This is a genomic window from uncultured Bacteroides sp., assembly GCF_958445495.1.
Taxonomy (GTDB): domain Bacteria; phylum Bacteroidota; class Bacteroidia; order Bacteroidales; family Bacteroidaceae; genus Bacteroides.
Genome location: NZ_CAUCSQ010000005.1, coordinates 57,672 through 115,342, shown reverse-complemented (window position 1 = coordinate 115,342; position 57,671 = coordinate 57,672). Strand labels below are relative to the sequence as shown.

Genomic DNA, 57,671 nt, shown 5'->3' with positions numbered 1-57,671 from the left:
AACTGTACGGGTGCCTAATGCCCCTTTCTTTAAAGAAGTGGAACACCTCCTTCGGAATAATATGAAAGTGATAATCTATGTACAGGGGGGAAGTATGCGTCCGTTCTTGCGGAACGGAGACAAAATACTCTTGGTCCCGGTTACCTCCTGCACACTATCCGAAGGAATGATAGTATTAGCTCATACGTCTGCCGGAGTCCTGTTACACCGGATAGTACGTATGCGGAAAGACAAAGATGAAATCCGGTTGGCTGGCGATGCGAACAGCAGACAGACAGAATGCATCACCAGGGAACACATCATCGGAGTGGCGGACAAAGCCTGGCGGGGAGAACGTCTGTTGCCCGTCAACTCTTTTTCCCGACGGGTGCTCGCTTTCCTTTGGTATCTGCTGCGTCCTTTTCGAGGATATATCTTGAAAATTACCGAAGGGTTGAAATAGGAATAAAACGAAACAAAAATTAAAACAAAAATTATATGAAATGGAAAAAAGGATTGGTATTGCGTCATATTGGGAATGAATATATTATCATCGAGCCTGATAGAGGAGTGGTCGATATGGCGAAAGTATATACGCTGAATGAAGTAGCGGCATGGTTGTGGAAACAGATGGAAGGAAAAGACTTCACTGCTGGGCAGATGGAAGAACTGTTGCTTCATCGTTACGACGTACAACAAGAACAAGCGCGGGCAGATGTGGAAAGACTTGTCGCCGATTTGAAAAAGCAAGGACTGATAACGGAATGACAGGAGAAAAAGACAACGTACGGAATGCTTTCTTCGCCTTGCTCCGTGCAGGCATGTGGGGAAAAATGCCTGACCTGCCTTACTTCCCGCTTCGGGAAAAAGAATGGCATACGCTTTACCTCCAAGCACGGAAACAAACAGTAGAAGGAATCATTTTTGACGGTATACTCTCACTACCGGAAAAATACCATCCCCCCCGCCTCTTGTTGTTACAGTGGACTGCTGGGATAGAACTGTTGGAACACCGTAACCGACGGATGAACCGTACCGTTAGCGAGCTAAACCGACAGTTCACGGAAAACGGAGTGGAGGCTTGGCTGTTGAAAGGGCAGGGAGTTGCCGGTTTCTATGAACATCCCCTGCACCGTACCTGTGGTGACATCGACTGGTATTTTCCTCGTTCCGGTGATTATGAAAAAGCCCTCCATCTGCTGGAAGAAAAAAAAATCCCGGTAAGAGAACAAGCGGGATTCAGCCGAAGTTATTCGTGGAATGGTTTCCAGGTAGAACACCACAAACACCTGGCAGACTTGTACAACCCTTTGGCAAGCAGATACCTGAAACAGATTGTCGGGGAAGAAACTGCCCGTCCCTTCATTTGGAGAGAAGAAAAAACAGACATCCTGCTGCCCTCTCCAGTGCTGTCCCATCTGTCAGTTAACACACACATCTTGAAACACATGCTGGCGTTCGGCATCGGTCTTCGCCAGTTGTGTGATTCTGCCCGTGTTTGTTACCAGTTCCACGGGGTAGAAGAAAGCCGGCTGTTAGAGCAGATATACCGGAAAATCGGTATATACCGTTGGATACAATCCCTAAATTATGTACTGGTTAAAGAACTGGGGATGTCCGGAGAGTACCTCCCTTTTCCCCTGTCCATTCGCAAAAAGGTAGGTTGGATACTGGACGAAGCATGGCAGGGAGGAAATTTCGGCTTCTACGACCCACGCTTCGTCAACGGAAAAAACGAACCGTGGGAAAAGCGGGACCACGTATGGCGGCAATGGTCCCACCGTGCAAGACTCCATTTTCGTTATGCACCCTGGGAAACCTGCTGGTTTCCGATGATGCAACTCTATTCCCGGATACGCATGAAAAAAGAAAAAGATGTATAGTGTCAGAGAACAACTCAAATGGATCTGGAAACTACTGGAAGGTCACCGGCTGAAAATAGGTTGTTGCATGACACTCCAGATAGTGAGCCTGGTGTCAGGACTCTCTTTCATCTACTGGACAAAACGGGCAGTAGATATTGCCGCGAGAGACACGCCAGGAACTTTGCAGGCAACCGTCTGCCTTATGCTCTCCTCCGTCCTGCTCGGAATCGTAAGCGGACAGTATGCCGCCTATGTGTGCGAACGGGTAAGAATGCGTGTGACAGTACGCCTGCAAGACTTGTTGTTGGTATCGCAGATGCAAGCCGTGTGGGAAAATACGAAACGCTGGCACGTAGGTGACTTATTGGTACGGATGACCTCCGACAGTCGGGAAGCGGTGCAGATGATAACCGCCGCCTTCCCAAATCTTTGCGTCACTGGTATCCGTCTGCTTGCCTCCTGGGGATTTCTTTGGGTGATGGACCCTCGCCTTGCCGGAATGATTCTGGCCGTCTCTCCGCTTTTCCTATTCTCTAAACTCTACTACCGGAGAATGAGAAAGTTGGACAGAGAAGTGAAAGACAAAGAAAGTGCGTTGGGAACCGTTTTACAGGAAAATCTGAAACAACGCCTGTTGATTCGTGCGTTAGGATTGTCCTATGTGCGGAAAAAACGGTATGAAACAACACAATCAAACATAATCGTCCTGAAAGACAAGTTGTTGCGTTTCTCCCTCCTTACACAGTCAGGATTGAAGTTCACCTTCAACGGCGGATACCTGCTTGCTTTTGTCTGGGGGATATACCAGTTGCATGCCGGTCTCATCTCTTTCGGCACGCTGACAGCCTTTCTCCAGTTAGTCGGGAAGATACAAGCCCCCGTGCTTGCCATCATCGCTTTTGTCCCCGCCGCCATCCGCTGTCGTACGGCGTTAGACCGGTTAATGGAGCTGGGCGAAGGAGAGACGGAAGCAGAGACGCAACCGGTACGGATTACGCCGATAGACTGTATTGAGCTACATTCTCTCTCATTCCGTTATGGTGACCGTCCGGTGATAAGTGGGTTAAGTGTAAAGATATGTCCCGGTGTTCCGGTAGCCGTGGTCGGCGCCACAGGAAAAGGCAAGACCACTCTGATACGCCTGATGCTCGCTCTGGTGAAACCCGAAGCAGGAGAACTGTACATCGTGACGGGCGGCAGGAAAATAGCGGTAACGCCTCACACGCGCGTCAGCTTCTCCTATGTCCCCCAAGGAAATACCCTGTTTTGCGGAACCATCCGGGAAAATCTGCTCATGGCAGATCCTTCCGCATCTGATCGGAAACTGGAAGAGACACTGGCGCTGGCATGCGCCAGCTTTGTCTACACCTTGCCGCAAGGCATCGATACAAAAATAGGAGAGTATGGGCACGGGCTCTCGGAAGGGCAGGCGCAACGCATTGCCGTCGCCAGAGCATTGCTTAGCGGAGGAGATGTATGGCTGCTGGACGAAGCCACATCCGCACTGGATACCACCACGGCAGACCGCCTGGTGACGAATCTCCTGCATGCCGGACGGGACAAAATACTAATTTTTGTAACCCATGACCCCCGTTTGGTGGCAGTCTGTCCGCAACTCATCAGGCTAGAATAAAAAAGATAACCAATCATATTCAAGAAATGGAAAATGTATGTTTCCTTATAGCGGAACAGCGGCTCAAGCTGTCCCTGCCCGGTGGAACAGAGTGGAAAAGTTTGCTGCCCTCGTTTACCGGTTTTGAAGAAAAAAAGTCCAGGAATAGGAAATCACTTTGCAAACTGGGTGTATCGACAGACCGGATAATGGTCAACCTGTCCGCAGGAACGCTACTGACAGAGTTTTCGCACGTTTTGGGCGAACACCTCCAATTATATGAGATGAACGGACTGTACATCGTCAACCTCCAGGTACGTCCTGCGGAAGAAAGTTACAGGATGATATGCAACCGGAGTTTTACTGAGGCCTATGCCTATATCGGACGTTCCGGACAGTTGTCTGGCGAAGCGTTGAATGCCTTCCTGATGATACTTTTCGCCCAGTCCGCCGTGCTTTGTCGTACTTTTCTAATACACGCTTCCGTTGTGTTCAGGCAGGGAAAAGGCTACGCTTTCCTCGGCAAGAGCGGTACGGGAAAAAGTACGCACAGTTCCCTGTGGCTGCAGTACATCGGACAGACGGAATTATTGAATGACGACAATCCGGCGGTTGGCATCGGCGGAGACGGGAAAGTCTACATTTACGGTACGCCCTGGAGTGGCAAAACCCCCTGTTATAAGAGCAAGAAAGCAGAACTGGCAGCGTTTGTTCGCTTGGAACAGGCATCCGCTAACCGTTTCCTCTGGAAGACAGGGAAAGAGGCGCTGCTTATCCTGCTCCCCGGTTGCTCCTCCATGCGGTGGAACGATAGCCTGTTTACGGCGTTGGGCGACCTACTCGAAGAAGTCGTACGGAAAGTGCCGGTAGGTAATCTGGAATGTTTGCCGGACGAAGCTGCGGTACACTTGTGCTATCACGAAATAATCAAGAAACAAAATAGAATAATAGTATGAAGAAAATGACATTTGTTGGAATTTTTTTAATGCTTTTCGTGTTGTCTTCCTGCATCAACACGAAAAAGATGGTTTGCTTGGAAAACATGCGGGAGGACTACTCTTATCAGATGAATGTGCAGGCGGACATGACCGTCCAACGTGACGACCGCCTCAGTATTGTCGTGAATTCCCGGAATCCGGAGCTGGCAGCTCCTTTCAACATCTCTACAGGAGAAACTTACCGGGTGACGGACACGGGAGAAGTTACTTCTCCCGCTCGTACCGTTGGAGAGGAAAAAGGATATACTGTTGATTTGAACGGTTGCATCGAATTTCCCATCCTCGGCAAACTGAAAGTGGCAGACTTGACCCGTAAGCAAGTGGCAAACCTGATAAAAGAACGTTTGACGAGCGAAAACTTGATTAGCGATCCCTTGGTGTTTGTCGACATATTGAATTTCAAAGTAACTGTGATGGGAGCTGTCGTCAATCCCGGAGTGTTGGAAGTGAAAGACAGTCGTATCACCCTGCTCGAAGCCATCACCAGGGCGAAAGGGCTTTCGCCGAATGCGACGATGGACAAAGTGGCGGTCATCCGTGAAGAAGGGGACGAACGCCGGATGTACATGCACGACGTCCGCTCTACGGACATATTTTATTCCCCTTGCTACTACCTGCGGCAGAACGATATCGTGTACGTGCAACCGAAGTTTGCAGAAGCCACCGTGAAAGAAGAACGTACACTGGGTTTCTTCAGCCTGATACTCGGTGTCATTACCTCTGCCATTTCACTAGGCATTTTGTTGAAATAGTTAACTAAGAGATTGAAAAAATGGGAAAACAAGAAACCAAATTTCTGACTGAAGAAGAAAAAAACGTCAATCTGGTCGATATATTTATGTATCTGCTTTCTTATTGGAAGTGGTATGTTTTTTCCGTTTTGCTGTTCGGCGGATACTTCTGGTACAATTACAGCAAAACTTCATACGTTTATAACCGCTCGGCGACCGTCATGATTAAAACTCCCGCTAATTCGCAGTCTACGATACGCATGAACCGTTACAACGATTTTTTGGGACAAGTCAATATGGCGAACGAACTGTTACAGTTTCGCTCGAAAGAGCTGATGCGCCGAGTAATCGACCGCTTGCGTGCCGATGTGAGCTATGCGGTACGTGACGGCCTGCGCCGGAAAGAGCTATATACGGCGGCCCCTGTGCGCGTGTCGTTCGTCGGGGCAGGACCGGAAGCGGCGTTGACATTAACGGTAACCCCGAAAAATAATCGGGAGGCAGAGCTTTCCGACTTCTCCCGCGGAGAGAAAAAAATCATGACAGTCCATCTCAATGATACGGTCGGGACACCATTGGGAAAACTTGCCGTATTCGCGGCAGAGAATTACACGCCGGATTGTTTCGGACAGCCGATACGGGTCAGCAAGAGCCCTCGTGAAAGGATGGTCGATTTCTATCTTTCCAATCTGTTGATAAAACAGATGGACGAAGATGCGGCATTACTGAATATCACTATGAACGACTTTTCGCCCTTGCGGGCTACCGACGTACTAAACATGCTGATTGCCGTATACAATGAAGAAGCCATCGAGGACAAAAACCGGATTGCGGTCAATACGGCAGAGTTCATCAAGGAAAGACTTGGAATCATAGAAAAGGAACTGGGCAATGTGGAGACGGACATTGAAGTGATGAAGAGGGCGAGTGAATGGGGAGACATCAATACGGCGGCAGGCATGTACGTGTCGGATAGCCGGCAGTACGAGTCACTACTCAAAGAGTTACAGACTCAGTTACAACTTGTGAGTTTTATCAAGAAATACCTGCAGGACGCTACCAAGACGGATGAACTGATTCCCAGCAACATCGGGCTGACCGACCTCAATATCGAAAACCAGATAGCCCGTTATAACGAGACATTGCTGAAACGCAACCGGCTGATAACTGGGAGTGGGAGCAACCATCCGGTAGTGCAAGAGTTGAACCGTTCTTTACAGGCCATGCGCCGGAACATCTATCGTGCGGTGGACAACTTGTCGGTCAGCTTAGCATTAAAAGAGAAAGACTTTGTTCGCCAGGAGAGTATGGCGAGGCAGAAGGTACAGACAGTTCCCCGCAAACAGCGTGAGATGCTCTCTGTAGAACGGCAGCAGAAAGTGAAAGAATCCCTGTATATATTTCTGCTCAACAAGCGGGAAGAGAATGCACTCAACCAAGCTATGGTAGACAATAATGCCCGTGTTATCGACCCGGCGTCGGGAAGCGATGCTCCTGTCTACCCGAACCGCTACAAAAAGTTGCTGTTGGGAGTAGGATGCGGGCTGGTTGTCCCGACCATTATCTTTTTGCTGATACTTATCTTGGACACGCGCGTGCACAACCGCAAGGAGATAGAAGATTTTGTCAGTGCCCCGTTCCTGGCGGAAATTCCCCAGGCGCAGGAACAAGTGAATGAAGTGCGTGACATCGTGGTACGTGCCCGTGGACGTGACGCCTTGTCGGAATCATTCCGCATTCTCCGTACCAACTTGGGGTTTCTGGCATTACAGGCGCAGGAACAGAAGGTGATTACCTTGACCTCGTTTAACGTGGGAGCCGGTAAGACATTTGTCGCTATCAACTTGGCAGCGAGTTTCATACAGACTGACAAGAAGACGCTCATTTTGGACATGGACCTCCGCAAGGGGACGTTGAGCGCAATGGTTCGCGTCAGGCATGTGAAGGGCATGGCGCACTATTTGTCCGATTTGTCGGTGGGGATGGATGATATCATTTTGAAGAACGGGTTCTGCGAGGGTCTCGATTTGATTCCGATAGGGGTAATCGCCCCCAATCCGGCGGAATTGCTGTTGAGCAGGAGACTGGACGACTTGATGGCTGAACTCCGTAAACGATATGACTACATCATTCTTGACGGCGTGCCTGTAGGGGTGGTGGCGGATGCCTCTATTGTCAACCGGATTTCCGATGTGACGATGTTTATTGTGCGTGCCGGGAAGCTGGACCGTCGTCAGTTACCCGAACTCGAACGCTTGTATCAGGAACATAAACTGACTAATATGGCGGTTGTGCTCAACGGTACGAGCAGGCGGAACAGAGGCTATGGCTATGGTTACGGCTATGGGTATGGCTACGGTTATGGGAATGAAGAAAAGAAAAAAGGATTCCTGTCACGGATAAGGAAGAAAGTCAAAAAAGCATAAAGCAGCGAGTATCATGGTTTCATTTTGGTTTGAACGTACATTCAATTTGATGGATAACGAGGTCTGGAAAGGAATGACCGAGATGCATTGTCACATATTGCCGGATGTGGATGACGGGGTAGAGACGAAGGAAGACGCGCTCCAGTTACTCCGGTTTATGGAGAGGGATGTGGGTGTGCACCGCATTTGTATGACTCCCCATACGATGATGGATTTCAACAATGCCCCGGTAACATCGCTCAAAGGGCAATTCAGGAAATTCTGCAATGACTATTCCGGCAGGATGGAGCTTTTTCTCGCGTCGGAATATATGTTGGATGTCTCTTTCGGCAGTCATCTGAAAGGGGAAATGCTGCCGTTAGGTGAGTGGGATGGCAGGAGGCTACTGCTGGTGGAGACTGCCGCACTGATGCCTCCTCCCGGATTAGAAGAGATGCTCGAAGATATTTTCAGCGCGGGATATATCCCCGTCATCGCCCATCCCGAACGCTATGCCTATATGGAAGAGTCAGACTACAGGCGGTGGAAGGAGAGGGGATGCCTCTTCCAGCTCAACATACCGTCGCTTCATGGTTATTACGGGCGGTATCCCCAAAAAGATGCTGTACGTCTCCTGAAACAGGGAATGTATGATTTTGCGGGTTTCGACATCCATCGCTACGAGGGATATGCAAGGGTAATCCGCCAGTTGGAGCTTTCGCGCAAACAGTTGGATAATGTACGGAGATTACTGGAGAATAACGAGAATATCCAGTTTGATGGAGAAGAGAAAATGGAGAGGATGAATGACGGGAAATGACTGTAATCGGAACATATTGGAACACAGAATACAGATTATAAATTGACTTGTAACTGAATCCGAGAATGTCAAATGAATAGTGTTATGGTTGCCTCATAGTTTAAAACTTCATCAGTCGGAAATGTTTAGCGGTAAGGTGTAAGACTGCTTGTTTGGGACGTGGGGCATAAATGCTTCTGTGGCATGTGATGTTTTTCTTTCAATTTTCTGCAAAGCTACGGTTTATCTTTCTAGAATACAATTATAAAAATGTACAAAATGTAATAGATATTGTATGTTTTGTTTATAGGTAGGGTGAAGTTGGACGGAAATAATATCCTGCCGTATGAAGTGAGAATATTTTCGTATTTAATGTTAACGGTAATGTGGATAAATAACCCGTATTTTGCAACGGATTCAATGATTTGATTATCCATTTGTCTGATAATTCGTTTATCCTTTAGGAGATGATTCAATTATTCGGTAGTTTGATTATTTGGTTATTGGAACAATGGTTTTGAAATTTTACTTTAAAATAAGTACGGGAATTATCGTGGCGGCATTTATGACATGCTGCGGTGGACGGCCGGTTTCTGTTACCGGCGGAAGAGTGGCGGACAGTACGGTGACTTTCAGATTACCTGACATTCCTAATGCGATAAACGGCCCTGCAGAACGTAGTATCTATCTTTCCGAACATTATTGGGACTATTTCGATTTTCAAGATACGTCGCTGATTCATAAGCCGGACATTTCGGAACAGGCGTTTGCGAATTACATATTGTTACTGGATAATCTTCCTGCCGCAACAGTGAAAGAAAGTATGGAGATTCTCATAAAGCGCGCTTCACAGAATTGGGACATACAAAATTTCATCATTGACTTGTTTGGAAAATATCTGTATGAACCCAATTCTCCTTATCGTAACGAGGATTTGTATATTCCGTTTCTGGAGATTCTGGTGAAGTTGCCTTCCGCACGGACGGAGGATGTCATGACGGGTGAATTCCGATTGAAGATGGCGTTGAAGAACCGTCCAGGAAGTGTGGCTGCCGATTTCAGTTATGGAGACGGAAGCGGGCGGACCGGGAGGCTGTCGGAAGTGGAAAGCGAATATGTATTGCTGTTCTTCTACGACCCGGATTGCGAGAATTGTCGGGAGGCGTCACGAATGTTGGCGGATTCGCCGGTGTCTAGCTGTCGGCGATTGAAGATAATGGCTATATATCCCGATGATGATGTGGAGGCGTGGAAGGAAAAGATGAATGACTTTCCTGGACATTGGATTAACGGTTATAGCCCGGAGGGTGAGGTGGTGAGAAAGAATTTGTATGACGTAAAGGCGATGCCTTCCTTTTATGTGTTGAACCGGGACAAGAAAGTGGTATTAAAAGATGTAGCGTTGGAGTATGCTTTGGCATATTTGGATTCTGCACTGTAAACAAAAATTAAAACGATAATTTATTATGAACAAAAGAGAATTGGTTGCCTCTGTGGCACAGAAAAAGGGTATCAGCCAGAAGGAGGCTGAAAAGGTATTGGATGGAGTACTGGAATCCATAACGGAAGCTCTTTGTAAAAAAGAGCCTGTGGTTTTAATAGGTTTCGGTTCTTTCTCGGTAAAGAAACGTGCTGCGCGTGGGGGATATAATCCGAGGACGAAAGAGAAAATCGTAATTCCTTCAAAGCAGGTCGTGAGGTTCAGACCGGGTGCGAAGCTTGAATTATTATAATAATCTTCTACTAACTTAGGCTTTATCTATAAATCAAGACCGTTTGCCGACCAGCCATACTATATATTGGTAGTACATAAAGTTCGTTTTTTATTATGGATATGGGGTTTTGTATAGGTTATGCAAACGGTCTTTCTTTAAATGATGTGCAACGATTAAATAATATACAATGAGAAATAAGTTTTTGGTTGAAATGCTCGGTACGATGGTATTAGTGTTGATGGGTTGCGGCGCTGCCGTTATGAATGGAGGGGCTATTTCCGTGGCTGCCGTTCTTACCATAGCTTTTGCTTTCGGGTTGTCGGTGGTGGCGATGGCTTATACAATCGGTACGATATCCGGTTGTCATATCAATCCTGCTGTTACAGTAGGTGTATGGTTGAGCGGCAGAATGCCGGCGTCGGAAGCTGGGGTGTATATCCTTGCCCAGGTGATAGGTGGTGTTCTAGGTTCCGCCATTTTGTGTGTGGTTACTGGTATGATGGGGTTAGAGGGAACGGGTGCCAACAGTTTTGGCGAATCTCATCTGGCGGGCGCGTTGGTGGCAGAAGCTGTCTTTACGTTTGTTTTCGTACTGGTGGTACTGGGTTGTACGGATTCAAGAAATAACAACCTGGGTCTTGCCGGATTGGCTATCGGGTTGGCTTTAGTATTGGTTCATATTGTTTGTATCCCATTGACGGGGACGTCCGTAAATCCGGCACGGAGCATCGGACCTGCAATATTTGCAGGTGGTACAGCTCTGGAGCAGCTTTGGGTATTTATCGTGGCTCCTTTGGCGGGGGCAGTTATCGCAGCTACTGTCTGGAAGGCCGTGCGAGGCTGACAGTTTTTTTAGTTTAACTTTATAGTATTATAGAATCATATCATCAGTTGGACAACAGAATCGGAATACAGGCTTTTCCCACTAAATGAGAATAGTAAAAATGATTAATGCCCCGCCTGTATTCTTTGGGGGTGCGTGAGCATCTTTTTCTTTTTTACCCTGAAAGGCTTTCTAGACGGTAAAACGCGGAAAGACCTTATAACGATAGAGTTGTGTCTGTGAGGATATCAATCTATTATTTGTGTTTTGTTTAGAGAGAGTGTCCTTTCCGGTGGGGAAGGATGCTCTTTTTTATTCAGGGTGAGTCCGTGTATCATGGGGTTGGAGGATTCTTTCTCTTCTCTTTCTTTCTACTCTCTCTTTATCATATTGCAGTATTCTTCAAAATACAGACGGTTTTCTGATTTTTCCAAAATTGAATTGCATATCGTATTTCTTGTTTAAACCATAGAACTGACCATTTGTCAGACAGTGTTTGTGGGGCAGTATATGGCAGTCTTTGTTGAGGGTAGTGGCAGTGTATTGGAATTTAATGTTGGCATACAAACCTGAAGTCCTTTTTTATCCTTGCATTCCTTGTTTTTGCCTTATATATTTTTCTTTTTGTCTATCTATGTACTTGGTTTATTTAACTTATTTAGTAGTAGGTAAAGACTCAAACAGTTCGGACAGAAGGATGATTAGGATTTGTTCCGGTTCTGGTACGTATAAAAAAAGCTGCCTCTAATGAGGCAGCTTCCGGCTTGAACAACTAATGACGTTGTATGTAAATAGACTCTGACATATTATTTTTATACAGTGGAGGTTTCATTGAGTTATTCATTTCAGCCGTTTTGCGTATCTTTTTACCGATTCGTTTATCACTCCGGTTATTCATTCTTTTTCATTAATTGTACAGATACTTACGCGGTTCCAATCCGGTTCGTCAAACATGTTACCGACTCCTTGTCCTTCGGCATGGATACGGCTTTCCGCAATCCTGTATCTGGTGACTAGCATTTTCTTGACAGCTTCCGCGCGTTGTCTGGCAATACGTTCGTTTACTTCCGCACTACCTTCTGGCGATGCGTATCCTTTAATAGCGACGGTTGCTTCTTTATGGTTCCGCAGGTAAGTGGCGATGCGTTCTACGTTGGGTTGTTGCGAATTGTCGATGGTAATCTTACCTTGGCGGAAAGTAATCACGGATTCCAGTGTCTTTTTACTGTTGTCAATCGTGTTGGTTATTATCTGCGGAGCTTTGTTTTTACATTCCTCCAGCTCAGTTTTCAGGGCGCTGACTTTTCGGTTGGCATTTCTCAATGCGTTAGCATTTTCTTCTGCATCAGCATGAAGGCGGTTGATTTTGGCGTTCAGCGCATCAACCTCAGCCTGGTTATATGGTTTTACTTTGGTGAAGTAGTGTTCTCCGTTGCTACATTTGAAATGATACCTCAATCCCGCCGTAATCTCCCAGGTGGCGCGGTTGGAGTTGAAATATACGGCATCGTTGCCCATGCCGTTCATGTCATAGACCAGTGCTGGCTTGATTGCCACTGTCCATATTTTGTTTTCACCCAAGTTGAAGTTGAAATTTAGTCCTAGCTTAGTGGACATGCTATTTTGGTCTTCTCCCAATCCTTTGTTTACATAGTAATGCAACCAGCCGATACCGGCTACTGCCTCAATTTCGAATGTCCTGGGAACACCGGTATAGGTTCCGAAGAAGTTATTCAGATTTATCATTCCCAGCAGGCTGATGTTGGAGTTGTCAATAGCGGTATGACTGTGGGTCGTATTGAAACTTCCCATCGCTTCCACTCCGAAACCGAAAGTGGGGGTCAGTTGTTTGTTCAGACCTATACCTGTTACAGGGCGCAGGTTGCGGAAAAATGAACTGTGGGTCAATGGGGTGGTTCCTCCGGCATTGATTCCCAACGACCAGTTATCCGAAAACTTGTTTCCTTCTACGGCTGTCTGCGCATTGGTGCCGGCGACAACCATACCTAATAATAGGCTTGCGATAATTTTTCTCTGTTTCATCTCTTTTTCGTTTTTTTTGTTCTTGAAAATGAAAACGGTAACCTTTGGGCGAATACGCACGTTTTGTTACCTTGATTGTATAATTGTAATGACTATAAAAGTTTTTTCTGTTTTTAACAGGGGTTTCTGGGCTGTATGATTAGATGGCGGCTGTTCTTTTTATGGGGACCCTCGTTTTTTATATCGTTGCAAAGTACGGACATTTTTTTTAATGGGGAGATAACATAAAGTTCGATAATATTCTCCTTTCGTACAAACGATTTAGGGTCAGGAATCCCCGACCCTAAAAATAATTCTTGAACTTGGCTCTTGAAACGGTTCTTCTTTAGTTTTTTACACATCTGAGGCTGAACTTGTTATGCCCCCACCTGTTGTTGCCTACTACGCTGCTGTTCTGTAGGTAGTAGTAGTTCGTGGCGGAATATATCATGGCATTTATCGAGAAATCCCTCGGATATGTTTCGTTGTTGTATGACAGGCAAAAGGCAGTGGTCGTATTTTCCCAATGCGTGGCGTTGGTGACGTCTGTCTTATAGATGTTGACGTTGGCAGGCGCGATGGCTTTGAGCAGGTTGGGATAGTCTCCGCCGTAGGTAGGAGTTCTCCAGCCGGCAGGACAGACTCTATTGTGATGAATCATGTCTTGCCTGTATAAAATGTCCCCTTGCAGACTACTTCTCACTTTGACGGAAGGCGGATTTCCGCTTGTACTTACTCCGGGATCTATCACTCCTATGGGGGTCAGTCCTTCCCATGCCATGCCTTGCATCATCCACCAACGTCCGTCGGCCATTTTTTTGATACGGTAAATCGTGTTGTCCCGCTGGTCACGCACGTATCTGATTCGGTTGGCTTGAGCTCCGCCAGCGGCTATCTCTGCGTCAGCTTGTGATGAGTCCCAGTTTTGCATCCAAGGAACTTCCGATACAGGCACTTCGGCAGCGGTTTTCCGTATGATTTGTTTGAGCACGCTTTTTAGGCTGACTCCGACTTGTTTGCCGCTGCTGTCGTGGACAACACACTGTACTTCGTAATCCATCCGCTTGTAGTCTCCGTTGAGCGAGTGCTGGTATGTATTTTGCCCGGAGGGAGTGGAGAACCGAGTGGTCTCTCCGTTACAGATGATAGTCCAGTCGTAGGTGTATGGAGGTAGGGCTCCTGATGCTGTCACTGTGACTATGCGTGGTTTGTTTACTCCTCCTGTGGTCAGGTTGTCTGTTATCTCTACCTTGAAAGGAGGTATGAAGCTGACGGTGATGATATATTTTTTATTCCTTTGCAGGACTCCTGTTTTGGCAGGGTCCAGCGTGATGGCGGCTATGTTGTTGTAATCTACTTTCCCCACAGTGATGTTTTTGAATTTGAGTTTCAGGCTTCCGTAGTTACCGGGGATGAGGTATTGCAGGTCACTGGCGGCATTTTGGCTGTTGGGATTGGACCATGTGAAGTCGGCACCGTCTGTCTCGCTGGCGTCAGTTGTAGTCGGGGTGTCGGCGTACCGATCGGTGAGGTAGTCCCATTGGTCGGCGGTCGGCATGTCGTTTTCCTGCCATACTGAGGCTGAGGCGGCTGTCACGTTGCTTCCTGTCTTACTCGTGTTGATGACAATCTGCATAGCTGCATTCATGTGCTGGAAGGTCGGCCCGAATGGGTTGATTCCGTCCGAGACACTCAAGTCTGTCGAGAATTTCATATAGTTCCGCAGCCATTCGTAGTTCATCGGGTTAGTCAGTTTTTCCGGGGTGTTTGAGGTCCCGTCTGAAAAACCGAGCATTTTGTATGTTTTTCCCGGAGTTAACTGGAGGTATTTGTTTCCGTCGGACTCCTTGTATCCTTCGCCGCTGCCGCTCACGATTTCGGCTTTTCCTGTTCCGTCTTTTATCTTGTATATGAGGTCTGCCTTGATACTGTTGTCGTTTTTATCCAGTACTAGCATGCGGAACTGTGTGTTTTGGGAAAGGTTGGTGGCATCGTTTCCGCGGGTAGATACTTCTGTCACCTCGCCGATGCTGATTTCTGCGTATAGGTCTTCGGCTATTTTTATGGTATCTACGACAACCGGAGCTTCCGGCAGAGCGCGTGTGTTACCGGAAGAGAAGCCGGCTATCCTGACGCTCTGCAGATTGACGAGTCCGGGAAGGTTGAGGTTATTTCCCGAAAGGTTTTCATCTTGCGAACAGCTTGCGGCTAGTATGGATAGGGATACTATGACAGTAAGCATTGCATATCGGAGACTGAGCCTGGTATGTGTGAAATTGATTTTCATCTTTGTTTTATTCATATTTTTATGTCTTTTTGTTTTTTTACATTAACATTATATCGTCATAAGTGCCTGTATCTGTAGTGTCATCCCATGCTTCTTCTTGGACAGGCGTGTCTTCGCCGACTCTTACAGAGGCGGTGGTAAATCCTGTTTCCAGTAGGATATCGGTTACGTCCAGCGTGGGGGGAATGTAGTTTAATTTTTTATTTGTTTCCATATTCTTTTTTATTATTGATGTGATGATTAGATGTGGTTCACTTCGCTTCTGTAATTACCGCTCTGCTCAATCTTGGGTCGTCGTAGAACATATTCTCTACTCCTCCTTCATGGTTGACCTTCAAGTATTCCGCAGGTATTTTGAACTCGTTAACCAGACAATCGTAGACCGCTTGCGCCCGGCTTCGGCTCAACCGCTCATTGAATTCAGGACTTCCGGTTCCCTTGTCCGCATATCCGGTTATCGTATAAACGGCTTTCCGGTTGTTTTTCTTTATCACTTCAGCAAGGAATCCCAGATTGACGCGGGCTTCATTGCTAAGTTCGCTCCTGCCGATTCGGAAGGTGATTAGGCAGGGGGCAGCTACCCAATTCCTTTCAATTTTGACTTCGGGCGTTTGATTGCCTGTCTTGGTGAGCTGGTCTTTCAGCCGTTGGTTTTCCTTCCCCATGTCACGCAAGCGGTCTTTCATCAGTTGAAGCTCTTCATCACTGAATATCACCGTCTTAGTGGTGCTCCGTCCCCATGAACGTAGCGGGAATTTATAGGTGAGTCCGAGGGTTATTGCCAATAACCCCTCTTCTTTGCGTCCACCGATTTCGCCGTCGAAGACATCTTTAACTACGGTGGTACGTACATCCAGATTCAGGTCGAGTGCCGAACATAGGCGGAAAGAGTTTATTAAGCCCAGATTGGCGTTAAATTCACGGGTGCGCGGGGATTCCCAGGTCACCATCCACCCCAGACCGGCATAGGGAGTTACGTTCCATACCCGTTTTTCGTTATATCCGCAGAATATGTTGGACATGTTGAACAGCACGTCTCCGTGAATATTCATAAAATCGAATTTCTGTTCATACAATCTTTGTGCTGCGTCATATATTTTTCCGGTCGAGTGTGCACCGTTTTGAGTTACACCTTTAATTGATATTCCGCTATACATCGCACGCACACCGATGCCCGGAGTAAACCATTTTCCTACGGCTACGTCCAAGGCCGGGCTCAAACGGTCTTTAAATGACATTTGTTTGTTATGGTCGCCGAAATACATTTGGGCGCCTCCGCCAACACTTATGAACCAGTTGCTCCAGAAACGATTGGTTTCTACTTTATATTTGTCGGTGTTCTCAACGATTGTCGTTGTTGAAGGAGCATTTTGCGCATACAGGCTACCACCTGTAAGTAACAGCAGGGTTGCTGTGACAATTACTTTTTTCATAATTCGTTTCTTTTTCCTATTTTTAGTTTTTAATACAAACAAAACACGCTGCAAAGAACGAACTAATTATCCGTTTTCCCGATAGCATAAAATACGATAATTCTCTCTCTTTATACGGATTACGCATTAAAATTAGATTATAAATTTGGGAATACGGTTTACAGCTTTGTCTTTTTTCCGGTCTATGACTTTCGCGTAGATCTGTGTGGTTTTTATTTGGGAATGTCCTAATAGTTTGGATACTGTGTAGATATCTACTCCTACTGTCAGTAAAAGGGTGGCATAGGTATGGCGCGCCGTGTGGAATGTGATACGTTTGTTTATCCCGCTTTCTTTTACCCATTTTTTCAATATGCTGTTTATTTGCCCGTCTCCGGGCAACCGGAACACGGGAGTCTCCGCTCTGTGCCGACTAATGTCCGGCAGCCATCTCACAGCTTCGTCGGAGAGGGGGAGATATAACAGTTGCCGCGTTTTCTCCATTAATACGGCAACTCGCCACTGGTTTCCGTCCTTGCTGATATTCGTCCGGTGTAGATGTTTGATGTCCGAAAGCCTCAAACCGGACAAGCAACTGAACAGATAAGCCCTTTTCACTTCTTCGCACTTGCACGGGCTTCGCATCAACTGTCTTATCTCGTCTATCGTAAGGAATTCTCTGGCACTCTCCGTAAGTTTTATCTTTTCGTCAGAAGGGATTAGGGCAATCGGATTCACCGGAATTAGGGATTCCCGCACAGCCGCATTAAGTGCACAATTCAAGCATCTGAAATAAGCGGCGATTGTAGCATTGGACAGGTGGGATTCTTTCAGGTAACGGATAAAGCCGATGCAAAATTCCTTATCAATTTTGTCTAATGCTGTCTTTTCTTTTGCGTATTTTGCAAGATGCCGAATTGTCTTGGCTATCTGTATGCCGAAAGCTTCGCTTTGTCCTTTCTCTTTTTTTCGGGTTGAGTAGGCGCGCATCCAGTCTGTCAATGATAATTTTGTTTTATGCGGTTGTCTTTCCGTGGAAGAAGAGAGTAAATCCAGATAACGCCGTAATCTGATTATTTCGGCTTGTGTTAGGATTTCCCTGTTTTTCAGCCTCTCGCGTATCGTCTTTTCTGGCAGTAAATGTAACTTTAGAAATTCATAAGAGCGCCTGCCATTGTCATAGATGTCCAGATACAATGATTTGTTTCCGTTAGACAGCTCTTTGTATCTGAGGGTTACCTTCTCTTTGAGTCTGATAATCCGTTCTTGGTGTCTTTTTTTCATCCTAATGGTATTTAAATGTTTTACAGGAATTTTTCCTGTTTCCGGTTTTTGTTACCCGGATACGAACGGGTAACAAAAGTAATTGGTTTTGATTGTTTTCAGTATGGAGGGCTTCGGTCAGCCGGGCTGTCTGTGGCAACCGGCAACTGATTTTGTTATTGGCAATAACCCTCGGACTCACCTATAAATTCCCGCTACGTTCATGGGGACGGAGCACCACTAAGACGGTGATATTCAGTGATGAAGAGCTTCAACAGATGAAAGACCGCTTGCGTGACATGGGGAAAGAGAACCAATGGTTGAAGGACCGGCTCGTTGAAGCGGGTAACAAAATGCCTGAAACAGGTAGCGTAACATCCGATACCCGGGATGAAAGGAATTGGGTGGCAGTTCCCTGTTTGGTTACTTTCCGAATCGGCAGGAGCGAACTTAGCAATGAAGCCCGCGTCAATCTGGGATTCCTTGCTGAAGTGATAAAGAAAAACAACCGGAAAGCCGTTTATACGATAACCGGATATGCGGACAAGGGAACCGGAAGCCCTGAATTCAATGAGCGGTTGAGCCGAAGCCGGGCACAAGCGGTCTACGATTGTCTGGTTAACGAGTTCAAAGTTCCTGCGGAATACTTGAAGGTCAACTATGAAGGAGGAGTAGAGAATATGTTCTACGACGACCCAAGATTGAGCAGGGCGGTGATCACGAAAGCGAAGTAAATCCGGTTGTGAATGTAAAGGTAATCAAGAATAGAATATTAATGAAAATAAAATGAAGAAATTGGAAAAGAAAAATAAGTGTGTTTACAAATCTCCTCGTTTAGAATTGCTGGAGGTTTTGTTGGAACAGGTTATCGCTGCGTCTCATCCCGTTGAGATGGAAAAGGATGGCAAAATGGAGGAACAATGGGTTGAGGAAGAATTGGTCTATGATGATGATATTCTGTTACGGATTTATTAGGTGAAAGTTGCTTTTTTTAGAAGTTTCTTAGTGAATTACAATTAATCAATGAGGAAATAAAATGGCAATATTGAGAAATATAATAAGAATGTTTGGATTGATTGCCGGACTGGTTTGTCTGGTAACAGGGTGCAGGAATGGTTCCGAGGATATCACATCTCCCGGATTTGTTGTTCGGGACGGAATAGCGTCTTTGACTCTGGATGTCGTTTCGTCGTATGCGGATGCTTCGGTGCAGAGCCGTGCCGTGCTGGCGTCCGACACTGTCAGGAGGAATCTTGAGGACGGAAGTATGCTGGAGGCTGTATTGGTGGATGAAACACGGGCGGTTACTCGTAATGTCATCAGACGGGAACTTAAAGAAGGCGCGAAGATAATTGTTCTTGCCTATGAAGGAGAACGTCTGTATAAGAAGGAGAATGCGACGGTGACGGATGGCAAGATAAAGATTCATCTTCCTGAGGGAAGGACTTATAAGCTAGTGTTTTATACGTATAATGATGTGAAGAAAATTCCCAGATATGAGGTAGTTAGCGGAAGTCTGGTTGACGGGGATGAAACTTCCGGTGAGGGGGCTTGCCTGTTCGGTGATGATACTGTATTGAGGATGGTAACGGAAGTATGGAATGATGCCATGTGGGCAACTGTGGATTTGAGTGTTACTCCTGCTGTAAAGTTTCCTTCCGTTGTGTTTGGACATTTGTTTTCAGCGGTAGAAATAGAGGCGACATATTTGACTTCGAGCTCGAATGAGGGGATTGGGGAATACACTGCCATGAGCGAACCGGAGTGTACATACGAAAAGGTAGATGTTTCTCTTGAAGACGGAACCTGGAGCAATGGCAGGGGAAATGTCACTCATAAGTTCCTTTTTAGGGCTCATTCCAAACAACCGATAACTGTGGCGAAAAGTGGGAGAGGGATTATCATTCCCACTTCGCGGAATTTTCAACTGACGTTTCCCAGCGTAGTTATAAGGAGAATAACGGGACGTGAAATAACTTTTAAGTATAAAGACCCGATTGTTTTCGACAGGCCTCTGGAAGGGGGAAAGCACTATACTGTGAAAGTAAAAATAAAGAGGAGGAGAAATTATTAGCTGGCGGTTAAAAAGGGGATTCCGGTCTATTCTATGTCAGATGTGTATTGTTAGAGGAATAGGGTATTTTTCCGGAAGCCCGAGTAAATGCGGCTTGTACAAAGCGAGAGAATTATCGTATTTTATGTTATCTGTTGTTCGGATAAAAAGCCCGTACTTTGCATCGTATTCATGAAACGGCTTATCTGTTTGGTAAAAATAGGATAAGCGTTGTTTTTTATAAGTCGCAAATGAGATGTCAAGAGATTAAGGTATAGGTTTTTTCTCACTAAAAGCAATAAACCCTGCCTATATCTTAACTGGGGTGCGTGATGCATCTGTTTTTTTACCCCTTGAGGTTACGGTATTTTTCTGTAATTAAGCCTCATAAGCGAAAGTATGGTCTGTGAAGACCGAACGCTTGTATTGTTTGTTTTGTTTGTGTGTAAGGCATCCTTTCTCTCCGGCGGGAGGAAAGGGTGCTTTTTTATGTGAAAAAAGAGGATTGTTTAAACTTTATTTCTTTACTTTGTTATTTATACAGTGAGACTTGTGTGGAAAACTTAAACTGAAACGATTATGAAGATAGGACGAATTTGCATGCTGGCGCTCTTATGTTTAAGGGTGGTTCCGGCAGTGGAGGCGCAGACTTACGACAAGTTATGGAAACAGGTGGAGCGGGCGGAAAAGAAGAGCCTGCCCGAAACAGTAATAAAGCTGACTGACGAGATTTACCGGAAGGGGGAGAAGGAGAAAAACTCTCCGCAGATGCTTAAAGCGTATATGTGGAGGATGAAATACAGAGATATGCTGACGCCGGACAGTCTTTATGCGAGTCTGGAAGGACTTGAACAGTGGATGGAACGGGCGGAAAAACCGATGGACCGTGCCGTGCTGCATTCGCTGACGGCGGGGATTTATGCGGATTATGCAAGGAATAACCGTTGGAAACTCCGCCGACGGACGGAGATTGACGGGCAGGTTCCGTCCGGGGATATGCGGGAATGGACAGCGAACATGTTCGTGGATAAGGTGCGTGCCAATGTGAAAGAGGCGTTGGCTGATTCGGCATTATTGCTCGGCACGTCTTCGCGAGATTATGTCCCTTTTGTGGAGCTGGGAGAGGCGAGCGGATATTATCATCATGACATGTATCATCTGTTGGCTTCCCGGAGCATCGAGGCGTTGCGGCAGATAGAAGGGTTGGAAGGCAGCGCGTTCGGCAGTGTTTCACCGAATCCGGTGAAACGGAATATCGAGGTTATTTATAAGAATATGCTTTCGGCTTACAAGAGGGCCGGAATGAATGAGGGATATGTTCTGACAATGCTTCATTATTTGCAGTGGAAGCAGGAGGCGGACGGGGGAGTGCGCCCTCTCCGGTCGGGGAAAGGAGTCGCGGAGCTGTCGCAGGAGGCTTATTGGGCGGCGTTGGAAGAGTTGAAAAACGGATTTAAGAAGGAACCGGTATGTGCCGAGGTTTACCTGGCGCAGGCACGGTATGCCGTTGGTAAGGAGCGGCAGACGGTCGCTTTGCAACTGTGCGATGAAGCTATCGGGCTTTATCCGTCTTATCGTAGGATTAATGCCCTGAAAAATCTCCGGCAGGATATTTTGTCTCCTTATCTGAATGTGAACACCGCCGGACAGGCTTATCCCGGAGAGGAGATTGAGCTGAGGGTTTCCCATAAGAACCTGGACGGTTTTACCGTAAGGCTTTACGGCAAGGCGAAGAAGCCGGTGGAAGAACAGCATTACCGGGTGCTCCGTCCGGAGGATTACCGGACGAGGGATACGGTGTTTGCGTTCAAGGCTCCGCAGCCGGGGGCATACGTGATGCGTATCGTGCCGGATATCCGTGCCGGGAAGGATAGCGAGAATGAGTTTGATGTGACGGCTTTCAAGGTGTTGACCGGCAGTCTGCCCGGAGGACAGTATGAGGTGGTGACGCTGGACGGGCGGACGGGCCATCCTGTTCCGGACGCGAAGGTGACGTTGTATGGCAGCGGCAAGGAAGTGTTGCAGGAATTTACGACCGGCAGGGATGGAAAGGTGGCGTTTTCCTGGAAATCGGAATACAGGTATTTGAAGGCATCGAAAGGGGAAGATACGGCTATGCCGGAACAGAGGATTTATAAAGGAGGATATGGATACCGTGCAGCAGGGAACGAGGGGTCGGAAAGCATGACTTTGCTGACTGACCGTTCTTTGTACCGTCCCGGACAGACGGTGTATGTGAAGGGCATCGCGTTTGTCCAGAAAGCGGATACTGCCCATGTGATTCCCGATAAGGAATACACGGTGGTACTGAGGGATGCGAACCGTCAGGAGGCGGGACGGAAAACGGTACGTACCAATGAGTTCGGCTCGTTCGCTACTGATTTTGTGTTGCCTTCCGCTTGCCTGAACGGAATATTTTCCTTGACGGCGGGAAAGGGTAGTGCCGATATCCGCGTGGAGGATTACAAACGGCCGACGTTCGATATTGTTTTCGACAAACTGCAGGGAGGTTACAGGCTTGGGGACAAGTTGCGGGTGAGCGGTAAAATACGGTCGTATAGCGGTGTGGCGTTGCAGGGACTTCCGGTGAAATATACGGTGAAGCGTTCTCTCTACAATCTCTGGCGGTTTGCGGAGTCTGTGCAGATTGCTTCCGGAGAGGTGGCTTCCGGCGACGGCGGGGTGTTCGAGATACCGGTCTGCCTGGAGGAGAACGATGTTTATAAGGATGACAAGAATGTTTATTACCGTTATTCGGTGGAGGCGACGGTGACCAATGCGGCGGGAGAGACACAGTCTTCTACGGACGTGATTTCGGCGGGAAAGCGTTCATTGGTTTTGCAGGCGGAGCTGGAAGGGAAGGTGTGCAAGGATGTACCGCTGGATGTGGTGTTCAAGGTGCAGAACCTGGACGGACGGCCTGTGGAGGCGGAAGGTGTCTTTTATTTGTATCCTGCTGTGAATAAGGATTATGAGCGGTTGGCGGAGAAGCCGGCTGTTACCGGGCGTTTTACCTCGAACAGAGAGATGACGCTTCATTGGAATGACTTGCCTTCCGGACCGTATGTGCTTAAAGCGGTGGTGAAAGACGGACAGGGGGATGAGATTGCTACGGACGTCCGCACGGTGCTTTTCTCTGCCGGCGACAAGCGTCCGCCGATAGAGACGGCTGTATGGTTTTATAAAACGAATACGGAGTTTGATGCCGATCATCCGGCGGAGTTCTGTTTCGGCACGTCTGAAAAAGAGGCTTATGTGATGATGGATGTGTTCTGCGGTGACCGCCGGCTGGAAAGCAGGGCGATGAACTTGTCCGATACGATTGTCCGGTTTGAGTATCCGTATCGGGAAAGTTACGGCGATGGTATGCTCGTGACTTTTTGCATGGTGAGGAACGGGCAGGTTTATCAGGAGCAGGTACGGTTGACGAAACGTTTGCCGGATAAGACGCTGGCGATGAAGTGGGAGGTGTTCCGTGACAAGTTACGTCCCGGACAACGGGAAGAATGGAAGCTGACTGTCAAGACTCCGCAGGGGCATGCGGCTGATGCGGAAATGCTGGCGACAATGTATGACGCTTCGTTGGATAAACTTTGGGAGCACCGGCAGGGGTTCCGGATGTTTTACAATCGGACGACTCCTTATTTTAACTGGATGAGCGGATATGCCGGGAATTGTTCGTTCAATTATCGGTGGGATGGCAAGGCGCTCAAAGTGCCAGCAATGGAGTATGACTGCTTTGTGGTATGGCCGGGAGAGTATGTGGTTGCCGATGCTTTGCCGGGCGGTATAGACGGGGTGACGGTGACGGCGTACGGAATGGGCCGGAAGGCGGCGCTGACGGGCAATGTCATGATGAAAGGAATGAGCCGGGCGGACAGTGACGGGACTATGAGGGAGGAGTATGTGCAGGCGGCTGTCCTGCCGGAATCTCTTGAATATAAGGCAGACGGGGCGGAGGAGGATGCCTCCGTAGGGGAAAGCCTTTCCGAAGAGGCTGCCGGCTTGCGTACCGACCTTGCGGAAACGGCTTTTTTCTATCCGCAACTCCGTACGGACGGACAGGGAGCGGTTGCTTTCTCTTTCACGATGCCGGAGAGCCTGACTCGTTGGAATTTCCGCGGGTATTCTCATACGAAAGGGATGCTGACAGGGACGCTGGACGGTGAGGCCACTACCAGCAAAGAGTTTATGTTGACCCCGAACCTGCCGCGTTTTCTCCGTGTGGGGGATAAGGCGTCTGTTGCCGCTTCTGTCTCTAACATGACGGGCAAGCTACAGGAAGGGACTGTAAGCTTGATTTTGTTTGATCCGGTGACGGAAAAGGTAGTCGGCACGCAGAAACGGAAGTTCTCCGTGGAGGCGGGAAAGACGGTTGGCGTGAGTTTCATGTTCGCCGTGGACGGCGGATATGAGGTGTTGGGTTGCCGGATGATAGCCGATAGCGGTACGTTCAGTGACGGTGAGCAGCAGTTGATTCCGGTGCTTAGCGACAAGGTACATTTGGTGGAGGCTCTTCCGATGCCTGTCCGCGGGGAGGAGACTCGTGTTTTCTCGCTGGACAGTTTGTTTAATCATCACGGCAAGATGGCTACTGGCCGTGTGCTGACGGTTGAGTTTACCGGCAATCCTGCCTGGTATGCCGTTCAGGCTTTGCCTTCGTTGAGCTTTCCGGCGGATAACAATGCTATTTCGTGGGCGACCGCTTATTATGCCAATTCCGTGGCTGCTTATATCATGAATAGCCAGCCGCGTATCAAGGCTGTTTTTGATAGCTGGAAGCTTCAAGGCGGGACAAAGGAGACTTTCTTGAGTAATTTGCAGAAGAATCAGGAGGTGAAAAATATTTTGCTGGCCGAGTCGCCCTGGGTATTTGAGGCACAGACGGAACAGCAGCAGAGGGAGCGTATCGCCACATTGTTTGATTTGAACCATATCCGCAGTAATCATATTGCCGCGCTGACGAGGTTGCAGGAGTTGCAGAATTCCGGTGGTGCGTGGTCTTGGTACAAGGGGATGGACGGTAGCCGTTATGTGACGGCTTACATCGCTGTGTTGAATGCCCGCCTTGCCATGTTGACCGGAGAGAGCTTGTCCGGGGTTGCGCTTGATATGCAGCGGAACGCTCTCGCTTATCTGCACCGGTCGGCTTTGGAGGAGTACGGGAATATACTCAAGGCTCGGAAAGAGGGGGCGAAGTTTACGGGTGTTTCGGAGGATATCCTTCAATATCTGTACCTGATTGCCATTTCGGGCGGACAGGTTCCTGCCGCTAATAAGGAAGCGTATGATTATTATCTTTCCAAGGTCGGAGAATTGCTCCGGTCGGCGTCGATGGATACGAAGGCTGTTGCCGCTATCGTGCTTGAAAAGGCCGGTCGCAGGAAGGAGGCGCAGGAGTTTGCGGCTTCGCTGAAAGAGCATCTTGCGAAGACGGACGGACAGGGGATGTTTTTCGCTTTCAATGAGAGTCCTTATGCGTGGGGCGGTATGCAGATACGGGCTCACGTGGATGTGATGGAGGCGTTGGAGCTGATTGGCGGAAACAGTGAGACGGTAGAGGAGATGAAGCTTTGGCTGTTGAGGCAGAAGCAGACACAGCAGTGGGATTCTCCGGTGGCGACGGCGGATGCGGTTTATGCATTGCTGATGAAGGGGACTGACTTACTCGATAATCGGGGGGACGTGCGAATCGAAATTGCCGGCGAGGTGTTGGAGACTGTCACTTCAGGCAAGGCGGGTGGCGTTCCGGGTTTGGGGTATGTCAAACGTTCGTTTACCCGAAAGGATGTAGTGGATGCCCGCAAGATTGAGGTGGAGAAAAAGGGTGAGGGTATCGCCTGGGGAGCTGTCTATGCGGAATATGAATCGCCGGTCGGTGAGGTGAAACGGCAGGGAGACGAGTTGAGTGTGGAGAAAAGGCTTTATGTGGAACGTACCGTGGATAATGTGACCCGATTGCAGCCGGTTACGGAGAAGACTGTTCTTCAAGTGGGAGACAAGGTGGTGTCCCGCCTGAGTATCCGTGTGGACCGTCCGATGGATTTTGTGCAACTGAAAGACCAACAGGGCGCGTGTTTCGAGCCGGTTGGCGATATTTCCGGTTATCGTTGGAATAACGGAATCGGTTATTATATGGATATAAAGGATGCATCCGTCAATTTCTTCTTTGACCGTTTGGAGAAAGGGGTGTGTGTGCTGGAGCATAGTTATTGGGTCAGCCGCGCGGGAGTTTACGAGGCGGGGTTAGCTACTATGCAGTGCGCGTATGCACCGGAATATGCTTCCCATTCGGCTTCGATGAAAGTGAAGGTTGAATAGGCGGAGGAATCCGGACAGATAAACGGCGGACGGAATGACGCGGGTGGAATTACTGCGTAGCCGTCCGCCGTTCGTTGTTCTTGCCGTCGTCTGGATATGTTGTTTAAATAAGAATCCGGATTCGGCGGTAAGGTTGTTGCCTGCTGTTTTGCGTACGTAGTGTAAATCTAAAACCCCGGTATTCTCAGGTTTTATATAATTGGATTTGGAGTGCGGATGTTTTTCCGATTTCTTTGTTTACCGTGTTCTTCCGTTTATTGGGTTTCTCCGTTAATAATCCTTTCAATACGTTTCATTTCTCATCTAAAACTCCTACATTTGTACATTGAAAATAAAACATATCACATGAAACGTAGTTTACTATCTATATTTTTTCTGCTAACTGTAACTTTAACAGCATTTGCCCAACCTCGGCTATCTTCCAATAAGGAGACGCATAATTTCGGCCAAATTGAATGGAAACGTCCGGTGACCGTGGAATATACCATCACCAATACCGGAAACCAGCCTTTGGTGTTGACGAATGTCACCACTTCCTGCGCCTGTTCTGTAGCCGACTGGACGAAGGAACCGATTGCTCCGGGCGGAAAGGGGGTTGTGAAGGCATCTTTTGACGCGAAGGCACTGGGCCGTTTTGAAAAGTCGGTGGGGATATATAGCAACGCCACCCCGAATCTGGTGTATTTGAAGTTTGCGGGGGAAGTTGTCCGGGAGATAAAAGATTATACCAAGACCCACCCTTATGCTATCGGCAGCATCCGCATTGACCGTGACGAGTTTGCTTTCCCCGATGTTTATCGCGGGCAGCAGCCGACGTTGACTTTCGGTATAGCCAATCTTTCCGACCGTCCTTACGAGCCGGTACTGATGCATCTCCCTCCTTATCTGAAAATGGAGGCGGAGCCGAAAGTACTGTTGAAAGGGAAAAAAGGAACGGTCAAGCTTACCTTGGATGCAGGGCAACTGAAAGATTACGGGCTGACGCAGGCTTCCGTCTATCTCTCCCGTTTCTCCGGCGACAAGGTGAATGAAGACAATGAGATACCTGTTTCGGCTATCCTGCTTCCCGATTTCTCGCGGATGACGGCGGAAGATTCCCTGAATGCTCCTGCCATCCGTATTTCGGAGACGGATATCGACCTCAGCGTGCCGTTGATAAAGAAGAAAAAGGTCAGTCATGACATATTGATTGCCAATGCCGGAAAAACACCTTTGATTATCAGCAAGCTGCAGGTGTTTAACTCTTCGGTGGGCGTCAGGTTGAAAAAGACTATCCTTCCGCCGGACGGGATGACGAAGTTGAGAGTGACGATTCGCAAGCGCGATATCGGCAACAAAAAGCATCATCTGCGTATCCTGATGATTACGAACGACCCGCTGGCTCCGAAAGTTGAGATTAATATTAAACGCTAATTCTATTATTTATGGAACATCCTGAAAATAGTGCGGAATACAAAGGGCTTGCCGTCAATAAAGGCATTGAGCAGCCTTCGTCCGTCAATCCTTATTTGAAGCGTAAGCCGAAGAAACGCCAGCTTTCGGTGGCGGAGTTCGTGGAAGGTATCGTGAAGGGGGACATTACTGTTTTGAGCCGGGCTGTGACATTGGTGGAGAGCGTGAAACCGGAACATCAGGCCGTAGCGCAGGAGGTGATAGAGAAGTGCCTGCCTTATTCCGGCGATTCGGTCCGGATAGGTATCAGCGGCGTGCCCGGTGCGGGAAAGAGTACGTCAATCGACGTGTTCGGGCTGCATGTGCTGGAGAAGGGGGGAAAGTTGGCGGTATTGGCAATCGACCCGAGCAGCGAGCGCAGCAAAGGCAGTATTTTGGGAGACAAGACCCGTATGGAGCAGCTTTCCGTACATCCGAAGTCGTTTATCCGTCCCAGCCCTTCGGCAGGTTCGTTAGGTGGGGTGGCACGCAAGACGCGGGAGACGATTGTGCTTTGCGAGGCTGCCGGATTCGATAAGATTTTTGTGGAGACCGTCGGTGTGGGACAGAGCGAGACGGCGGTCCATTCGATGGTAGATTTCTTCCTGTTGATTCAACTGGCAGGTACGGGAGACGAGTTGCAGGGTATCAAGCGGGGTATCATGGAGATGGCGGACGGGATTGTCATCAACAAGGCGGACGGCGATAATCTTGAACGCGCCAAACTGGCTGCCGCACAATTCCGTAATGCATTGCATCTGTTCCCGGTTCCCGAATCGGGATGGATACCGAAGGTCCTGACATATTCGGGATTCTATAATCTGGGTGTCAAGGAAGTCTGGGACATGATTTACGAGTATATCGACTTTGTGAAAGGGAACGGTTATTTTGAATACCGCCGTAATGAGCAGAGTAAATATTGGATGTATGAGAGCATCAACGAGCAGCTCCGTGACAGTTTCTACCAGAATCCCAAGATTGAGTCCATGCTTCAGGAGAAAGAGCGGCAGGTGCTTGAGGGAAATCTTACTTCATTTGTCGCTGCAAAAAGCCTGCTTGATACTTATTTCGGAGATTTGAAGCGGGAGGGACAGGAGTAAAGGAAGCGGAGGTTTCTGTCCGTTGTCCGTCTTGCGGAGATGTTGCGGGGAAGGGCATTTTGCCTTGTAATCTGACAAATAGTGTTAAAAGTTTGTTCCGAATGTAGGGGAGCCTTGTTTTCGGGGTGTATTTATTTCAGGTCGGAGAAGAGTGGCCTTGTTGCGTGAATAATCTTTATAGACTTGATATTTTATGAATAAAACCTTGTTAACCGCTCTCTTATGCTGTTTTTTAACGCTACAGAGTTTTGCAGCCCAACCTTTGGAAGGGTTTACGTATGCTGTCTTGAATGCTCCTGCCGGAGATGAATGGGAGTCTCCCGGAAATCTAGCATTGAACAAGGAGCAACCTCATGCTTATTTCTTTTCGTTCGGGGATGTGGAAAGTGCCCGTAAGGTGTTGCCGGAGAACAGCCGGTATTGGCAGTCGCTCAACGGTGACTGGAAGTTCTGCTGGTCGCCCGACCCCGATTCCCGTCCGGCGGATTTTTACCGTCCGGATTATGATGTGAGTGCGTGGGATGTCATTCCCGTACCTTCAAGCTGGAATATTTACGGGATTCAGAAAGACGGGAGCCAGAAGTACGGGACGCCTGTTTATGTCAACCAGCCGGTAATCTTCCAGCATCGCGTAAAGGTGGACGACTGGCGGGGAGGAGTGATGCGTACGCCACCGTCGAACTGGACTACTTACAAGCACCGGAATGAGGTTGGTTCGTTCCGCCGGGATTTTGAGATTCCTGAAGATTGGGAAGGTCGGGAGGTGTTCATCAATTTTGACGGGGTGGATTCTTTCTTTTATCTGTGGATTAACGGCAGGTATGTGGGGTTCTCCAAGAATTCGCGCAATACCGCCGGTTTCAATATTACTCCTTATCTGCGTAAGGGCGGGAATACGGTTGCCGTTGAGGTGTATCGCAATTCGGACGGCTCGTTTCTGGAGGCGCAGGATATGTTCCGTCTGCCGGGCATTTTCCGTACGGTAGCTTTGCATTCGGTTCCCAAAGTCCATATTCGTGATTTGGTCGCTATCCCCGATTTGGATGCCGCATATACGGACGGTTCTTTGACGGTCACGGCGGATATCCGCAATTTGGATAAGAAGGCGGTGAAGGATTATAAGGTGCGTTATTCGCTTTATGCCAACAAACTGTATTCAGATGAGAATACGCTGGTGGACGCGGTTTCGTCGCCGGTGACGGAGAAAATCGTTTCGGGAGAGACTTGCAAGGTCCGGACCGTGTTCCATGTGAAAGCCCCCAATAAATGGTCGGCAGAGTTCCCTTATCGTTACACTCTGGTGGCGGAACTGAAAGACAGGAAGGGCAAGACTGTCGAGACTGTCTCTGCCGTTGTCGGTTTCCGCAAGGTGGAAATCAAGGACACGCCTGCGTCGGAAGACGAGTTCGGACTTGCCGGGAGGTATTATTATGTGAACGGGAAAACTGTCAAGCTGAAAGGAGTAAACCGTCATGAGTCCAACCCGGAGGTGGGACATGCGATAACCCGCGGAATGATGGAGAAAGAAATCATGCTGATGAAACGCGCCAACATCAACCATGTGCGCAATTCCCATTATCCGGATGACCCTTATTGGTATTTTCTATGTGATAAATACGGCATTTATCTGGAAGATGAAGCTAACATAGAGTCGCACGAGTATTATTACGGCGCTGCTTCCCTGTCCCATCCGGCGGAATGGAAAAACGCCCATGTAGCGCGTGTCATGGAGATGGCACATGCCAATGTGAACAATCCTTCCATCGTTATCTGGTCGTTGGGGAATGAGGCAGGTCCGGGGAAGAACTTTGTGGCGGCTTATGATGCGTTGAAGAGTTTCGATACTTCCCGTCCTGTGCAGTACGAGCGTAACAACGCCATTGTCGATATGGGGTCGAACCAGTATCCGTCCATCGGTTGGGTGCGCGGAGCCGTACAAGGGAAATATGACATCAAATATCCGTTCCATATCTCCGAATATGCCCATTCCATGGGGAATGCCTGCGGTAACCTGGTTGATTACTGGGAAGCGATGGAGTCTACCAATTTCTTTTGCGGTGGCGCTATCTGGGATTGGGTGGACCAGTCCATGTATAATTACGACCCGAAGACAGGGGTACGTTATCTGGCTTACGGGGGCGATTTCGGCGATACGCCCAATGACGGGCAGTTTGTGATGAACGGGATTGTGTTTGGCGATTTGGAACCGAAGCCGCAGTATTATGAAGTGAAGAAGGTGTACCAGCATATCGGCGTCAAGGCCGTTGATGCCGGGAAAGGGCTTTTTGATGTCTTCAACAAATATTATTTCAAGAATCTGGCGGATGATTATCATCTGATATGGTCGCTTTACGAAGACGGAAAAGCGGTGCGGTCGGTATTGGAAAAGGATATTGACTTGCCTCCCCGCCGGCATAAACGGATTTCTCTTCCTTACGAACGCGCCGCCTTTAAGAAGGATGCGGAATATTTTGTGAAGGTACAGTTTGTGTTAAAAGATAAGATGCCGTGGGCCGGCAAGGGTTTTGTCATGGCGGAAGAACAGTTCTTGGTTCAGGAACCTGCAGGACGTCCGTCGCTCGGTGAAGTGACTGCCGGAGCGGGACCGATAAAGGCCGGGATGAATCCGGATACGGACAGGTATGAAGTGCGCGGAAATGGTTTTGAGGTGGATTTTGACCGGAAAACGGGAAGCATCTATCGGTTGAAGTATGGGAAGGAAACAGTGATTGCCGACGGGAACGGACCGAAACTGGATGCGTTTCGGGCTTTTACGAACAATGATAACTGGTTCTATTCTTCCTGGTTTGAATGCGGGTTACATAATTTGAAGCATGAGGCGACGGAATGTGTCGTACGGGTGAAAGAGGACAGGGTAGTATTGAGTTTTACTGTGGAATCGCAAGCACCGAATGCCGCGAGTATCAAGGGGGGGACGAGTTCCGGCAGGAACAGCATCGTGGAGCTGAAAGACAGAAAACCGGGCGGAGACGGTTTCAAGTTCATAACCAATCAGGTGTGGACGGTATATCCGGACGGTTCTGTCGAATTGCAGTCCAGCATAAGTTCCAATCGTCCCGGTTTGGTTTTGCCTCGTCTGGGTTATGTGATGAGAATCCCCGAACGGTATGCCGACTTTACTTATTACGGGCGCGGTCCGGTTGACAATTATGCAGACCGCAAGAGCGGCCAGTTTATCGAGTTACATACGAATACGGTGGCGGGCGAGTTCGTAAATTTCCCGAAGCCGCAGGATATGGGGAATCATGAAGATGTGCGCTGGTGTGCGTTGACTGACCGGGCGGGCAAGGGGGCTGTCTTTATCGCCACGGACCGTCTTTCGGTTTCGGCGCTCCAGTATTCCGCTCTCGATCTGATGTTTGCCTCCCATCCTTATCAGTTGCCTGAGGCAGGAGATACGTATTTACATTTGGATTGCGCGGTGACCGGTCTGGGTGGCAATAGTTGCGGGCAGGGAGCTCCTCTGCTACAAGACCGCGTGTTGGCAGGTCAGCATGCGACGGGATTTATCATTCGTCCGGCAGGCAAGGATTTGTCGTCTGTCGCCGGAGTGGCTCCCGACGGGGATATTCCTTTGTCGGTGACACGTACTTCTGCCGGAATGGTGGAACTGACATCGGCAAAGAAGGAGGCCGTGCTTTGTTACACGATTGACGGCGGTAAAGAGGTTCGGGAATTCAAAGAACCTGTTCCGTTGCGTGACGGGGGAGTAGTGAAGGCGTGGTACAAGGATAATGAGGATATCAACGCTACGGTGAGGTTTGAAAAGATTGAAAATGTACAGTTGCGGGTGGTGTATGCCAGCAGTCAGGAGTCGGGAAGCGGGGATGCCGCGCATCTGACCGATGGAGACCCTGCTACGATATGGCATACGATGTATTCCGTGACAGTTGCCAAATATCCCCACTGGGTGGATTTTGATGCAGGTGAAGTGAAGAATGTCAAAGGATTCACGTATCTGCCGCGTCAGGATGGGAACAACGGTAATATAAAGGATTATTCCATTCAAGTCAGCATGGATGGCAAGGAATGGGGCGAACCGGTTAAAAAAGGCACTTTTGCCAATAATCTGAAAGAAAAGAAAGTGGTGTTCGATAAGCCTGTGAAAGCGCGTTATATTCGTTTTACCGCTTTAAGTGAGCAAAACGGACAGGATTTTGCGTCCGGTGCGGAGATAACGATTCTGGCGGATTAAGGTAGAGTAGACATTGTTACCCGGCGAATTTGGAACATTATCCGGTGAATTTGGTAACAATTATCCGGTAAGATTAAGAATCGATTATCCGGCAAAGTCATCTTAACATAGATTTTGAAAAACCGGGAATCCTATGGATTAAAAAACTCTTGAAAGAAAAATCCTCTTATCTTAACCTGATATTTTTGAAATTAAGGCTAAGATAAGAGGATTTTTAACTTCCTGATTCTCAATAAGGCTCTTTTTCTTCTTTTTCATTCTGTAATGCTCCCTGAAAGTCTCTTGTCTGACTTTGGGGGAGCATTTTATTTGAGGCATTTTGAGATATCCTGAAAATGTGTCAAAATTCAATTTTAGAGGAAATGAACTTTTCATCTGAAACCTGGCACTCTATCTGAAACTCGCCACTCTTCATTTGAAATTCGGCACTCTTCATCGGGCAATAAAAAGGCCGCATCAACTCTATTATTGAAGTGCCCCCCAAAAGTTTTGTGTCTAACTTTTGGGGGGCACTTCATATTGAGTAATGATACGGCTATTTTTATGTTTATCAGTTAGATTCTGTAACTGTTCCGAGCGTTCATCTTAGTTTCGACATACTCCCGCGGTATTATAACTCCTTTCCGTCTTTCTCGAAATCAGCCCTCGACTTGCTTTGTGTCACGATGTACACTCCGAGAAATACGAGTGCGATAGCGAGTCCTTTCTGCCATCCGAAGTTGCCGATTCCCATAATGACGGCGGCGATGGTCGCCACAATCGGCTGCATGTAGTTATACATGCTGACAACGGTCGGGCGAAGCAGTTTCTGGGCGGTCATGATGCAGAGATAAGCGAGGAAACTTCCGCCTAACACGACGTAAAGCACCTCCATGACGGCTACGGTGGAGACAGTCCCCCATTGGATAGTCGAAATGTCGTGGTAAGAGAAAGGAATATAACACATTGAAGCGTAGATAAACATCCATTTATTGATGGTTATTGCCGAATATTGCTGGGACAGTCCCTTGAAAACCGTTAAATAGATAGAGAAACTGATTTGTGCAATCAGGCACAGCAAATCTCCGATGATATTCCCGTTACCGCTGCCGGCAGCCTGGCTGCTTAAAATAAGGATAAGCGCTCCCATGGCCCCGACGAAGATTCCCAGTACTTTTTTATTCGTGACCGGTTCTTTCAGGTAGATGGCGGCAACAATCATGGTGACTATCGGTAGAGTGGTAGTCACGATGGATGCGTCGATAGGGGAAGTCATGGACAGCCCGAAGATGAATATCCCCTGATTGAATACCAGAGCAAACAGGGAAGCGAAAAAAATCTTCAGCATATCGCGGTGGTTGACATGCTCCTGTTTGAAAAATGCGGAAAGTATCCAGAAAGCCGCCGCTGCTCCCACCATCCGGAATGTAGTGACAGACAAGGCGGAAAACTCCTGGAGGGCCGATTTGCCGATGGGCGACATTAATCCCCACATAACGTTTGCTGCCAGTGCAAACAGATGTCCCTGCAGATTTTTACTTTTGTCCATATTGATGTTGATATAACCTGTTTTTAACAAGAACCGCCTTCAAATGGAAAAACGGTTGGCAAAGGTAGCTTTTTATTTGTTACCTTTGTTGAAAACTGCGGTAAACGTAACAGATTTATCGCATGAATTAGTTATATTTGCCTTGATTAAACATTTGAACATTATGGAGCAGCAGGCCAATTATATCCGTCGAATCGAGATAAAGGGACTTTGGAAAAGATTCGATATCGCATGGGATTTACGTCCTGACGTGAATATACTTTCCGGCATAAACGGAGTGGGGAAAACGACCATCCTGAACCGTTCGGTAGGTTATCTCGAAGAACTTTCCGGTGAGATGAAAAGCGATGAGAAGAGCGGAGTGCGCCTTTTCTTCGATAATCCCCAAGCGACATATATCCCTTACGACGTGATTCGCAGTTACGACCGCCCTCTGATTATGGGAGATTTTACGGCCCGCATGGCGGATAAGAACGTGAAGTCCGAGTTGGACTGGCAACTCTATCTGCTGCAACGCCGTTATCTTGATTATCAGGTCAATATCGGCAACAAGATGATAGAAATGCTTTCCAGCAACAATGAAGAAGAACGCAGCAAGGCAGCCACCTTGTCCGTAGCCAAACGCCGCTTTCAGGACATGGTTGACGAACTGTTCGGTTACACCCGCAAGAAGATAGACCGGAAACGGAATGACATCGCCTTCTATCAGGACGGCGAGCTGCTGTTTCCCTATAAGCTGTCCTCAGGCGAGAAGCAAATGCTGGTAATCCTGCTCACGGTGCTTGTGCAGGATAACAGTCATTGCGTGCTTTTTATGGATGAGCCGGAAGCCTCTTTGCATATAGAATGGCAACAAAAGCTGATTTCGATGATACGGGAACTGAACCCGAATGTGCAGATTATCCTGACTACCCATTCGCCCGCCGTCATCATGGAAGGATGGCTGGATGCCGTGACGGAAGTGAGCGACATCTCCACATCCGTGGAGCATGAAGGCTGAAACACAGAGAAAACGGGGAAACCTTTCCCGGAAAGGCTATTTTATAAAACCTAATAAAACCGCAATTTATAAAATCAATGGCGACCTCACTAAGAGACAATCTGACTTCTTCTTACTTCAGCGCTGCCCATAAGCTCTATTCCAAAAAGGCGCGCCGGCGCATTGTCGCCTATGTGGAAAGCTATGACGATGTTGCTTTCTGGCGTACCTTGCTCGAAGAATTTGAAGACGACGAGCACTATTTCCAGGTGATGCTTCCTTCCGCCACCTCGCTGGCGAAAGGGAAAAAGATGGTCCTTATGAATACGCTGAACACGGAAGAGCTGGGAAGAAGCCTGATTGCCTGTGTAGACAGCGATTACGATTTCCTGCTCCAGGGAGCAACCCGCACCTCCCGTAAGATAAACCGGAACAGATATATTTTCCAGACATACACCTATGCCATTGAAAATTACCATTGCTTTGCCGAGAGCCTCCATGAGGTATGCGTGCAGGCGACGCTGAACGACCGTTCCCTGCTCGACTTCAATGCCTATCTGAAACGGTATTCGGAAATCGTATATCCGCTTTTCCTCTGGAACGTCTGGTTCTACCGGCAGCGGGACACCTATACCTTCCCGATGTACGACTTCCATACGCATACCGCCTTGAAGGAAATCAACCTCAAGCATCCCGAACACAGCCTGGAATCCCTGCAGTACCGGGTGAGCCTGAAACTTACGGAACTGAAAAGCCGTTTTCCACACCATGCAGGCAGGGTAGACGGATTGCGCGCCGAACTGAAAGAATTGGGACTGGTTCCCGAAACAACCTATTTGTATATGCAGGGACATCATGTGATGGATAATGTGGTGATGAAGCTGCTGGTTCCGGTTTGTACCGCTTTGAGGAGGGAACGGGAACAGGAAATTAAACGTTTGGCGGAACATAATGAACAATTCAGGAACGAATTGACTTGTTATCAGAACAGCCAGGTGAACGTAGAAATCATGCTAAGGAAGAATGTGGCGTATAAGAAGCTTTATCATTACGAATGGCTGAGGCGGGACATCCGGGAATATCTGGCTAAGGGGTAATAGCCGGATGGAGTTGCATATCAAATAAAATTGCATGTCTAACAAAGGAAAATGTATGTATGAAAGAAGTGATAGATACGGTAAGTGTAGCATTGATAAATGATGAAGTGCAGGAGATGGGCAGTGCGGTGATGGAAGAAGTCAACCGTTCGTTGCTTTCGGCGGGAGTGAGTGAAGAGTGGGCGGATAAGTTTGACAACCTGATTGTGCTGCTGTGCATCATCGGAGTCGCTTTGCTGGCTAACGTCATCTGCCGCAAGCTTATTTTACGGGCGGTAGCGAAGCTGGTGAAACAGACGAAAGCGACTTGGGATGACATCGTATTCGACCACAAAGTGATGGTGCACCTTAGCAAGATGGTTGCTCCGGTCCTGATTTACATCGCCATTCCTATCGCCTTTCCCGAACATGCGGACTCCCGTTTGCTGGATTTCATGCGCCGGTTGTGCATGATTTACATCCTTGCCGTTTTCCTCCGTTTCATCAGTACCCTGTTCGCAGCCATTTACCAGGTGTACAGCCAGAAAGAACAATACCGGGACAAGCCGTTGAAAGGACTTCTGCAGACGGCGCAGGTGATTCTTTTCTTCATCGGAGGGATTATCATAGTCAGCATCCTGATAAAGCAAAGCCCGGTAGTGTTGCTCACCGGGCTGGGAGCGTCCGCTGCCGTGTTGATGCTGGTGTTCAAAGACAGCATCATGGGATTCGTGTCCGGCATACAGCTTTCCGCCAATAACATGCTGAAAGTAGGCGACTGGATTACCATGCCGAAGTACGGCGCCAACGGTACAGTGATAGAAGTGACGCTGAATACCGTGAAAGTGCGCAATTTTGATAACACAATCACCACCATTCCCCCTTATCTGCTGATTAGCGACTCCTTCCAGAACTGGCAGGGGATGCAGGAGTCCGGCGGCAGGCGGGTGAAACGCTCCATCAATATAGACATGACCAGCGTGCGCTTCTGTACCCCGGAAATGCTGGCGAAATACCGTAAGATACAGTTGCTGAAAGATTACGTGGACGAAACGGAGAAGGTCGTGGAAGAATACAACAGGAAACATGATATTGACAATTCGATATTAGTGAACGGACGGAGGCAGACCAATCTCGGCATTTTCCGTGCCTATCTCACCAATTATCTGAGAAACCTGCCCGTTGTCAATCAGGATATGACCTGCATGGTCCGCCAGCTTCAGCCTACGGAAACAGGTATCCCGATAGAGCTTTATTTCTTTTCCGTAGAAAAAGCCTGGGTCTCCTATGAAGGCGTGCAGGCGGATGTCTTCGACCATTTGCTCGCCATAATCCCGGAGTTTGACTTACGGGTATTCCAGAACCCTTCGGGAGCGGACCTGCGCCGGATAGGAATCAGGATTGAGAAATAGTTACCGGAGAAAACACACAGTTAAACAATACTCATGATGAACACACCATTGCCCAATCAGATTATTCGCGAGATTACTCCTTTGTCTGATAAAGATTGCTTTTACATTGCGGAACGTTATAAGACGGAGTTTACTTACCCTATCCATAACCATTCCGAGTTTGAACTGAATTTCACGGAGAAAGCGGCGGGAGTCAGGAGGATTGTCGGCGACTCTTCCGAAGTGATAGGCGATTATGATTTGGTGCTGATAACCGGCAAAGAGCTGGAGCATGTCTGGGAACAGAACGAATGCTGTTCGAAAGAGATAAGAGAGATTACGATTCAGTTCTCTTCCGACCTTTTTTTCAAGAGCTTTATCAATAAGAATCAGTTCGACTCTATCCGCCGGATGCTGGACAAGGCGCAGAAAGGGCTTCGTTTCCCGATGTCCGCCATTTTAAAAGTCTATCCGTTGCTGGACACGCTCGCTTCCGAGAAACAGGGATTCTACGCCGTCATCAAATTCATGACGATTCTTTACGAGCTTTCCCTCTTTGAAGAAGATTCCTGCACTCTGTCCAGTTCGTCTTTCGCAAAAATAGACATTCATTCGGACAGCCGCCGCGTACAGAAAGTGCAGGAATATATCAACGCCCATTATCAGGAAGAGATTCGCCTGGGACAACTGGCAAGTATGGTCGGAATGACAGACGTATCGTTCAGCCGTTTCTTTAAAGTACGTACGGGAAAGAACCTCTCCGACTACATCATCGACATACGTTTGGGTTTTGCCTCCCGGATGCTTGTCGATTCCACCATGTCGATTGCCGAAATCTGCTATGAGTGCGGCTTTAATAATCTCTCTAACTTCAACCGCATCTTTAAAAAGAAAAAATCCTGTTCCCCTAAAGAGTTCCGGGAGAACTACCGGAAGAAGAAAGTCTTGATTTAATCCCGTTTTATTCAAAATACCGGCGATGTTCCTGCAAGAAGAGGGGGAAGGCGGGGACGGGACATTCCGTGAAAGATGGGAAAGACGGGATAGCGATAAGGCAATGGCAGGATAGAAATGGGGGCAGTGATTAGATAATGACTGGGCAGTGGTTAGGTAATGATGGAACAGTGATTGAATAACGATTGAACAGTAATTAGGTGACGACTGGATAGCGATTGAATAACGATTGGACAGTAATTAGGTAACGACTGGACAGTAATTGAATAACGATTGGGCAGCAATTAGACAATGATAGGGCAACAAGTAGATAGCGATAGGGTAGCGACGGGAAAGTGACGGTCTCCTCCGTTTATTCTCCTATAACTATTCTTTTTTATCTTTTTTTACCTTTATACTACTACATATTTACTTTTTCGTATATTTGTCAGACTATATAATCTAGAGCAGGTAATTTATGCAAACAGACAACGAACGATATTGTAAGATGGCCTCATTAGCCCAGATAGGATGGTGGGAAGCAGACTTTTCAGCGAGACGCTATCTTTGCTCGGACTACCTTAGCAACCTTTTGGGATTGGAAGGAGACACGATTAGTTTTCGGGAATTCGGGGAACTAATACGTGAAGACTATCGCCAGCAAGTGATTCAGGAATTCCAGGCAAATGCGGATATACATAAAGACTTCTACGAGCAAACATTTCCCGTCTGTTGCAGAGACGGGGAAATCTGGTTGCATACACGCTTGGGGTTTCGTGAGAAAGGAACCGGAGCGGAAGGAGGAGACAAAGCTTTCGGAGTGGTCCAGCGTGTTGAAGCTCCCGGAGAGTCGGAGCAGAAGAAGTCCGTGTACCGGGTCAATGACCTGCTTCGCCGCCAGAACTACATATCACAGTCATTGTTCCGTTTCCTGCGCGACGAAAGCGTCGAGGCATGCATCGTAGAGATATTGAATGACATCCTGAACCTTTACCACGGAGGCGGGCGTGTCTATATTTTCGAATACGACCCCTCATATACCCATCATAGCTGTGTGTACGAAGTCGTTTCGGGAAGCGTCTCTGCGGAAAAAGAAAATCTGCAGTCGATTCCCGTCAGCCAGACGGAATGGTGGAGCCGGCAAATCCTGTCCGGCAAGCCCATCATACTGGCTTCCTTGAGGCAGTTACCGGAAAATGCGACGGATGAATACCGCATACTTTCCATGCAAGGGATAAAATCGTTGATGGTTACGCCCCTGATAGCCGGTGAGCGTGCCTGGGGATATATGGGAATCGACTTGGTCGAGACATATCGTGAGTGGACGAACGAAGACTACCAGTGGTTCTCCTCACTGGGAAATATAATCAGCATTTGTATCGAGCTGCGGAAAGCGAAAGACCACGTCATCCGCGAGCAGTCTTTTCTGAAAAACCTGTTCCGCTATATGCCGATGGGATATATCCGCATGTCGATTGTCCGTGATGCGGACCGGCAGCCTTGCGATTACCGGATGACGGACGCCAACAACATCAGTGCCGAGTTTTTCGGCGACCCGGTAGAAGCGTATGTAGGCCGTTTGGCATCGGAGATACATGCCGATTACCTTCAAAAGCTCGATTTCCTGTTGCAAGTGCTGGACAGCAACTCATACAAAGAAAGAGACGAATACTTCTCCAAGACAGACCGCTATGCCCATTGGATAATTTATTCCCCGGAAGCAGACGAAGTGGTCGGACTCTTCATAGACAACACGGCGGCCGTAAAAGCCAATCGCGCTTTAGACCGCAGCGAGAAACTCTTCAAAAATATCTTCGCCAATATCCCGGCAGGTGTCGAAATTTACGATAAAGACGGATACTTGCAGGAACTGAACAACAAAGATATGGAAATATTCGGGCTGGAAGATAAGAACAGCGTGATAGGACTCAATTTCTTCGATAACCCGAATGTGCCCCAAGCTGTCCGTGAACGTGTGCGTATGGAAGACCTGGTTGATTTCCGCGTGAACTATTCCTTTGAACAGGTCGGCAAATACTACCGCACGAACCGTTCCAACATGATTGATTTATATACCAAAGTCACCAAACTGTATGACAACGAAGGCAACTTCAACGGATATATCCTAATCAGCATTGATAATACGGAACAGATTGACGCGATGAACCGTATCCATGATTTTGAGAATTTCTTCCTTTTGATATCCGACTACGCCAAAGTAGGATATGCCAAGTTGAACCTGATAGACCGGAAAGGATACGCCATCAAACAATGGTACAAGAACATCGGGGAAAAAGAAGGCACGCCGCTGAATGAGATTGTAGGCATCTACCGCAACATGCATCCGGACGACCGCAAGCGTATTCTTGACTTTTACAAAGAAGTCAGGAAAGGCACGGGAAAAAACTTCCGGGGAGAGATGCGCATCCGCCGTCCCGGTTCGGCGGATAAATGGAACTGGATACGAATGAACGTGGTAGTCACGACTTACAGGCCGGAGATAGACGAGATAGAGATTATAGGCATCAACTATGATATCACGGAACTGAAAGAGACGGAAGCCGAATTGATTCGGGCGCGCGATAAGGCGCAGATGATGGACAAGTTGAAAAGTGCTTTCCTCGCCAACATGAGCCATGAGATACGTACCCCGCTCAATGCCATTGTCGGCTTCTCCGATTTGCTGGTCGAGTCGGAAGACATCGAAGAGCGGAGAGAGTACATCAACATAGTCCGCGAGAACAACGAACTGCTGCTGCAATTGATTTCAGACATCCTCGACCTCTCGAAGATTGAGGCAGGCACGTTCGAGCTTACCAACGGTGATGTAGACGTGAACCTGCTGTGTGAGGATATCGTCCTCTCCATGCAGATGAAGATAAAGCCCGGCGTCCAGTTAGTATTCGACCCCCATCTCCCGGTTTGCCATATCATCAGCGACCGGAACCGTATGCACCAGGTAATATCCAACTTTGTGAACAACGCAATCAAGTTTACCTCCGAAGGAAGTATCCGCGTGGGATATCGCCTGGAAGAGGAAGAACTGGAAATTTACGTGGAAGATACGGGAATAGGAATCGCCAGAGAACAACTTCCGCATATCTTCGAGCGTTTCGTAAAACTCAACACCTTTGTGCACGGCACGGGATTAGGACTTTCTATCTGCAAGAGCATCGTAGAGCAGTTGGGAGGGAAAATCGGCGTCGATTCGGAATTGGGAAAAGGTTCCCGGTTCTGGTTTAAACTCCGCAGAGTGACAGTGCCCGATACGGAAGAATAACAGTCCGTACAAGAATAAGCCCTCCGGAAGGAAAAGAGAACGCGCCGAGCCGGCCGTTTCACGGAGACGTCCGTAGGGACATTCAGCAAATAGTATAAAATTGGCCGACTAATTCATGCTTAAAGTAGGGACATTTACTGAATATCCTTCCGTAAATCAGTCCCCCGTTAAAACGAATCCCCTTGTTCCAGTCCCGGTTCATAACCGTGTAAGGACTCAACAAGGGGATTCATGCGTTACGGGTTTACCTGTTGCAATCCGCAACTTCTCTGAGTACTCCTCAGTATAGTTTCAGTTTTACCTTCACCTTATATTCCGAATGCCAGTTTGTCGATAGACTGATATACGATGCTTGCGATACCCAGGCCGATGATGCCCAGCGTGCAGAGAGCCAGTCCCCATTTCGTGCAGCCATCACTGCGGAAAGCGGGAATCGGGTTGTCGGAAGGAGTGATGTACATCGCTTTGACAATCAGCAGGTAGTAATACAGCGAGATGACAGTATTCACCAGTGCGATGAACACCAGCAAGTGGAAACCGGCGTCGAAGGCAGCCATGAAGATAAAGAACTTGGAGAAGAATCCCGCAAACGGAGGGATACCCGCCAGTGAAAACAGTGATAAAGTCATCAGAAGCGCGATTTTCGGATTCGTCTTGTAAAGACCTGCATAATCCTCCAGCGTGAACTTCTGGCTGCGCAGCGCGACGATTGTGATAACCGCAAATACACCGAGGTTGGCAACGGCATATACCAGTACGTAATAAACCAGTGCCGTCATTCCCTGGGCGCTTCCTCCGATAACTCCGAGCATGATGTATCCCGCCTGCGAGATACTGGAGAAAGCCATCAGACGTTTCAGGTTCTGCTGGCGGACAGCGAAAATGTTGGCAACGGTTATGGAAACGATGGTAACCCAGTAGAGCACCTCCTGCCAGTCGTTGATTATCGGGGCGAACACCTTGATGAGGATTGCCAGCAAGACAAATGCCGCCGACCCTTTTGAGATAACGCTCAAATAAGCCGTGACCGTGCTCGGCGCGCCTTCGTAAACGTCCGCCGTCCAGAGATGGAACGGCACGAGCGACAGCTTGAACGCCATTCCCGTAAAGAAAAATACGAACGCCATGATTTGCAGGGGATTTCCGTCGATATGCGCCGGAATGTCGTCAAAGTACAATGTACCCGTCGAACCGTAAATCATGGACAGCCCGAACAACAGCAACGCGCTGGAGAAAAGAGCCGTCAGGATATACTTGGCTCCCGCCTCCGCCGAATTGTGGCGGTACTTGTCAAACGCAATCAGCGCTGCCATCGGCACGGAAGCAGTCTCCAGCCCGATGAAGAACATCAGGAAATGTCCTGCGGAAATCATGAGATACATGCCGAACAAAGTCGAAAGCGTAAGCACGTAGAACTCACCCTGCTTGAAAGAAGTGTCTTCGCGCTTCATCCATTCGTGCGCCATCAGGAAAACAATCAGCGTCCCTACGTTCAGGACAGACTTGACTACCGTATGCATCGGTACATAATGGTACATTCCGCCGAAAGCGTCGGCAGCCGTGCCCGGAATCAGGTTGACAGCCGTGTGAATAACCATCAGGATAACAGGCAGCAGCGTGTTCAGCCGTGCTTTCCCGTCATTCTTGTGCGCGTCCGGGCTCATGAAAAGGTCAGCCAAAAAGAGCAGCAGCAAAACCGCTACCAGTGACAGCTCTTCCCGCATATATAGAAATTGTGAATAATCCATTGTCTTTATTTTATGGTTTATGAATTACGATTTATGAATTGTGTCGGTTACGGAAGCAGTTGCGTGACTACGGGAAGCACGCTCTCGCCAATCATCCGGCTCACCCAGAAAGGAGCCATACCCAGTCCTGCCACGCAGGCGATGAGGCAGATGACCGCCACCCGTTCGTCCCACGTAGCGTCGGTCAGTTCGAGATGATGCTTGTTGGTGCAGGTCCCGTACAGAATCTTGCCTACCAGACGCAGGATATAAACCGCGGTAATCACGATGGACGAGCAGGCGATGATAGTCAGCGTGCGGTGGAACACGTCGTTATCCTGGAAAGAACCCACGAAGATAGTCATTTCCGCGATGAAACCGCTGAGCCCCGGCAGTCCGAGGTTGGCAAGGCCGGCAATCACATAGCATACGCTGAGGAACGGCATAACCTTCATCAGTCCGGACAACTCCCGGACATCGCGGGTGTGCGTCCGTCCGTAAATCATACCGATAAGGGCGAAGAACAAAGCCGTCATCAGCCCGTGCGAGAGCATCTGGAGGATAGCTCCGGTGGCGGCAGTCTGGTTCAGCATCAGGATAGCGAAAAGAACCAGCCCGCAGTGGGATACGGAAGAATAGGCGTTGATATATTTCAAGTCAGTCTGCACGCAGGCGGAGAACGCGCCGTACACAACGGAGATGCCCGTCAGTATCAGGAATATCCACGAAAGCTCGTTGGCGGCTTCCGGCATCAGGTACATGGCGATGCGGAAACAGCCGTAACCTCCCAGCTTCATCAGTACGCCCGCATGAAGCATGGACACTGCCGTCGGGGCGGAAGCGTGGCCGTCGGGGCTCCATGTATGGAACGGGAAGAGCGCGCCCAGCACGCCGAACCCGATAAACGTCAGCGGGAACCAGATGCATTGCTGCGCGAAAGGAATGTTGTGCAACTGTGCGATTTCAAGCACATTCATCGTTGTCGCCCCCGCGCCGAAATAAATTCCCAGAATACCGATTAGCAGGAAGGCGGAACCGCCCATCAGCATCAGCGTCAGTTTCATGGCGGCATATTCCTTGCGTCCCGAACCCCATACGCCGATTAACAGGTACATCGGTATCAGCGCTATTTCGTAGAACATGAACATGGTGAACAGGTCGATAGAGATGAAGAACCCGAATACCCCCATCGAAAGCAGCGTGAACCAGAGGAAATATTCTTTAGTCAGGGGTTGCAGGCGCCATGAGGCGAACGTCCCCGTAAATACGATGATAGCGGACAGTAACAGCATGGCTACCGAGATGCCGTCTACACCTACCGAATAAGAGATGTGGAGCGGGGCATACCAGACCGCATCTGCGCGGAATAACATTTCTGCCGTGTTTCCGGCACTACGTTCTCCCAAGTACAAAAAGGTCAGGACGACGGAGGCAACCAGAAGTGCCGATGCGCCGGTAACCATCACCCCTCGAATCGCTTTGATTCCCCGTGCCGCCCAGAGTCCGGCGAGCATCAGTAAGGGGATTAGTACGAATATTGATAGAAAATTCATGTTTATGGTTTATGAATTATGATTGATAATAGATGAACTAGAGAACCAGCAGCAGGATAAGTACCAGTGCGCCGCACAGGAATACATAGGCGTATTGCTGTACCTGCCCGCTTTGCAAGCCGCGGATTTCGTCGCTTGTGGTATTGGTCGCCCATGCCAGAAAGTCGAAGAACCCGTCTACCACATGGCGGTCCCACCATGCGATGGGAGTGGAGATGCAGCGGAAGATAATCTTATGAGTGATGAACTGGTATATCTCGTCGATGTAGAAACGGTGGTAGGCAGCCGTCCACAAGCCTTTGAACCGTTTGGCGAGCGCGTCCGCAACCGGTTGCTTGGCATTCTTGTATATCCATGTGGCGATTGCGATGGAGACCATTGCAATGACGACACTGGTGACAGCGACCGATGGGTCGAGGTGGATGGAATAAGACTCGCCGTTGGAACTGATGAAGTGCCCGAACGGGATGAATCCGGCCCCGCAGGTGACAGCCGCCAGGAACATCAGCGGGAATGTCATGGCCAGCGGGCTTTCATGCGGTGTATGGTGAGCGTGCAACTCCTTGTTTTCCTTTCCCCAGAAGATGCCGTAATAAAGGCGGAACATATAGAAAGCGGTCATAGCGGCGATTACCGTCATTACCCAGCCCATGACGGGACTGTACTGGAAACATGCCGCCAGAATCTCGTCTTTGGAGAAGAATCCGGAGAACGGGGGGATACCCGCGATGGCAAGGCAGGCAATCAGGAACGTCCAGTGAGTGACAGGCATGTATTTGCGCAATCCTCCCATAGCAGACATCTCGTTGGAGTGTACCGCATGGATGATGCTTCCGGCGCCGAGGAACAGCAAGGCTTTGAACATGGCGTGCGTGAACAGGTGGAACATAGACGCCATGTATCCCAGGCCGCCTTCGTGCGGGTCTGTGGAAGTGCAGACTCCCAAAGCCACCATCATGAAGCCGATTTGCGAAATCGTGGAGAAAGCCAGCACGCGCTTGATGTCCGACTGTACGCAGGCTACGCTCGCTGCATAGAAAGCGGTGAACGCGCCCACCCAGGCTACCAGGTGCAGCGTGTCCGGCGCATAAGCGATGAAGAGCGGGAACATGCGCGCTACCAGGTAAACTCCTGCAACCACCATCGTGGCGGCGTGAATCAGGGCGCTGACCGGTGTCGGGCCTTCCATTGCGTCGGGCAGCCAGATGTGCAGCGGGAACATCGCGCTCTTGCCCGCTCCGCCCACGAACATCAGTCCGAGTGCTAACGGAAGCATGGCAGCTCCGCCGCTCACCAGCGACACCGTGTCCGGAGTGAAGCCGAATGTACCGCCGTAATACCCGTAAATCAGGATACCGATTAGGAAACCCAAGTCGGCGAAACGGGTGACGATGAACGCTTTCTTGGAAGCCGAGATTGCGGCGGGTTTGGTGTAGTAGAATCCGATTAATAAATAAGAACTTACGCCCACCAGCTCCCAGAAGAGGTACATCTGGAAAATGTTGGTTGCCACCACCAGTCCCAGCATGGACATGGTGAACAGTGACAGGAAGGCGTAGTAACGTTGGAAACCGACCTCTCCTTTCATGTAGCCGAAGGAGTAGATATGCACCATCAGCGACACGGTGGAGATAACGATTAGCATCATTACCGATATCGGGTCGAGCAGGATGCCCAAATCAAAATGTAAGGTCTCTGTGAAAGGAAGCCACGTGAAATTATAAGGTATCAGTGTGGCGAATGTGCCGTCTTCCAGCCGTGGCGCGGAGAAATATTGGAAAGCTGTAACGTAGGATAGCACCGTTACCGCTCCCAGTACCAGCGTACCGATTGCGCCCGCTGTCCGGTGGGACATCCATTTCCCTCCGATTCCCAGTACGAGAAAGGAGAAGAAAGGAAGAAGGAGTATCAGAATTGTTAGTTCCATACGGTTTATTTTAATTACTTGGGTTATTATATTCGTTATTTTGAGTCTTTGCAGCTTTGTCCCGTCGCCATGTTACGGCTTCCTGCATCGTTTCACCGGTATGGAACATTTGCTTCCATCAGGTGGAACTCTAGTTTCTACAGCATGAAACTTTAGTTTCTACAGCGTGAAACTTTGGTTTCTGCAGCATGGAACTCTGGTTTCTGCAGCATGAAACTTTAGTTTCTACAGCATGAAAACTTTAGTTTCTACAGTATGAAACTCCGGTTTCTCTAGCATGGGTCTCCGGTTTCAATACATTGGAACTGTCGTTTTCCCGGCAGCCTGCAGAATGTATCCGGCCGGGGTCCGCAAGTCCGTGCGTCTTTTCCGTTTTACCGGGAGCCGCTTTATGCCGGCGGGGGCGAATCACCACTTCAACTCGTCCAGGTTGCGCACCTGGATACTTCGTAGATTGCGGTAGATATTAATCATTATGGCGATGGCTATTGCCGTCTCCGCAGCCGAGATGGCGATGGAAAACAAGGCGAAGAAATAGCCTTCCGTCCCTTCCGGAAAGAGAAAACGGTTGAACACGGCGAAGTTGATGTCCGTGGCATTCAGCATTAACTCTACGGAAATCAGGATAGCCAGTGTGTTCCGGCGGGTAAAGAACCCGTAGATTCCCGCAAACATCATGATGGTAGAAACTACCAGGTAATATTCCATGTGTATCATATTCGAACTCTGTTTTTGATAGTTAATACGTTGTTTACCTCTTCCGCGCGATGATGATACCGCCGATGATGCAGGCCAGCAACAAAATGCTGACGGCTTCGAAGGGCAATATGTAACCGTATTTGTCACTGCTCAGCAAAGCGCGTCCGATGGCGTGGATGCTTGTCTCCTGCGTGCTGACACTGCCTGCTTGCAGGAAATTGTGCTTCAAGGTGATAAACAGGATGATTGCCGCGCCGGCGATGGTGGTCAGGAGCCCTGCGAGGAACCTGCTTCGTTTCAGTTTCTCGGCGCGGTCGCCCTCTCCGCTGGTCAGCAGGATGGAAAACACGTAAAGAACGACGATGCCGCCGGCATAAACCATGATTTGAACAGACCCCAGGAAAGTATAGCCCAGCAGGAAGTAGATACCCGCCGTGCCGAAAAGCACGAAGAGCAGGTAGGTGGCGGAGCGTACGATACGTTGGGTCGTTACCGTCATGACGGACATGGCAATGATGAATGCTGCCAAAAAGTAGAAAACTACTGTTTCAAGTGTTAATCCCATATCTAAACTTCTTTTTTCTTTTCTATTACTTTACTACCGTCGCGGTTCAGTTTCAAGACAAGTTTGCTCCTGTCGAAAACCGCATGTTCGAAATTCTGGTCGAACGTGATGGCGTCGTGCGGGCAAGCGTTGACGCAGAGTTGGCAGAACATGCAGGAACCCAGGTCGTATTCATATCGCGCCAGGATTTTCTTTTTCTTGCCGTCTTCCGTCTCGACGGTTTCGCTGGTCACTTTGATTGTGTCGTTCGGGCACGCCATCTGGCACAGGCCGCAGGCCACGCAGCGATGTTCGTTGTTCTCATTGTGGGGCATGCTCAGCGTGCCGCGGAACCGGTCGAACATTTTCAGCTCTTTCCGGTTTTCGGGATACTGCTCGGTCACTTTCTTGCGGAAGTACACCTTGATACTGGTTTTCATGCCCGTTGCCAGTGTGCTGATGCCGTGCACCAGACCACCTAAGTACGTATATTTCTTATCTTTATATTCCATAATCTAATCTATTATTTGTTCCGGAGGAAAACTCTGTACGGCGCCGGGCAGCTTAAAAGTGGAAACCGAAAGCGACGCAACATGCCATTAACAATAAGTTTACCATAGAAATAGGAACCAGATATTTCCATTCCAGATTCAGAATCTGGTCGATGCGCAGGCGGGGGAACGTCCACTTAATCCACATCAGCAGGAATACGACGAAGAACGCTTTGCCGAAGAACCAGATGAATCCGGGAATGTAATCCATTACGGCGTTGAACCCGTCCAGCCCGGCGATGTGGAACGGCATCCATCCGCCCAGGAAGACGGTGGCGGCCACGCTTGCCACGATGAACAGGTTGAGGTATTCCGCCAGGTAGAAGAAGCCGAAACCCATACCGGAGTATTCGGTGTGGTATCCGGCGGTCAGCTCGCTTTCCGCTTCGGGAAGGTCGAACGGGCCGCGGTTACATTCGGCATTTCCGGCAATCAGGTAGATGATGAAGGCAATCACGGCGGGGATGTGGCCTTTGAAGATAAACCATCCGTCGGCTTGCCCTTCCACGATTTCGGAGAACTGCATGGTTCCTGTCAGCACGACCATCGTCATGATGCTCATTCCCACGGACAGCTCGTAACTGATGATTTGCGCGCCGCTTCGCATGGCGCCGATTAGGGAGAACTTATTGTTGCTTCCCCAGCCGGCAAGCAGGATGCCTACCACTCCGATGCTGGAGGCGGCGAGCAGGAAGAAGACGCCTACGTTGAAGTTCAGAATCTCCGCTCCCTTGTTGAAGGGGATACAGGCGAAGGTGAGGAACGAGGCGATAATCACCATGAACGGGGCCAGGTTGTAGAGGAAACGGTCGGCGCCTTTCGGCATGAAGATTTCCTTCGTCATCATTTTGAGCACGTCGCAGAGCACTTGGATGGAACCCCATTTGCCCACGCGGTTCGGGCCGAGGCGGCACTGGAAGAAACCGCAGACCTTGCGTTCCATGTAAATCAGTATGATAGCCAGGACGGCATACAGCGCGACGATGCACACACCGACTGCCACACATTCTATAAAGACGGCCAGTCCTTCCGGCATGACGGAAAGGAGCAGCTCATGTATCCAGTTTGTTACTATACTAAAGTCGAACATATATCTATTTTAGACCTAATAATTAATACTTATCTGTCAATATCCGGAACTACGTAATCGATGGTTCCGCCGATAGCGATTAAGTCGGCTATCTTGGCTCCCCGGCAAATGGTGTCGATGGCCGCTACGAGCGGTAAGCCTGTGGAACGGTAGTGCAGGCGGTAGGGCGTCTTGTCGCCTTGGCTTTCGAGGAAAACGCCGAACTCGCCGCGGCTTCCTTCTACGGCGGCGTAGTAGCTGCCTTCCGGAACCCGGATAATCGGTTTCGTCTTTTCCTGATACGGTCCTTCGGGGATGTTGTCTATTAGTTGCTCGATGATGTTCAGGCTTTCCATGATTTCGTCCATACGTACCAGGTAGCGGGCAAAGCAGTCGCCTTCCGTATAGAGGATTTCTTTGAAGTCTACTTTGTCATACACGCCGTAGGGCATCCGTTTGCGTACGTCGCACGCCCAGCCTGAGGCGCGTCCCGTGCCTCCGGTGCAGCCGAAGGAGATGGCATCTTCGCGGCTCAGTACGCCGACGCCTTTCATACGTTTCTGGGCGATGATGTTGCCTGTGAATATGTCGTGGTATTCGTGGATGATTCCCCGCAGGTAGGGGATGAACTCTTTCACCCGTCTGGCGAAGTTCGGATGGATGTCCGCCTGCACGCCGCCGATTGTGTTGTAGTTCATAATCAGGCGCCCGCCGCAGGTTTCCTCAAAGATGTCGAGGATTTTCTCGCGGTCGCGGAATCCGTAGAAGAAGGCGGTCAGCGCTCCCAAGTCCATAGCCAGGCAGGAGTAGAAGAGCAGGTGGGAGTCGATGCGTTGCAGCTCGTCCATGATGGTGCGGATGTACTCCACACGCTGGCTTACTTCGATACCCATCGCCTTTTCAATGCACATGCACAGCGCATGGCGGTTTTGGTGTGCGCCCAGATAGTCGAGGCGGTCGGTCAGCGCCAGTGTTTGCGGGTAGGTGAGGCTTTCGTTCATCTTTTCGATGCCCCGGTGGATGTATCCGCAATTGGCGTCCAGTTTATGTATCGTTTCGCCTTCCAGGGATACGCGGAACCGCATGACGCCGTGTGTGGCGGGGTGTTGCGGCCCGATATTGACTACGTATTCCTCATCGCCGAAAAGCTTGTTCTCTTTGTCTTTGATGCTTCCGTCGGGATTCAGTTCAATTTTCTCGGTCGTGTCTACCGTCTCTTCATTCGTCATGTTGAGCGGGTTGTCCTTTTCCGGGTTGTTGTCTTTTCGCATCGGATAGCCTGTCCAGTCGTTGCGCAGGTAGAGGCGGCGCATGTCGGGATGGCCGATGAAAGTGATGCCGTAGAAGTCGAATACTTCACGTTCGTAGAAGTTGGCTATTTTCCATATATCGCTTACAGACGGTATTTCCGGTTGTTCACGGTCGGCGGTGGCTGTTCTGACTGCTATCCGTTCACCCGTAACGGTAGATTCCAGATGATAGACTACGCCTAGGCCGCGAAGTTTTTCCGGGGCGTCTTTCTCGCTTGCCTCTCCCCAGTCCATGCCGGTGAGGCTTTCGAGGAAGTCCATCTGCTTTTCATTTCGCAAGCGCAGCATCTCGTCGTGTAACGCTGCAGGGGCTATAAATTGTATTTCTTGCATAAATCCTGTTAAATTAAGAATGTTGTGTCGGGAATCGGCTGTGTCTTACGGCAGCGTGTTGATTCTTTCTTTCTCACTCATTCTTCATTTTTTACATAATCCGGTTTTTTCTCTTTTCTGTTCACTCCGCCGAAGAATTTCTCTATCTTGACTTTGCGTTGCAACTGCATCATGCCGTAATAGAAGGCTTCGGGGCGGGGCGGGCATCCGGGGATATATACATCTACCGGAAGAATCTTGTCTACTCCGTTCACTACGTGGTAGGACTTCTTGAAGGGGCCTCCGCTGACGGCGCATCCGCCTACGGCTATCACGTATTTCGGGTCGGGCATCTGGTCGTACAGACGCTTCAATACCGGCGCCATCTTGTTCGTGATTGTTCCGCATACCATTATCATGTCGGCCTGGCGCGGACTGGCACGCGCTACTTCAAACCCGAAACGGGCCATGTCGTAACGGGCGGCGCCCAACGCCATGAATTCGATACCGCAACAACTGGTTGCAAAGGTGAGCGGCCACAGTGAATTGCTGCGCCCCCAGTCGATAAAGTCGTCAAGGACTCCCACGAGCACGTTGGCTCCTCCGGCATTGAGTTCCTTAACCAGCTTTTCCAATGATTCATTGTCAATGAACTCCTCATAGGGAATTGATTTTATTTTCGGCTTTTTGGTTATTTCCATTCCAAAGCTCCTTTCCTCCAGGCATAAGCGAGGCCCAGAACTAAAATGATAAAGAAAAAGAGGACGCTGACCAGTCCTTGCGGTCCCATATCGTGCATGACTACTGCCCACGGAAACAGGAGGGCTGTTTCAACGTCGAACATCAGGAACAGGATGGCAAACAGGTAGTAACCCACACGGAACTGCATCCATGATTTGCCGCGTGTCGGTATGCCGCATTCGTAGGCTTCAAACTTTTGTACATTGTACGAACGGGGCGAGATAGCGCGTGATAGAGCTATCACTACACCGACAAAAGCGAGCGCTGTCAGTAAAACAACAACTAAAAATGTAAAATTCATAATCCAATAGCTGTTTAGATTGAATATTATATAGATATGTGCAATAGGTCTTTCACCCACCGGAGAAAAGACGGATTGCCTGAAACAAATCGATTTGAAAAATATCCCCGGCTTGTCTAAATGACAATCTTTCTTAAACCGTATATATAATAGGTGACGGGGTCGTTGAGAAATTTAGGAGGGTGAAGGGAAGAAGAATGCGGAGGACTTGGAGACTTGTAATGTTCGCAGAAGGAGGCGATTAGTAACAGGACGCTTTTCTCTGCCGGAACATTTGCCACGTCCGTATGGCTCATGTAGAAGGAGTGGGTGGAATAAAGATGGTAAAGACGCTCTATCGCATTCTGGACCGGACGGTCTTGGGATATGCAGCATATCTCCTGCCGATAAGTCGGGGAGGAAACTTTGCAAATGTCGCTTATTATGTCATTGTTGACACAATATATCAGCAAAGTCAGTACCGCGAAAAGTCCGAATTTTAAGCTTTGTTTCATCTTTTTCCTTTAACGGCTGCAAATATAGGATTAATATTTATACTTTTTGCAAAGTCAGAGTAGCAAAAAAGGTTTTTTTAGCACTCTGTTTGATTCTATATGGAATGTTTGCCGTTGTTTTTTGGAATCCCGCCGTTGGCATCCGAATTTCTTTCTGTCAGTTTTTCTTCCAGAAGTCGGAGCTGAACAGCAACAAGACCGTGAATAATTCCAGACGTCCGAGGAGCATCAGGAAAGAAAGCAGCCATTTGGCAGCGTCGGGCAATGCACTCCACGAGTAAGCGGGGCCGCACGTTCCGAGTCCGGGTCCCATATTGCCCATGCTTGAGACGACTGTCCCGACCGATTCGAGAAAACCGACTCCCAATCCCATCATGACAAGGATACTTATGATGGCGATGACGGCATACAGGAATGTGAACGCCAGTACGGTGGACTGGACGGAAGGGGCGATGACCTGCTTGTTCACCCGTACCGGCAATACGGCATTGGGATGCAGGATGTGTTTGAACTCGTTTTTCGCCGCTTTGAAAAGGATTACCATACGGATACACTTGATGCCGCCCGTCGTGCTGCCTGCACAGGCGCCTATCAGCATCACTACGACCAGGCAGCCCCAGAGGATGGAGGGCCAGAGCATGTAGTCCGTCGTGGAAAAGCCGGTGGAGGTTTGCAGTGAAATGACCTGGAACAGCGATTTCCGGAACGCTTCTTCGATTCCCATCGGCGTAGTCTGATAAAGCCAGGCGGTGATGAACAAGGTAAAGAAGGATACGCAGATGAAATAGAATCTCAGTTCAGCGTCATGGATGAATTTCTTTATTTTTCCTTTAAACATCAGCAGGAGAAGGGTGAAGTTGATTCCGGAAAGAAACATGAAAATCGATATTACGTAGTCGATGTAAGGGGAATGGTAATATTCGATGCTCGCCTGCTTGGTCGAGAAGCCTCCTGTGCCGGTGGTGGCAAAGGCGTGGCAAACGCTGTCGAACACACTCATGCCGCCCAATGTCAGCAATACAATCAGGGTTCCCGTCATGCCGGCGTAGATTCCCCAAATCCATTTGGCGGTGACGCCTATGCGAGGATGCACTTTGTCGTGGGTAGGCCCGCTGGCTTCGGCTGCAAATACCTGGATGCCTCCCATACCGAAAATCGGAAGGACGGCGATTGTGAAGAATACGATTCCCAAGCCTCCTATCCATTGCGTCATTGACCGCCAGAAAAGGATTCCGTGGGGCATGGATTCTATATTGTTCAGAATGGTGGCTCCCGTGCTGCTGAATCCGGACATCGTCTCGAAGAAGGCGTCGGCGATGTTCGGGATGTATCCTCCTATATAATAAGGTAGCATTCCGAAAAAGGAGAATGCAATCCATGCCGCGCTGACAATGACATATCCGTCCCGGCGGTTCAACGATTTTTCCGCGCCTTTGCCGGCAGCGAGCATCAGGATGCCTACTCCCGCGGTGATGGCGGATGAAATCAGGAAACTCCGCAAATCGTTTTCTTGATAAAAGAAAGAGACGGTTCCGCAACATAACAACATGGCTGTTTCTATCAGGAGCAGAAATCCGATGATGCGGTATATCATTTTCGGGTTGAGCATAGGCGTGTTTTATGATTTAGTTAAAGAATTTTTCAATCTTCTTTATCATCATGCTTAGGCAGAATACGACTACGTGGTCGCCCGGTTGTATCAGGGTGTCGCCGGTCACCAGCACTCCTTCGCCGTTGCGAATCATTCCTCCGATGGTAGTTCCTTTGGGAAGCCCCAAATCCTTGATGAAGTGTTTGGTTATCTTCGCTCCCGCCGGCACGGTGAATTCTGCCACGTCGGCATTGGCGAACGTCAGGCATTTCACGTTGGATACGTCGGCGTCCAGCATCATCTGGTAGATGTGGCTGGCGGCAATCATCTTTTTGTTGATGACGGTTCCGATATCGAGGCTTTCCGCCATGCCGATATAGTCGATGTTCTCTACTTCTGCCACTGTCTTTTCCACTCCCATGCGTTTTGCCGCGAGGCAGGCGAGGATGTTTGTCTCGGAGTTCCCGGTCAGGGCGACGAAAGCTTCCGTATTCTTGAGTCCTTCTTCGATGAGCAGGTCCATGTCACGGCCGTCTCCATTAATTATCATCGTCCTGTCGTCCAGTAATTCGGACAGGCGGTTACAGCGGTTGATGTCGTTGTCCACGATTTTCACCTGCATGTAGTCCGGCACGTACTGCGCGGTGCGGACGGCGATGCGGCTGCCTCCCATAATCATTACGTTGCGTACGTCGGCGTAGTCTTCCTTGCCGGCGATTTTCCGGATGTAGGGGATGTATTTGCGGGTAGTGGTGAAATAAACGATGTCATGCAGCTTGATAACGTCGTCGCCGCGCGGGATAATCGTCTCCGTGCCGCGTTTGATGGCTACTACGTGATAGGGGATGTCCGGTCCGCCCAGCTCGTATAGCGGTATGTTCAGGATTTCCGCCTTCTCGCGCATTTTGGTCCCGATGAGGATGAGGGCTCCTCCGCAGAACTCCCACCATTGGCGTACCCAGCTCATGCGCATGGAAGATACGATTTCTTTGGCGGCAAGCATTTCCGGATAAATCAGCGAATGCACGCCCAGCTTCTGGAAGAATTCTTTATTTTTGGGCAGGAGGTATTCGTAGTTGTCGATGCGTGCCACTGTTTTCTTGGCTCCCAGATTGGTAGCCAGCATACAGGCGGTCATGTTCCGGCTCTCGTCGGGAGTGACGGCGACGAACAGGTCTGCTTCCTTTACACCCGCTTCTTTCAACCCGGAAATGGAGGAAGGGGAAGCGGTGACCGTGAGCAGGTCGAAATTGGAACTGAGGGCGGTCAGTTTCTCTTCGTCATCGTCCATCAGAATGATGTCCTGCCTTTCCCTGGACAGTAATTTAGCCAAATGGGTGCCTACGTTGCCGGCCCCTGCAATAATAATCTTCATTTTCAGTTGGTTAATTCTTTAACTCCGCTCATGGTTAACTGAAGTGTGCATTGCTTTACTAATTCTTTGACTATGCCCTCTTCGTCCATTCCGCAGAGCTGGTATAGTTGTTCGATTGTGCCGTGTTGCACGAATTTATCCGGGACTCCGATGCGTTTCACTGCCGGAGCATATTCATGGTCTGCCATGAATTCGAGTACGGCGCTTCCCATTCCTCCCCGGACGGAGCCGTCTTCCAGAGTGACGATACGGCGGAATTTGCGCCCTATCTCATGAAGCAGTTCTTCATCCAGCGGTTTGAGGAACCGTAAATCGTAATGTGCGATGCTTCCGCCGGATTCGGCTTCGGCGCGGGCGATGGCGGTAGCGGCTTTGTTGCCGATGGGGCCTATGCTGACGACCGCCACGTCTTTCCCGTCTTTCAGCTTCCTGCCTTTTCCTACGGGGATTTCTTCAAGCGGGCATTCCCAGTCTACCCGTGTTCCCCGGCCTCTGGGGTAGCGTATGGCAAACGGGCCTTTGTCCGGAAGCTGCGCGGTGTACATCAGCCGCCGCAGTTCGTGTTCGTCCATCGGTGAGGCAATTGTCAGGTTCGGTATCGGGCGCAGGTAAGCCATATCGAAAACGCCGTGGTGAGTGGGTCCGTCTTCGCCGACCAGTCCGGCGCGGTCGAGGCAGAGGACGACGGGCAGGTTTTGAATCGCTACGTCATGGATGATGTTGTCGTATGCCCGTTGCATGAACGACGAATAGATGTTGCAAAAGGGCTGTAAGCCTTCTTTCGCCATACCGCCGGAGAAAGTGACGGCGTGCCCTTCGGCAATGCCTACGTCGAAAGCCCGTTCGGGCATTTTCGCCATCAGTATGTTCATGGAGCAGCCGCTGGGCATGGCAGGGGTGACACCCACGATTCGGGGATTGGCTTCCGCCAGTTCCAAGAGCGTGTTTCCGAAGACGTCTTGAAAGAGGGGAGGTTTCCCTTCGGTATTGTCGATAAACCGTTCTCCGGTGATTGGATTGAATTTGCCGGGCGCGTGCCATTCGGTGGCGTGTTTTTCCGCCGGGGCGAACCCTTTCCCCTTTACCGTATGCAGGTGCAGGATTTTGGGGCCTTGCAGGTCTTTGATGTCGCGCAGCACCCTTGCGAGGTTCTTCACGTCGTGACCGTCGATGGGGCCGAAGTAGCGGATGTTCATCCCTTCGAAGATGTTCTGTTGCTGGGCGGCCATCGATTTCAGGCTGTTGCCGAAGCGTATGA

The 57,671-nt window shown here is 49.1% G+C and carries 43 protein-coding genes (2 of these 43 cut by a window edge); 23 read left to right on the top strand and 20 right to left on the bottom strand.

Going from position 1 to position 57,671, the window contains the following annotated elements; genetic code table 11:
* The 11 genes from Q5076_RS03275 to Q5076_RS03225 all read left to right on the top strand — a co-directional run.
* A protein-coding gene (locus Q5076_RS03275; protein WP_303010801.1) for a S24/S26 family peptidase crosses the window boundary here: on the top strand, positions 1 to 442 show its 3' portion. The gene continues 26 nt to the left of window position 1, outside the view; only the last 442 of its 468 coding nucleotides appear in the window; its start codon lies off the left edge, out of view; the stop codon is at positions 440 to 442.
* A gap of 35 nt (positions 443 to 477) precedes the next feature.
* Positions 478 to 747, top strand: coding sequence for a PqqD family protein (locus tag Q5076_RS03270; RefSeq protein ID WP_303010800.1), 270 nt, complete (start codon positions 478 to 480; stop codon positions 745 to 747).
* The gene (locus Q5076_RS03265) at positions 744 to 1,862 is read left to right on the top strand and encodes a nucleotidyltransferase family protein (protein ID WP_303010799.1); all 1,119 of its coding nucleotides are present in this window, start codon (positions 744 to 746) and stop codon (positions 1,860 to 1,862) included. The genes Q5076_RS03270 and Q5076_RS03265 overlap by 4 nt, the downstream gene beginning before the upstream one ends.
* On the top strand, positions 1,855 to 3,477 hold the full coding sequence (locus Q5076_RS03260; RefSeq protein ID WP_303010798.1) for an ABC transporter ATP-binding protein: 1,623 nt from the start codon (positions 1,855 to 1,857) through the stop codon (positions 3,475 to 3,477). The genes Q5076_RS03265 and Q5076_RS03260 overlap by 8 nt, the downstream gene beginning before the upstream one ends.
* 26 nt (positions 3,478 to 3,503) lie before the next feature.
* The gene (locus Q5076_RS03255) at positions 3,504 to 4,412 is read left to right on the top strand and encodes a phosphoenolpyruvate carboxykinase (RefSeq protein WP_303010797.1); all 909 of its coding nucleotides are present in this window, start codon (positions 3,504 to 3,506) and stop codon (positions 4,410 to 4,412) included.
* Positions 4,409 to 5,206, top strand: coding sequence for a polysaccharide biosynthesis/export family protein (locus tag Q5076_RS03250; RefSeq protein ID WP_303010796.1), 798 nt, complete (start codon positions 4,409 to 4,411; stop codon positions 5,204 to 5,206). Before Q5076_RS03255 ends, Q5076_RS03250 begins: the two co-directional genes overlap by 4 nt.
* Before the next feature lie 20 nt (positions 5,207 to 5,226).
* Positions 5,227 to 7,611: a polysaccharide biosynthesis tyrosine autokinase gene (locus tag Q5076_RS03245; RefSeq protein WP_303010795.1), complete on the top strand. Its 2,385-nt coding sequence runs from the start codon at positions 5,227 to 5,229 to the stop codon at positions 7,609 to 7,611.
* Positions 7,612 to 7,624: 13 nt separating this feature from the next.
* On the top strand, positions 7,625 to 8,410 hold the full coding sequence (locus Q5076_RS03240; RefSeq protein ID WP_303010794.1) for a tyrosine-protein phosphatase: 786 nt from the start codon (positions 7,625 to 7,627) through the stop codon (positions 8,408 to 8,410).
* Positions 8,411 to 8,900: 490 nt separating this feature from the next.
* Positions 8,901 to 9,830, top strand: coding sequence for a DUF5106 domain-containing protein (locus Q5076_RS03235; RefSeq protein ID WP_303010793.1), 930 nt, complete (start codon positions 8,901 to 8,903; stop codon positions 9,828 to 9,830).
* A 25-nt stretch (positions 9,831 to 9,855) separates the two neighbouring features.
* Complete coding sequence (locus Q5076_RS03230; RefSeq protein WP_303010792.1) at positions 9,856 to 10,122, top strand: HU family DNA-binding protein; 267 nt, start codon at positions 9,856 to 9,858, stop codon at positions 10,120 to 10,122.
* Positions 10,123 to 10,291: 169 nt separating this feature from the next.
* Positions 10,292 to 10,948, top strand: a complete 657-nt coding sequence (locus tag Q5076_RS03225; protein ID WP_303010791.1) for an MIP family channel protein — start codon at positions 10,292 to 10,294, stop codon at positions 10,946 to 10,948.
* A gap of 873 nt (positions 10,949 to 11,821) precedes the next feature.
* On the opposite strand, the gene Q5076_RS03220 is transcribed toward Q5076_RS03225, so the two are convergent.
* From Q5076_RS03220 to Q5076_RS03200, 5 genes are all read right to left on the bottom strand, one after another.
* Complete coding sequence (locus tag Q5076_RS03220) at positions 11,822 to 12,970, bottom strand: OmpA family protein (RefSeq protein WP_303010790.1); 1,149 nt, start codon at positions 12,968 to 12,970, stop codon at positions 11,822 to 11,824.
* Between the two features lie 325 nt (positions 12,971 to 13,295).
* A complete protein-coding gene (locus Q5076_RS03215) occupies positions 13,296 to 15,251 on the bottom strand; it encodes a hypothetical protein (protein WP_303010789.1) in 1,956 nt (651 codons plus the stop codon).
* Positions 15,252 to 15,273: 22 nt separating this feature from the next.
* Positions 15,274 to 15,450, bottom strand: a complete 177-nt coding sequence (locus Q5076_RS03210) for a hypothetical protein (RefSeq protein WP_303010788.1) — start codon at positions 15,448 to 15,450, stop codon at positions 15,274 to 15,276.
* A 37-nt stretch (positions 15,451 to 15,487) separates the two neighbouring features.
* A complete protein-coding gene (locus tag Q5076_RS03205; protein ID WP_303010787.1) occupies positions 15,488 to 16,669 on the bottom strand; it encodes an OmpA family protein in 1,182 nt (393 codons plus the stop codon).
* 132 nt (positions 16,670 to 16,801) lie between these two features.
* Positions 16,802 to 17,932: a site-specific integrase gene (locus Q5076_RS03200; protein WP_303010786.1), complete on the bottom strand. Its 1,131-nt coding sequence runs from the start codon at positions 17,930 to 17,932 to the stop codon at positions 16,802 to 16,804.
* Positions 17,933 to 18,024: 92 nt separating this feature from the next.
* On the opposite strand from Q5076_RS03200, the gene Q5076_RS03195 reads away from it, so the two are divergent.
* From Q5076_RS03195 to Q5076_RS03165, 7 genes are all read left to right on the top strand, one after another.
* Entirely contained in the window at positions 18,025 to 18,645 is a 621-nt protein-coding gene (locus tag Q5076_RS03195) for an OmpA family protein (protein WP_303010785.1), read from the top strand.
* A 52-nt stretch (positions 18,646 to 18,697) separates the two neighbouring features.
* Positions 18,698 to 18,886: a hypothetical protein gene (locus Q5076_RS03190; protein WP_303010784.1), complete on the top strand. Its 189-nt coding sequence runs from the start codon at positions 18,698 to 18,700 to the stop codon at positions 18,884 to 18,886.
* A gap of 88 nt (positions 18,887 to 18,974) precedes the next feature.
* A complete protein-coding gene (locus Q5076_RS03185; protein ID WP_303010783.1) occupies positions 18,975 to 19,985 on the top strand; it encodes a fimbrillin family protein in 1,011 nt (336 codons plus the stop codon).
* A 558-nt stretch (positions 19,986 to 20,543) separates the two neighbouring features.
* Entirely contained in the window at positions 20,544 to 26,285 is a 5,742-nt protein-coding gene (locus Q5076_RS03180) for an alpha-2-macroglobulin family protein (RefSeq protein ID WP_303010782.1), read from the top strand.
* A 345-nt stretch (positions 26,286 to 26,630) separates the two neighbouring features.
* Positions 26,631 to 27,698, top strand: coding sequence for a DUF1573 domain-containing protein (locus tag Q5076_RS03175; RefSeq protein ID WP_303010781.1), 1,068 nt, complete (start codon positions 26,631 to 26,633; stop codon positions 27,696 to 27,698).
* Positions 27,699 to 27,709: 11 nt separating this feature from the next.
* The gene (gene meaB, locus Q5076_RS03170; RefSeq protein ID WP_303010780.1) at positions 27,710 to 28,816 is read left to right on the top strand and encodes a methylmalonyl Co-A mutase-associated GTPase MeaB; all 1,107 of its coding nucleotides are present in this window, start codon (positions 27,710 to 27,712) and stop codon (positions 28,814 to 28,816) included.
* Between the two features lie 193 nt (positions 28,817 to 29,009).
* The gene (locus tag Q5076_RS03165; RefSeq protein ID WP_303010779.1) at positions 29,010 to 33,032 is read left to right on the top strand and encodes a glycoside hydrolase family 2 TIM barrel-domain containing protein; all 4,023 of its coding nucleotides are present in this window, start codon (positions 29,010 to 29,012) and stop codon (positions 33,030 to 33,032) included.
* A 610-nt stretch (positions 33,033 to 33,642) separates the two neighbouring features.
* On the opposite strand, the gene Q5076_RS03160 is transcribed toward Q5076_RS03165, so the two are convergent.
* Complete coding sequence (locus Q5076_RS03160; RefSeq protein ID WP_303010778.1) at positions 33,643 to 34,560, bottom strand: DMT family transporter; 918 nt, start codon at positions 34,558 to 34,560, stop codon at positions 33,643 to 33,645.
* A 163-nt stretch (positions 34,561 to 34,723) separates the two neighbouring features.
* On the opposite strand from Q5076_RS03160, the gene Q5076_RS03155 reads away from it, so the two are divergent.
* The 5 genes from Q5076_RS03155 (at position 34,724) to Q5076_RS03135 (ending at position 42,219) form a co-directional block, all read left to right on the top strand.
* The gene (locus Q5076_RS03155) at positions 34,724 to 35,560 is read left to right on the top strand and encodes an AAA family ATPase (protein ID WP_303010820.1); all 837 of its coding nucleotides are present in this window, start codon (positions 34,724 to 34,726) and stop codon (positions 35,558 to 35,560) included.
* A gap of 77 nt (positions 35,561 to 35,637) precedes the next feature.
* Complete coding sequence (locus Q5076_RS03150) at positions 35,638 to 36,636, top strand: DUF4435 domain-containing protein (protein WP_303010777.1); 999 nt, start codon at positions 35,638 to 35,640, stop codon at positions 36,634 to 36,636.
* A gap of 59 nt (positions 36,637 to 36,695) precedes the next feature.
* Positions 36,696 to 38,027, top strand: coding sequence for a mechanosensitive ion channel family protein (locus Q5076_RS03145; protein WP_303010776.1), 1,332 nt, complete (start codon positions 36,696 to 36,698; stop codon positions 38,025 to 38,027).
* A gap of 36 nt (positions 38,028 to 38,063) precedes the next feature.
* Positions 38,064 to 38,960, top strand: a complete 897-nt coding sequence (locus Q5076_RS03140; protein ID WP_303010819.1) for an AraC family transcriptional regulator — start codon at positions 38,064 to 38,066, stop codon at positions 38,958 to 38,960.
* 457 nt (positions 38,961 to 39,417) lie between these two features.
* On the top strand, positions 39,418 to 42,219 hold the full coding sequence (locus Q5076_RS03135; protein ID WP_303010775.1) for an ATP-binding protein: 2,802 nt from the start codon (positions 39,418 to 39,420) through the stop codon (positions 42,217 to 42,219).
* A gap of 308 nt (positions 42,220 to 42,527) precedes the next feature.
* On the opposite strand, the gene Q5076_RS03130 is transcribed toward Q5076_RS03135, so the two are convergent.
* The 14 genes from Q5076_RS03130 to dxs form a co-directional block, all read right to left on the bottom strand.
* A complete protein-coding gene (locus tag Q5076_RS03130) occupies positions 42,528 to 43,967 on the bottom strand; it encodes an NADH-quinone oxidoreductase subunit N (RefSeq protein ID WP_303010774.1) in 1,440 nt (479 codons plus the stop codon).
* A 47-nt stretch (positions 43,968 to 44,014) separates the two neighbouring features.
* Positions 44,015 to 45,499, bottom strand: a complete 1,485-nt coding sequence (locus Q5076_RS03125) for a NuoM family protein (RefSeq protein ID WP_303010773.1) — start codon at positions 45,497 to 45,499, stop codon at positions 44,015 to 44,017.
* A 37-nt stretch (positions 45,500 to 45,536) separates the two neighbouring features.
* Positions 45,537 to 47,426 carry an NADH-quinone oxidoreductase subunit L gene (nuoL, locus tag Q5076_RS03120; protein ID WP_303010772.1) on the bottom strand — a complete coding sequence of 630 codons (1,890 nt, stop codon included), beginning with the start codon at positions 47,424 to 47,426 and terminating at the stop codon, positions 45,537 to 45,539.
* A 408-nt stretch (positions 47,427 to 47,834) separates the two neighbouring features.
* A complete protein-coding gene (nuoK, locus tag Q5076_RS03115) occupies positions 47,835 to 48,143 on the bottom strand; it encodes an NADH-quinone oxidoreductase subunit NuoK (RefSeq protein ID WP_303010771.1) in 309 nt (102 codons plus the stop codon).
* A gap of 34 nt (positions 48,144 to 48,177) precedes the next feature.
* The gene (locus Q5076_RS03110) at positions 48,178 to 48,690 is read right to left on the bottom strand and encodes an NADH-quinone oxidoreductase subunit J (RefSeq protein WP_303010770.1); all 513 of its coding nucleotides are present in this window, start codon (positions 48,688 to 48,690) and stop codon (positions 48,178 to 48,180) included.
* A gap of 2 nt (positions 48,691 to 48,692) precedes the next feature.
* The gene (locus Q5076_RS03105) at positions 48,693 to 49,181 is read right to left on the bottom strand and encodes a 4Fe-4S binding protein (RefSeq protein ID WP_303010769.1); all 489 of its coding nucleotides are present in this window, start codon (positions 49,179 to 49,181) and stop codon (positions 48,693 to 48,695) included.
* Positions 49,182 to 49,233: 52 nt separating this feature from the next.
* On the bottom strand, positions 49,234 to 50,310 hold the full coding sequence (gene nuoH / locus Q5076_RS03100; protein WP_303010768.1) for an NADH-quinone oxidoreductase subunit NuoH: 1,077 nt from the start codon (positions 50,308 to 50,310) through the stop codon (positions 49,234 to 49,236).
* A 29-nt stretch (positions 50,311 to 50,339) separates the two neighbouring features.
* Entirely contained in the window at positions 50,340 to 51,932 is a 1,593-nt protein-coding gene (locus tag Q5076_RS03095; protein ID WP_303010767.1) for an NADH-quinone oxidoreductase subunit D, read from the bottom strand.
* 77 nt (positions 51,933 to 52,009) lie between these two features.
* Positions 52,010 to 52,612 (bottom strand): NADH-quinone oxidoreductase subunit B, encoded by a 603-nt coding sequence (locus tag Q5076_RS03090; protein WP_303010766.1) that lies wholly within the window; start codon positions 52,610 to 52,612, stop codon positions 52,010 to 52,012.
* Positions 52,603 to 52,953 (bottom strand): NADH-quinone oxidoreductase subunit A, encoded by a 351-nt coding sequence (locus tag Q5076_RS03085; RefSeq protein ID WP_303010765.1) that lies wholly within the window; start codon positions 52,951 to 52,953, stop codon positions 52,603 to 52,605. Before Q5076_RS03085 ends, Q5076_RS03090 begins: the two co-directional genes overlap by 10 nt.
* Before the next feature lie 116 nt (positions 52,954 to 53,069).
* A complete protein-coding gene (locus tag Q5076_RS03080) occupies positions 53,070 to 53,447 on the bottom strand; it encodes a hypothetical protein (RefSeq protein ID WP_303010764.1) in 378 nt (125 codons plus the stop codon).
* A 157-nt stretch (positions 53,448 to 53,604) separates the two neighbouring features.
* Entirely contained in the window at positions 53,605 to 55,056 is a 1,452-nt protein-coding gene (locus tag Q5076_RS03075) for a TrkH family potassium uptake protein (RefSeq protein WP_303010763.1), read from the bottom strand.
* 16 nt (positions 55,057 to 55,072) lie between these two features.
* On the bottom strand, positions 55,073 to 56,413 hold the full coding sequence (gene trkA / locus Q5076_RS03070; protein WP_303010762.1) for a Trk system potassium transporter TrkA: 1,341 nt from the start codon (positions 56,411 to 56,413) through the stop codon (positions 55,073 to 55,075).
* 2 nt (positions 56,414 to 56,415) lie between these two features.
* A protein-coding gene (dxs, locus tag Q5076_RS03065; RefSeq protein ID WP_303010761.1) for a 1-deoxy-D-xylulose-5-phosphate synthase crosses the window boundary here: on the bottom strand, positions 56,416 to 57,671 show its 3' portion. Its footprint extends 688 nt past the window's final position; only the last 1,256 of its 1,944 coding nucleotides appear in the window; its start codon lies beyond the right edge, outside the window — the gene reads right to left on this strand; the stop codon is at positions 56,416 to 56,418.

Coding starts and splice junctions, on each gene's coding strand:
- Q5076_RS03165 (WP_303010779.1), top strand. CDS start 29,010: ATGAATAAAACCTTGTTAACCGCTCTCTTATGCTGTTTTTTAACGCTA.
- Q5076_RS03190 (WP_303010784.1), top strand. CDS start 18,698: ATGAAGAAATTGGAAAAGAAAAATAAGTGTGTTTACAAATCTCCTCGT.
- Q5076_RS03095 (WP_303010767.1), bottom strand. CDS start 51,932: ATGCAAGAAATACAATTTATAGCCCCTGCAGCGTTACACGACGAGATG.
- nuoK (WP_303010771.1), bottom strand. CDS start 48,143: ATGATACACATGGAATATTACCTGGTAGTTTCTACCATCATGATGTTT.
- Q5076_RS03090 (WP_303010766.1), bottom strand. CDS start 52,612: ATGGAAATAACCAAAAAGCCGAAAATAAAATCAATTCCCTATGAGGAG.
- nuoL (WP_303010772.1), bottom strand. CDS start 47,426: ATGGAACTAACAATTCTGATACTCCTTCTTCCTTTCTTCTCCTTTCTC.
- Q5076_RS03130 (WP_303010774.1), bottom strand. CDS start 43,967: ATGGATTATTCACAATTTCTATATATGCGGGAAGAGCTGTCACTGGTA.
- Q5076_RS03185 (WP_303010783.1), top strand. CDS start 18,975: ATGTTTGGATTGATTGCCGGACTGGTTTGTCTGGTAACAGGGTGCAGG.
- Q5076_RS03240 (WP_303010794.1), top strand. CDS start 7,625: ATGGTTTCATTTTGGTTTGAACGTACATTCAATTTGATGGATAACGAG.
- Q5076_RS03245 (WP_303010795.1), top strand. CDS start 5,227: ATGGGAAAACAAGAAACCAAATTTCTGACTGAAGAAGAAAAAAACGTC.
- Q5076_RS03150 (WP_303010777.1), top strand. CDS start 35,638: ATGGCGACCTCACTAAGAGACAATCTGACTTCTTCTTACTTCAGCGCT.
- Q5076_RS03110 (WP_303010770.1), bottom strand. CDS start 48,690: ATGGGATTAACACTTGAAACAGTAGTTTTCTACTTTTTGGCAGCATTC.
- Q5076_RS03155 (WP_303010820.1), top strand. CDS start 34,724: ATGGAGCAGCAGGCCAATTATATCCGTCGAATCGAGATAAAGGGACTT.
- Q5076_RS03205 (WP_303010787.1), bottom strand. CDS start 16,669: ATGAAAAAAGTAATTGTCACAGCAACCCTGCTGTTACTTACAGGTGGT.
- meaB (WP_303010780.1), top strand. CDS start 27,710: ATGGAACATCCTGAAAATAGTGCGGAATACAAAGGGCTTGCCGTCAAT.
- Q5076_RS03220 (WP_303010790.1), bottom strand. CDS start 12,970: ATGAAACAGAGAAAAATTATCGCAAGCCTATTATTAGGTATGGTTGTC.
- Q5076_RS03250 (WP_303010796.1), top strand. CDS start 4,409: ATGAAGAAAATGACATTTGTTGGAATTTTTTTAATGCTTTTCGTGTTG.
- Q5076_RS03270 (WP_303010800.1), top strand. CDS start 478: ATGAAATGGAAAAAAGGATTGGTATTGCGTCATATTGGGAATGAATAT.
- Q5076_RS03175 (WP_303010781.1), top strand. CDS start 26,631: ATGAAACGTAGTTTACTATCTATATTTTTTCTGCTAACTGTAACTTTA.
- Q5076_RS03210 (WP_303010788.1), bottom strand. CDS start 15,450: ATGGAAACAAATAAAAAATTAAACTACATTCCCCCCACGCTGGACGTA.
- Q5076_RS03215 (WP_303010789.1), bottom strand. CDS start 15,251: ATGAATAAAACAAAGATGAAAATCAATTTCACACATACCAGGCTCAGT.
- Q5076_RS03105 (WP_303010769.1), bottom strand. CDS start 49,181: ATGGAATATAAAGATAAGAAATATACGTACTTAGGTGGTCTGGTGCAC.
- nuoH (WP_303010768.1), bottom strand. CDS start 50,310: ATGTTCGACTTTAGTATAGTAACAAACTGGATACATGAGCTGCTCCTT.
- Q5076_RS03075 (WP_303010763.1), bottom strand. CDS start 55,056: ATGCTCAACCCGAAAATGATATACCGCATCATCGGATTTCTGCTCCTG.
- Q5076_RS03230 (WP_303010792.1), top strand. CDS start 9,856: ATGAACAAAAGAGAATTGGTTGCCTCTGTGGCACAGAAAAAGGGTATC.
- trkA (WP_303010762.1), bottom strand. CDS start 56,413: ATGAAGATTATTATTGCAGGGGCCGGCAACGTAGGCACCCATTTGGCT.
- Q5076_RS03265 (WP_303010799.1), top strand. CDS start 744: ATGACAGGAGAAAAAGACAACGTACGGAATGCTTTCTTCGCCTTGCTC.
- Q5076_RS03125 (WP_303010773.1), bottom strand. CDS start 45,499: ATGAATTTTCTATCAATATTCGTACTAATCCCCTTACTGATGCTCGCC.
- Q5076_RS03085 (WP_303010765.1), bottom strand. CDS start 52,953: ATGAATTTTACATTTTTAGTTGTTGTTTTACTGACAGCGCTCGCTTTT.
- Q5076_RS03255 (WP_303010797.1), top strand. CDS start 3,504: ATGGAAAATGTATGTTTCCTTATAGCGGAACAGCGGCTCAAGCTGTCC.
- Q5076_RS03260 (WP_303010798.1), top strand. CDS start 1,855: ATGTATAGTGTCAGAGAACAACTCAAATGGATCTGGAAACTACTGGAA.
- Q5076_RS03180 (WP_303010782.1), top strand. CDS start 20,544: ATGAAGATAGGACGAATTTGCATGCTGGCGCTCTTATGTTTAAGGGTG.
- Q5076_RS03135 (WP_303010775.1), top strand. CDS start 39,418: ATGCAAACAGACAACGAACGATATTGTAAGATGGCCTCATTAGCCCAG.
- Q5076_RS03145 (WP_303010776.1), top strand. CDS start 36,696: ATGAAAGAAGTGATAGATACGGTAAGTGTAGCATTGATAAATGATGAA.
- Q5076_RS03080 (WP_303010764.1), bottom strand. CDS start 53,447: ATGAAACAAAGCTTAAAATTCGGACTTTTCGCGGTACTGACTTTGCTG.
- Q5076_RS03160 (WP_303010778.1), bottom strand. CDS start 34,560: ATGGACAAAAGTAAAAATCTGCAGGGACATCTGTTTGCACTGGCAGCA.
- Q5076_RS03225 (WP_303010791.1), top strand. CDS start 10,292: ATGAGAAATAAGTTTTTGGTTGAAATGCTCGGTACGATGGTATTAGTG.
- Q5076_RS03200 (WP_303010786.1), bottom strand. CDS start 17,932: ATGAAAAAAAGACACCAAGAACGGATTATCAGACTCAAAGAGAAGGTA.
- Q5076_RS03235 (WP_303010793.1), top strand. CDS start 8,901: ATGGTTTTGAAATTTTACTTTAAAATAAGTACGGGAATTATCGTGGCG.
- Q5076_RS03140 (WP_303010819.1), top strand. CDS start 38,064: ATGAACACACCATTGCCCAATCAGATTATTCGCGAGATTACTCCTTTG.